Origin of the sequence: Nocardioides stalactiti, assembly GCF_014180715.1 — a bacterium.
GTDB classification, from domain to species: Bacteria; Actinomycetota; Actinomycetes; order Propionibacteriales; family Nocardioidaceae; genus Nocardioides; species Nocardioides stalactiti.
This window is the reverse complement of the sequence record NZ_JACEFC010000023.1, coordinates 1-47,122: the sequence shown is the minus strand read 5'-3', so window position 1 is coordinate 47,122 and position 47,122 is coordinate 1. Positions and strand designations below refer to the sequence as shown.

Below are 47,122 nucleotides of genomic sequence, written 5' to 3'. Positions count from 1 at the left end.
GGTCGCGCTGCTCCGCAACCCGGAGCAGCGCGACCTGCTGGCCGCCGACCTCTCCTTGGTCCCCCAGGCCGTCGAGGAGCTCCTCCGGTACGACGCCCCGGTGCCGCACGCGACCTTCCGCTACGCCGTCCGCGACGTCGTCATCGCCGGAACGCTGGTGCCGGCGGGGGTCCAGGTGATCGTCAACCTCGCCGCTGCCGGCCGCGACCCGGCGCGGGTGGCCGAGCCCGACCGGCTCGACATCACCCGTGCGAGCGCCGACCACCTGGCCTTCGGCCACGGCATCCACCACTGCCTGGGCGCCCGCCTGGCGCGGCTGGAGACCCGCATCGCGTTCGCCGCGCTGCTCCGGCGATTCCCACGGATGGAGCTCGCCGGCCCGGCCGAGGAGCTGCGCTGGGACCACGGCGACGGCGTGGTGCTGCGAGGGTTGTCGGCGCTGCCCGTGCACCTGGACGGGCAGCGCCGGAGCGCTGATCAGGCGGCTGTCGTCTGATCCCTGCGTCGGTTCAGGAAGTGCTCGACGACGAACAGCACCATGCCGACCGCAACCAGTCCTGCGCACCAGATCACCGAGGTCGGGTCGTCGATCACGACGTAGCCGAGCAGGACCACGTTGCCGACCAGGCCGACGGACAGCAGCCACCGCGGGGCGTGGAACGTCTGGTCGCTCTCGTCCCTCCCGGTGAGCCGCATCGCAGCCGCGATGACCAGCCCGTAGATGAACAGCAGCAGCACGACGGTGACCGTCGCGAGGCGGGAGATGAGGTCCAGCCCACCGCCCAGCTCCACCACGATCGTGCCGACGACGAGGAGCGTGGCGACCACGAGGGCCGAGAACACCAGCCCGACCCAGGGGCTGCGCCGCGTCGGGTGCAGCTTGGCGAACACGCCGGGGACGACGTCCTCGTTCGCCATCCCGTAGAGGATCCGCGGCTGCGTCACGACCGCCACCAGGGTCGTGTTGGTGATCGCGATGCACGCGATGATCGCGAACAGGGTCGTCATGAAGCCGAGGGGCAGCGGGATGACGTCCGCCTCGACGACCTCGAGCAGCGCTGCCGGGGAGTTCGCCAGCTGGTTGGTCCCGACCACGAGGGATGCCGCCATCGCCACCAGCACGTAGAGGACGCCTGCGGCGAGCATGCCGCCGATGAGGGCGCGGGGGAACGCGCGGTGCGGGTCCACCGTCTCCTCCGCGACGTTGGCGACGTTCTCGAACCCCGTCATCGCGAAGAAGGCGAGAGCAACGCCGGCGACGATCGCGAAGATCGGCGTCGTGGACGTCTCGAACGACGTCAGTCGCCCGAAGTCGGCACCGCCCTCGGCCACGTGCCACACGCCGATGAGGAGCACGATCGCGAGCCCGGCGATCTCGACGAAGGTCATGATCATGTTGACGACCACCGACTCGGTGATGCCGATGAAGTTGACGACCGTCAGGAGGAGCACGAACAGCAGGGCCACCAGCAGGGCCGGCGGCACCGCCCACAGCTCGAGGAAGTAGCTCGCGAAGCCCACCGACAGCGACCCGGCTGCGGCGAAGCTCGCCGAGAGGAAGCACACCGTGATCAGGAAGGCCAGCGCTCGGTTGTCGAAGGCCTTGTGGACGTAGAGCGCAGCCCCGGCCGCCTTCGGGTACTTGGTCGCCAGCTCGGCGTACGCCAGGCCGGTGATCGCGGCGATGGCGACGCCCACGGCGAACGCGATCCAGAAGGCGCCGCCGACCTCGCCCGCCACGGAGCCGATCAGCACGTAGATGCCGGAGCCGAGGACGTCCCCGAGAACGTAGAAGAAGAGCAGCCGCCCGGTGATGCTCCGGGTGAGGGTCGGCCCGTCGGGAGCGGCGGTCTTCGGCGGGTGCGCGACGTCGGTCATCGGGTGGTCCTCTCGGTGATGGTGAGACCTCGGTGCCCGGTGCGCGCAGAAATATGATCTGACAACGAGGATGATCAGATCTTGTGGGAGGGTGTCCGCATGTCTGCAGACGTCCTCGACATGTTCCGCCTCGACGGCAAGGTCGCGATCGTCACCGGGGCCTCGAGCGGCCTCGGGGTCGCCTTCGCCCGGGCCTTCGCCGAGGCCGGTGCCGACGTCGCGCTCGGTGCGCGCCGGGTCGACCGGCTCGCCGACACCGCGGCCCTGGTGGAGGCCGCCGGCCGCCGCGCGCTGAGCGTTGCGACCGACGTCGCCGACCCCGCGTCCTGCCAGAACCTGGTCGACCAGGCGATGGCGACGTTCGGCCGGGTCGACGTCCTGGTCAACAACGCCGGGATCGGTACGGCGGTGCCCGCCACCCGCGAGACCGTCGAGCAGTTCAGCCAGGTGATCGACGTCAACCTCAACGGTTGCTACTGGATGGCCCAGGCGTGCGGTCGGGTGATGCAGCCGGGCTCGAGCATCATCAACATCTCCTCCGTCCTCGGCATCACCACCGCCGGTCTCCCGCAGGCCGCCTACGCGGCGTCCAAGGCCGGGCTCAACGGCCTGACCCGGGACCTGGCGAACCAGTGGACCGGTCGCAAGGGCATCCGGGTCAACTCGATCGCGCCGGGCTTCTTCGAGTCCGAGATGACCGACCAGTACCCGCCGGGCTACCTCGAGGCGCAGCAGGGCCGCATCCCGACGGGCCGCAAGGGCGACCCGCGCGAGCTGGCGGCGACGGCCGTCTTCCTCGCCGGCCCTGGAGCCGGCTACATCACCGGCCAGACCCTCGCGGTCGACGGCGGGATGACGATCGCCTGACCCTGAGCGGGTCGGGTACCTGGCGCGACACTAGAACCTGTTCTAGCCTGCGGCGGGTGAACAACCAAGCGTCGTACCGCGTCATCCAGTGGGCCACCGGCGGCGTCGGTCGCGCCGCGATCGAGGGCGTGCTGGCGCATCCCCAGCTCGAGCTGGTCGGCTGCTGGGTCCACTCCGCCGACAAGGCCGGCAAGGACGTCGGGGAGCTGATCGGAGGCGAGCCGGTCGGTGTCGTGGCCACCGACGACAAGGACGCGATCCTCGCGCTCGACGCGGACTGCGTCCTCTACGCGCCCCTGCTGCCCGACCCGGCCGAGGTCGAGCTGCTCCTGCGCTCCGGCAAGAACGTGGTCACGCCGGTCGGCTGGTTCTACCCGGTCCCCGGGGAGGACCGGCTCGCCGCAGCGGCCCGCGAGTCTGGCGTCACCCTCCACGGCACCGGCATCGACCCCGGCGGCATCACCGAGCTGGTGCCGCTCGTGCTCTCCTCGCTGACGGCGCAGGTCGAGCACGTGCGGGCAGAGGAGTTCTCCGACATCCGCACCTACAACGCCCCCGACGTCGTCCGCCACATCATGCTGTTCGGCGGCACGCCGGAGGCAGCGATGAGCGGACCGATGATCGGCCTGCTCACCGGCGGATTCACCCAGTGCCTCCGGATGCTGCTCGACGGCCTCGGCTTCCCGGCCGACGCCGAGATCCGCACCGACCAGGCGGTCGCCGTCGCCACCCAGCCGCTCGACACCCCGATCGGCGTCATCGAGCCCGGTCAGGTCGCGGCCCAGCGCTTCGCGTGGGAGGCCGTCGTGGGCGGCGAGGTCGTCGCGCGACTCGCGGTCAACTGGCTGATGGGGGAGGAGCACCTCGACCCCGCGTGGGAGTTCGGGCCCGAGGGCGAGCGCTACGAGATCGAGATCACCGGCGACCCGAGCACCTTCACCACGATCCGCGGCTTCCAGCCGCCGACGCCGGAGGAGGGCTGGATCCGCAACCCGGGGATCGTCGCCACGGCCAACCACGTCGTCAACTCGGTGCCCTACGTGTGCGACGCCGAGCCGGGTCACCTCAGCTACCTCGACCTACCGCTGATCTCCGGGCGGGCGCACCCCCGGTTCGCCCGGTAGATTCTCGCGGACGACACCTTCGGCGGTGCGCGTCGTCCTCGAGGCGCTCCTCGACCGGGCCGGCGCCTTCGAGGTCACCGGCCCGGTCGAGCGGGTCCGCGCCAACGAGCACACCGGCATCCGTCACCTGCCGGTGCGGCTGGAAGCGCGCTCACGCCAGACCGTGGTCAGCGGTTGCGCAGGCTCGGCAGCACGAACTTGAAGAGCAGCGCGATCAGGACGATGAGCAGCAGGATGAACAAGATGGTCTTCATAACGCCTCCCGGGGTTCGATGTCCAGGAGAGGTGCCCGCAGGACCTCGTCCCCATACCTCTCAGTGCTGGAGCGAGGGGTCCCAGCGGTTGGCGATCAGCTTGAAGCTGGGGGTGTCCTCGAGCGAGGTCAGCGCCTCGTAGATCCGCTCGTAGCGGGTCGACGCGATCCGCCACTGGCCGTCGGAGTCCTTGCGGTAGGTGTCCTGGTAGTAGCCGCCGCCGCGGATCGTCACCTTGAAGTCGGGGACGATGACAGTGTCCTCGAAGCCCCACGAGCCGGTCGCGGTGTCGCCGTCGACCTGGATCTCGGGGTGGTTGGCGATGTGGATCGTGATGATTCCGGTCCCGAGGTTCTCCGACATGTACGACACCACGTCGGCGCGGGTGTCGAAGTGGAGCGGCTTGTCCATGGCCTGGGTGCCGTAGCGCGCGACCACGTCCTCGGCGAGGCAGTCGCCGAAGTCGTCCCACTGCTTGAGGTCGAGGGTGCGGAAGTAGCGGTACTTCAGCTGGCGGATTGCTTCGATCGCGACGAGGTCCATGGACGCACTCTAGAACGTGTTCTCGTTTTGGAGGAGACTTCTCGCATGTCCTTCACCCTGCTGCCCCCGGGTGACCCGCTCCTCGCGGCGGTGCTGCCCGGGCCGGACCTCGCTGCGGCGGGCTACCGGCAGGAGGAGTACGTCGCGAGCGGCACGGCCGCACGGTTCGAGCGCACCGGAGCAGGCGACGTCGTACCGATCGAGGAGGCGGCGTACGCGACCCGGGTGCTGGTGCGCGCGCCGGGCGACCCGACCCGGTGCAGCGGGGTCGTCGTCGTGGAGTGGCTCAACGTCAGCAGCGGCAGCGACGCGGCGCCGGACTACACCTACCTCGCCGAGGAGATCGTGCGCCGCGGCCACGGATGGGTCGGTGTCTCAGCGCAGCAGGTCGGAGTGAGCGGTGGCCAGCCGTCGGTCGGCGGCGCTCCGACGCCGGGCCTGCGCGGCATCGTCCCGGAGCGCTACGGCGCCCTCGTCCATCCGGGTGACGGCTACAGCTATGACCTGTTCAGCCGGATCGCCGCGGGGCTCACCGAGCCGGGCGGGCCGTTGGTCGACCACGGCATCACCCGTCGGATCGCCGTCGGGGAGTCGCAGTCGGCGTTCGCGATGACCACCTACGTCAACGCCTTCGCGGCGACGGCCGGTGTGTTCCACGCGTTCCTCATCCACAGCCGGGGCCGCTACGAGCTGGGTCTCGGGCAGGCGGGGGAGCCGGCCGACCTCCTGGCCGCGCGCTCCGGTCCGGCCGTGCCGATCCGCGAGGACCTGACCACGCCGGTCCTCCTCGTCCAGACCGAGACCGACGTGGCCTCGCCGCGGTTCCGATCCGTCGACGCCCGGCAGTCCGACGGGCCGATGCTCCGGCTCTGGGAGGTCGCGGGCGCCTCGCACGCCGACGTCTGGCAGATCGGCGACTTCGAGTCGCTGCTCGGCTGTCCGGACCCCGTCAACCGGGGGCAGCAGGCCTACGTGCTGCGGGCCGGGCTCCGCGCGCTCGAGACCTGGGTCGACGACGCGACCGCGCCGCCGGTCGCCGACCGGCTGTCCGTGGTCGGCGAGGACTACGAGACCGACGAGGTCGGCAACGTGCGCGGTGGCGTCCGCACCCCGTGCGTGGACGCTCCGACGCAGGTCCTCTCCGGGATCGCCTCGCCCGAGGCGCCGTTCCTCTGCAGCCTGTTCGGCTCGACCCGCGACCTCCCGCCGGAGGCGGTGGCTGGTCGCTACGACTCGGTCGAGGACTACCTCACGGCGTACGTCGCCGCGACCGACCGCGCGATCAGCGCCGGGTTCCTCCTCGTCGAGGACCGGGACGCGGTGCTCGCCGAGGCGCGACCCGGCGTCGTCGCCGCCGCCCTCGGCTGAGCCAGCCGCCCGCGGTCCGGGAGCCCTATGCTCCGGGGCATGACGACGATCGACCCCAGCAAGCCGGTCCTCGTGACCGGGGCGACCGGCTACGTGGCGAGCTGGATCGTGCGCTACCTGCTCGAGGACGGCCGCACGGTCCGCGGCACGGTGCGCGACCCCGGGAAGAGCTCGGGCCTGGAGCACCTCCACGCGCTGGGCGAGGCGCACCCCGGTCGGCTCACGCTGTACAAGGCCGACCTCCTCGACACCGGGAGCTATGACGAGGCGATGGCCGACTGCGAGCTGGTCATCCACACCGCGTCGCCGTTCCTGCTCGGCAAGGTGCGCGACCCGCAGCGTCAGCTGGTCACGCCGGCGCTGGACGGCACGCGCAACGTCCTGGCGAGCGTCGACGCGACGGAGTCGGTCAAGCGCGTCGTGCTGACGAGCAGCGTCGTGGCGATCCACGGCGACAATGTCGACATGAAGGGCCGCGGTGCCTTCACCGAGGCGGACTGGAACACCACCAGCAGCGTCGACCACCAGCCCTACCCCTACTCCAAGACCGTCGCGGAGCGCGCAGCCTGGGAGATCTGCAAGGCGCAGGACCGCTGGGACATGGTGACCATCCACCCGGGCCTGGTCCTCGGCCCGTCGCTGACGACCGCCAGCAAGTCGGGGTCGATGGCGACGATGAAGGCGTTCACCGACTACACGCTGGCCGGCGGAGCGCCGGACCTCGCGATGGGCATGGTCGACGTCCGCGACGTCGCTCGCGCCCACATCACCGCCGGGTTCACGCCCGACGCGCACGGTCGCTACATCACCAATGCGCGCACGATCACGATGCTGGAGATCGGCAAGATCCTGCGCAAGCGCTTCGGCCGGACCTACCCGTTCCCCTACACGAAGGTGCCGAAGGCCGCGTTCAAGCTGGTGGCTCCGGCGGCCGGCTACAGCCGCGAGTTCGTCGAGAAGAACGTCGGCTGGCCGCTCGAGTTCGACAACTCCCGGAGCGTTGCCGAACTCGGTATCGACTACCGCGCAGCCGAGGACACGATCGGTGACCACTTCCAGCAGATGGTCGACGACGGGATCGCCCGCCGGATGCCCCTCAAGTGAGGCCTAACCGGCATCCCGGGAAAAAATTCTGAAAAAAGTTTCCGAAGTGGCGTAAGGATCGGGGCTCGATTCACGTCTGTGGGTCGTGAAGTCGAGTTCTGCGCGCCCTGGCGACCCCTTCCTCCACGGGTCTCCGCGTCCTGCCACGCCTACCGAGCGGCTGTTCCGTGGGCTGATGGCGGTGCTCATGCTGACCCTCGTGCTCGTCAGCGTGACCTCGACGGTCGCTCCAGTGGAGCGGGCCGAGGCCTACGAGGTCGGCACCGGCGCCGTCACGATCGCCGGTGGCACGGCGACGCAGACGCTGCCGTCAGGGCTCGTCGTCACCCAGAACGCGACCGGCCAGACTCGGGTCAACGTAGCGTCGACCATCGGAAGTCGCGGCTACGTGAGCAGCGACTTCACTCCGGGCTTGCCGTCCAGCACGCCCGCGGTGGAGTACCGCATGGACAGCCCCGACTGCGCGTCGACCGGCCCGTGCTCGGGCTTGGGCACCATCACGATCAACTTCAGCCAGCCGGTGCTCGACCCGGTTCTCAACCTGGCCGGCATCGGTGGGAACTCGCTGCTCTACGCCGCCGACAACGTGACGGTCATCGAGGCCTCGCAGCTCCACGTCGTCCTGAACCTGGCAACGGGCGGCCTGTCTCTGACGGACCTCAGTGGCGGCAACCTCCGGGTCGCGGGGAGCTCGATCACTGCCGATAACGACAGCACTTCTACCCGGTGCGACACTGCCACCCAGGGAGGACAGATACCCACTGCGGGAGCGACAGCAGCCTGCGGTTCCGTGCGCGTCAACGGCGTCGTGAGCTCACTGACCTTCAACCTCAGTGCCGTCTACACACAGACCACGGGCTCCGTTCCGCCGCACAACGACAACCTGACCGGCGACAACTTCCTGATCGCGGTGACAGTGCCGCAGGACTACGGCGACGCGCCGTCGTCCTACGACGCGGGCAACGCCGCGCGCGCCGTGCTGTCCGACGTGACGCTCGGGTCGGGGGTTACCGAGGACAACTCGACCGTCGCCAACGGCGCCACCTCGCCCAACGCCGGCACCTCGGCGACGACGGACGGACAGGACTCCGGGGTCAGCCTGGGTCCTCTCTCGAGCTCGATGTCGACGTACTCGACCACCGTAGCGATCTCGGGCGCGAGCAAGGCAGGGACGGTCTGCGGATGGATCGACCTCAACCGCAACGGCACCTTTGAGGCAGGTGAGCGTGCATGCGCGACCTTTGGGGGAGGGGCGACCTCGGCCACCCTGACCTGGGCGACCCTCCCTGGCCTGGTAGCGGGCGACTCCTACGCTCGGTTCCGAATCGGTTACGACGCGACCGCGACCCAGTTGCCGACGGGGCCCTCGAGCGCGGGGGAGGTCGAGGACTACCCACTGATGATCACCTCGGGGTTGCCGGTCTGGGGGTGCGGTGCCAACGCGGATGGTCTTCTCTTCCAGTACGCATCGGCCACGAGCACTACCACCTCGGTCTTCGGTGTCGACATGGTCACCGGAGACTCCAGTTCGCTTCCCGCCATAGCTGGCCGCCAGGTCAACGCCGTCGGATACAACGTCTTGGACGACTACGTCTACGGCTGGGACTTCCAGCAGGACCGAATCGTGCGGATCGGCAGCAACGGTCAAGCCGAGAACGTCGGCCTACCGGCCGGCCTGCCGGCTACGGGCAACTTCCTCGCGGGAGACGTCGACGACGCGGGGTTCTACTGGCTGGCGTTGGACAACGGCACCTCTGTTTCCTGGTACAAGGTCGACCTGACGACTCCAGTGCCGACACTCGTCGCCTCGGGAACCCTCAGCAACACGATCGGTGGGGTCGCCTACGAGTTCACCTTCGACTGGGCGTTCGTCGAGGGCAGGCTCTATCGCGTCATGCGGCGCGACACGGCGACCCCCCTGACGAGCCCTGCCGTCCTGGTCAGCTTCGACACCACCACGCTCACTCAGATGGTGGTGAAGAACTTCGGCGATCTCGACGGGGCTTCCTCAGGCAACTACTACGGCGCCTTGTATGCCGATGGTGACGGTTTCCTCTACGCCTCGAACAACACCACCGGCACGATCTACCGGATCGATGTTGCGAGTGGGTCCGCTGCGACCGCGACGGTCTTCGCGGCGGGACCGGCGTCGACGAACAATGACGGTGCTCGATGTGCGGACTCGATCATCGCCACCGACTACGGTGACGCGCCCGACACCTATCGGACTCTCCTGGGCAGCGGCGGTCCTCGCCACACGTTGGGCGGTTATGACGGCACGACCGGCACCGCGTCGCTCATGATCGGCGATGCGGTCGACAGGGAGGTCGATGGCGCAGCCACCGTGGGTGCCAACGGGGATGACGTCACCGGCGCGGACGACGAGAGTGCTGGTCCCTACACGATCGCGGCAGGTGGACCCACGGCGGCCGCGATCAACGTCCCGGTCACCAACAACCTCGGCATCCCCGCGACCCTCTACGCCTGGATCGACGCCAACAACAACGGCGTCTTCGACCCGTCGGAGTTCGCGTCGACAACGGTCGCCGCTGGTGCCTCGTCGGCGACGATCGCCTGGACAGGCTTGCCCGCCGCGTTGGTGACGGGGTCCGCGCCTTACATCCGGCTCCGACTCACCACCGACGTGCTGACCGACAGTGCGCTGACGGCCTACGACGACCGCGCGACGGGGCCGGCACAGGACGGCGAGGTCGAGGACCTGCGGGCGAGCATCACCCAGGCGACATCGTCGATCAGCCTGACCAAGACGCCCAACCGGACCTCCCTGGTGGCCGGTCAGGTGGTGACGTACACGTTCGTCGCGACCAACACGGGCAGGGAGAAGAAGGTCGACTGCACCCCCCGGGTGGTCCGCGGAAGTTGACGAAAATTCTTCACCGAACCGCGTAAGAATCCCCCCTTCCCACACGTCCATCAGACAGGGAAAAGCAGCCGAGCGGGTCACCGCGATGGTTGTCGGCACAAGGGAGGGGAGCACGCCATGCAGACGGGGACACGGCGCGAGACACGCATCGACACGGGGAACGGCGGACTGCGCCCGCAACGACGACTGCACGTGGTCGGTACGGCGGGAGAAGCGGACGTCATCCAGCTGGGCCGGCAACGGTCCGACGTCCTACCGCCCTCGGTCGTCGAGGTGCTCGCTCGCTGCCTCGCGCGATGGGAGGACGAAGAGGCGTCGGGACCGCACGTGGTGATCGCGCTCGGGGAGGGCGCACGCTGCTTCGGTCCCTACCCCTCCCGTGCCCAGGCCCTGGTCGCCGCCGCGGCCGAGACGGCGGAGTGGAAGCGCGAGTTCCCCGATGCCGACGTGTGCTTCGAGGTGGCCCCGTTGCTCGAGAGCAGCGAGATCGCGCCGGCCGACGGTGCCGGGCTCGTCGCGCACTGACGGAACAGGCCCGTCCTCTCAGTCCAGCGAGCCGATCCCGCTGGGAGCGTCGGGCTCCTGGGCCCAGCGAGGAACGATGAACAACCCCGTCGCCTCGACCGAGGGGGTCGCGTCCGCGGTGTCCGCCGAGATCCACGCGGTGACCGTCACCTTGCGGCCGGCCTCCTCGGCGATCCGCGCGGCCATCCGCACCGGGCCGAGGGGGAGAGGCTGGACGTAACGCAGTGACAGCGTGCCGGTCACCGTCACCCGGGAGTGCCGCGCGCTCGCGGTCTCTCCCATGAGGTGGTCGAGCACCATCGCCGAGACGCCGCCGTGGACACTGCCCGGCGGACCCTCGTACGGCGCGCCCAGGGTCAACGCGGACCCGACGGTCCCGTCGTCGTGCCACTCCAGCTCCACGGGCGGGGCGACCGCGTTGCGGACCCCGACAACGGCGTTGCCCCAGTTCCAGGACCGGCCCTCGTCGTTGTAGTGGATGCCCGCCGGGCCGGGCGGCGCATCCTGGGCGAGCAGTGCCACCGCCCGCTGGAGCAGCGCCCGCGCTTCGCCCACCGCGTCGGCGTCGACTCGCGTGCGGATGGTGAGGTCGTTGAGGGTGCGGACGTCGTCGGCGAGGCCGCCGTACAACGCCTCCGCGGCATCGATCTCGCTCGTCGGTACGTCCTCGAAGGAGAACGACGACAGGGTCAGGCCGGACATCCGTCGAATCTAGCGGCCCACGACCCCAAATGAGAACGTGTTCTAGGTCGCAGTGTCAGCTGTAGTTCGGGTTGTTCCCCGTGGGCATCGTGATGTTGACCCGCTTGCCCTCGCTGAGGAAGAACAGAACGCCCCGCCTCAGGAACTCGTCGAAGGTCCAGTACAGCTGGGGCACGAGGAGCGGCAGCGCGAGGCCTGCCTCCCGCATCTTGATGAACGGCGGCCAGCCGGCCTTGATGGCGTTGTCGATCGGGGGGTGCGGAGGGAGCTCGAGCCAGTCGGCGATCTGGTTGCCCAGGGTGTAGCGGGTGAACGACTCGAGCATCGGGCGGGACAGGCCCTGGTCGTACTCGGCGGCCAGGTTCACGAGGATGTGCGCGAGCTCCACGCCTTCAGGTGTCGGCGCGAGGATCGGGTCGAGCACCTGGCGCGACTGGGTGGCGGCCTCGTCCCAGGTGGCCGGGATGTACTCGTCCTTGACGCCCAGCATGTGCGCGGTGATCTGCCACAGGTGCAGGAACGCCGTTGCGTCCGATGCGGGCAGGGACACGCCCCAGGCAGCCAGCTTGTTCTTCGAGAACGTCGCCAGGCTGTGCCAGGTGACCATGATGTCGGCCTGGCTGATCGGTTTGATCTCGGGAGCGGACGCGCGCCAGTGCCCGGACTGCGGAAGCAGGTGCCGCACCGCCGCATGGGTGAGGCGGGTCTTCACGCAGGTCACGATCATCTGGCCGCCCGCGGCGTAGGCGTTCTCGGCGCCGATGTCGTAGCCCAGCTTGGCGGTCTTGGCGATCCGGTCCTTCATGTCCGCGCCACCGGCGGAGTAGTAGACGGCGCGGGCCTCGCGCGGGATGACGCAGCTCATCATGCCGCTGCCGAGGCCGTAGAGGACGCCGAGGTAGAGGCCGCGGCGCTCGTAGAAGTCGAAGACGCGGGCGAGCTTTGCCTGGTCGGCCCAGCTCGGGAGCTGACGGGCCCGCTCGAGGAACGCGTGGAGGTCGGCCGGGAGGCCGGCCGGGAGCGGCTGGTCGTTGTGGGTCCAGCCGGCGAGGAGCTCGTTGACGCGGTCGACCTCACCGCGCTCGAAGAGCGCCGCGACGACGGAGTCCGCCTCGTCGTCCCAGACGAGCTTGGGGTCCATCCCGGTGCCGGTGCCGGCCACCGAACCGGAGGCGGCCCAGGTCCAGGCGGCAGGGGCGACGACGCCCAAGGTGCCAGCCGCGCCGAGGACGCCGCCGCCGATGAGAAGCCGCCTCCTGCTGAGCTCCGCCATCCTGGTCCCCTTTCGCTGGTGATACGATGGTACGCAACACGTATCTTTGTATCAGGCGACGACCGCCGGGCACAAGCCCCAGCGGTCGCCCAGGGTCATGGGAGGGTGGTCAGGTGCGCACACCGGTCGACGGACCCGGGCTCGGCGAGCCGACGTCGCTGCTCGCGCGTGCCCTAGCCGACGTGGTGGCGGGGGCCGATCGTGACGAGCCGGACGCAGCCGTCCTCGACGCGGCGTACGACCTGTTCTGCCGGCAGGGCGTCCAGCGCACGACCATGGACGACGTGGCTCAGCGGGCAGGACTCTCCCGGATCACCGTCTATCGCCGCGTGACCTCCAAGGAGGTGCTCGTCGAGCAGGTCGTGCTGCGCGAGTTCCGCCGTTATCTCGACGAGTTCCTGGCCGACATCAGCCGGGCCACCGACGTCGGCGAGCGGGTTGTCCTCGGGTTCGTCAGCTCCCTGCGGGCGGTACGCCGCAACCCGCTGATGGCCGGGCTGATGACCGACGAGCCCCAGCTGCTCGGCCCCTCGATCATGGGTGAGCGCGGCCGCACCCTGGCTGCCGTCGGGGGCTTCGTCGCCGGTCAGCTCCGTCGCGAGCAGGTCGCCGGCAACGTGGGTCCTGATGTCGACGTCGACGTCGTCGCGGAGCTGATGGTCCGGTTGACGATGTCGATGCTGCTCACCCCGAGCACGCAGGTCGACCTCGACGACGACGAGCAGCTGGCCGCGCTCGCACGTCGCTACCTGGTCCCGATGCTCACGCCGCCGGCCTGAGGTGGCGCGATGACCGAGAAGCCCTGGGCGGGCTGACGGCCCGGCGGCTGGGCGCCGTGGTCAGGCGTCGCGGAACGCCCGGTGCACGGCCTTGCCGACGACACGCGACGAGGGCCCGCAGCCAGGTGGCTGCGGGCCCTCGTCGATGCGTCAGTGGATCAGGTGAGGCACTTGGTGACGGCCTCGGCGATGACCTCGACGGCCTCGTCCTCCTCGTCGCCGGAGAGGTCGGAGCGGTCGTCATCGGCGATCGCGTTGAGCTGGTCGTCGCTCAGGTCGGAGTCGAGGAGCTCGTCGGCGACGCAGTCGCCCTGGTCCTCGGAGACGCCGGCGTTCTCGACCAGGGAGTCCGAGAGGTCGCCCTTGCTCGGCGGGCCGCTGCTGCACGCCGAGAGGGAGAGGCCGACGGCGAGGAGGGTCGCGCCGAGAGGCAGACCGATGCGCTTCATGGTGGTGGGTCCTTCCGAAATGGAGCAGTGGGTGCCGGTCAGGCTAGGCCCACTCCTGCCCCGGGTGCGTGACCTTGAAGAGTAAAACTTTGCTTGTTCATCGCTCGAGGAAGGGCGCGACCGCGTCGAGCGCCGCGCCGACGGCGGGCCATTCGTCCTCCGCGAATCCCGGTCCGCGGCGCGGGACGGCCTCGCCGGGGCGCAGCTCGCCGCCGCAGTGGCGGCACGAGATCTGGGGCGAGGTGTCGTGGTCACACGTCAGGTGGTGCCAGATCAGCGGCTCCTGGCCAGGCATCAGCCACTTGTCGCCGAAGGACTGGATCGCGAGCAGCACGAGGGCGAGGTCCTGGCCCTTGGCGGTGAGCACGTAGTCGTAGCGCACCGGCCGCTCCTGGTAGGCGATCCGCTCGACGACCTCGTGGTCGACGAGCGCCTGGAGCCGCTGCGTGAGCACCTTGCGGGAGATCCCGAGGTTGGCCTGGACGGCGTCGAAGCGGGAGATGCCGAGCGCGACGTCGCGCAGCACCAGCGGCGTCCACGGGTCGCCGATGATGTCCATGGTGCGGGCGACCGTGCAGCTCGCCTCGCCGAAGTCCTCCCTGCGCATCGGGCCACCCTAGCCGACTGAGTTCCCTTGAGAAACTGACGCTGCTAGCGTGCCGCCATGCTCGACGCCATCTCCCGGCTGACCTGGGGCCACCCCCGCAAGATCCTCCTCGGCGCATTCCTCTTCGCGGCCGTCGCCGGCTTCTTCGGCCACGACGTCGAGCACCACCTCAAGGCCGCTGGGTTCACCGACCCCGACTCCGAGAGCGAGATCGCCAACGAGGTGCTGGCCGACGCGCTGGGCTTCGGCGCCGAGCCGGGGCTGGTCGTGCTCGTGCGCGCCCGGGACGGCGGCGTCCTCGACATCGAGGACCCGGAGGTCGTCGCCGAAGTCGCACGGCTGGCCGAGGAGATGCGCGGCGCCGACTACGTCGGCCGCGTCGTGAACCCGCTCGAGGAGCCCGTCCCGGGCCTGGTCGCCGAGGACGGCAGGTCCGTCGTCCTCCCGGCGCAGCTCACCACGACCGACCTCGAGGACGAGGGTGGCCTCGCCGACGAGTCCGTTCGAGAACGGGCCACCTCCGACCTGCTCGACGTGGGGTACGGCGGCTTCGCGCCCGGCTTCAACGAGGTCAACGACCAGACCCGGAAGGACCTCACCTCGGCCGAGCTGATCGCGTTCCCGCTGCTCGGCCTGCTGTTGTTGCTCGTCTTCCGCAGCGTCGTCGCCGCGGCGGTCCCGCTCATCCTCGGCGTGCTCTCGATCCTCGGCACCCTCTTCGCGCTGCGCGTGATGTCGACCTTCGTCGACACCTCGCTGTTCGCTCTCAACATCGCGACCGCCCTGAGTCTCGGTCTCGCGGTCGACTACGCGTTGCTCCTCGTGTCCCGCTATCGCGAGGAGGTCGAGGCGCACGGCCGGACCGCGGAAGCCCACCGGCGTGCGGTCCAGACGGCCGGACGGGCCAGCCTGTTCTCCGGCCTCACCGTCGCGGGTGCGATGGCGGCACTCATGCTGATGCCGCAGCGGTTCCTCTACTCGATCGGTGCCGCCGGGTTGACGGTCGGCGTGCTCAGCGCCTTCATGGCCGTCCTCGTCGTCCCGGCGCTGCTCGTGGTCCTGGGTCCCAGGATCGACGCGCTGTCCATCCGGCGCGGTCCGGCGGTGTCGGCCACGTCCGACCGCTGGCACCGGCTCGCACGTGCCGTCATGCGGCGGCCGGTCGTCGTCGCCGTCGCCACCTCAGCCTTCCTGCTCGCCCTCGCCGCGCCGCTGCTCTCGACCACCCTGACCGGCCCCAGCGCCCAGGCCGTGCCCCCAGGTCAGCAGTCCTACGACGTCAACAACTACATCGAGGACAGCTACGGCCGCGCGCTCGTGGAGGGCGTGTCCGTCGCGATCACCGGCGACGTCGACGACGACGAGCTGCTGGCTGTCACGAGCCAGATCGAGTCCGTCGAGGAGGTCCGCGCCGTCGCACCGTTCGCGGTCGCCGGCGACGGGGTCGCCTACGCGACGGTCACGTTGGCGTCCCCTGCGTTGGAAAGCCCCGCGCAGGACGCGGTCCGGGAGATCCGCGACATCGATGTGGCCGGAGGCGAGCTGCTCGTCACCGGCAACACCGCCCGGTTCATCGACGAGAAGGACAGCCTCGTCGACAACGCGCTGCCGGTCATCCTGCTCATCGTCGTGCTCACGGTCGTGCTGCTGTTCCTGCTGACGGGATCGGTGATCCTCCCGCTCAAGACCCTCCTCATGAACGCACTCACGCTCGCGGCGGTGCTCGGCATCCTGGTCATCGTCTTCGAGCACCAGGTCGGCACCCAGCTGCTCGACTATCCGGGGCCGTACGCCGTCGAGGTGACCAGCCTTGTCTTCCTGTTCGCGGTGACGTTCGCGTTGGCGACCGACTACGCAGTGCTGGTCATGGCCCGCATCAAGGAGCTCCACGACACCGGCCTGTCCAACGAGGACGCCGTGGCCGAGGGGGTCGCCCGGACCGGCCGGATCATCAGCGCCGCGGCGGTGATGATCGCCGTGGTCTTCCTGGCGTTCGCGGTCAGTCCGGTGTTCTTCATGAAGCAGATCGCGATCGCGATGGCGCTCGGCGTCCTCATCGACTCGACCATCGTGCGGGGGCTGCTGGTGCCGGCGCTCATGCGGCTGCTCGGCGAGGCGAACTGGTGGGCGCCGCGCCCGCTGCGCCGGGTCTACGAGCGGTTCGGCATCCGCGAGTCCGGCTGAGGGCCGATCACAACGACCACAACCGCCCCGTACTTGTGAGTAGCCCGAGATCAGGTCTTAGGTAGGCGGTATGAGCGTCACGCCGTCGTCGTACTCGATCACCATGCGGCTGCACGCCGCGCCCGACTACGCGGTGGTCGGCACGGTCGCCACGACGATCGCGGAGGCAGGCGGGATCACGACGGCCATGGACGTCGTCGACTCCAAGCACGACCGGCTGGTCCTCGACGTGACGTGCAGTGCGACCGACTCCGACCACAGCGAGCGCGTGGTGGCGGCGGTCGAGGCGATCGCGGGGGTGACCGTCCACAAGGTCTCGGACCGGACGTTCCTGCTCCACCTCGGCGGGAAGATCGAGATCCGCAGCAAGGTCCCGCTCAAGAACCGGGACGACCTGGCGATGGCCTACACCCCCGGTGTCGGGCGGGTCAGCATGGCGCTCTACGAGCACCCCGAGGACGTGGCCAAGCTGACGATCAAGGGCAACTCGGTGGCCGTGGTCACCGACGGCTCCGCCGTTCTCGGTCTCGGCAACATCGGACCGGGAGCAGCGATGCCGGTGATGGAGGGCAAGGCGGCCCTCTTCAAGCGGTTCGCCGACATCGACGCGTGGCCCATCTGCCTGGCCAGCCAGGACGTCGACGAGATCGTGAAGGCCGTCGAGATGATCGCGCCGGGCTTCGGTGGCATCAACCTGGAGGACATCGCGGCGCCGCGCTGCTTCGAGATCGAAGCACGGTTGCGGGAGTCCCTCGACATCCCCGTGTTCCACGACGACCAGCACGGCACGGCGATCGTCGTCCTGGCGGCGCTGACCAACGCGCTGCGCGTTGTGCGCAAGTCCCTCTCGGCGACCCGGATCGTCGTCGCCGGCGGCGGTGCGGCAGGTTCGGCGATCGTGGCCCTGCTGCTGGCCGGCGGGGCCGAGGACGTCGTGGTCTGGGACCGGGAGGGCCTGCTCTGCGGCGACGACGAGACGCTTCCGGCCGCCAAGCGCACCCTCGCCTCGATCACCAACCCGCGGGGCGTGCGGGGCGGGCTGCGTGAGGGGCTCCAGGGTGCCGACGTGTTCATCGGCGTCAGCGGTCCCGGTGTCCTCCAGCCGGAGTGGATCGCCGAGATGGCCGACGGTGCCGTGGTGTTCGCCCTGGCGAACCCGGATCCCGAGGTCGACCCGGCCGAGGCCGCCAAGCATGCCGCCGTGGTCGCGTCGGGCCGCTCGGACTACCCCAACCAGATCAACAACGTGCTCGCCTTCCCCGGCGTCTTCCGCGGCCTGCTGGACGCCCGCGCGTCGGAGGTCACCATCGACATGCTCCTTCGGGCCGCGCACGCCATCGCGGCGGTCGTCACCGACGAGGAGCTGCACCCGAGCTTCATCATCCCGAGCGTGTTCCACCCCGACGTCCCGGGGGCGGTGGCCGCCGCCATCCGCGGGCAGTGAGCGCGCGCGTGCGCACTCCGGAGTACTCCGACGAGGTCCTCGTCGCCGCGGTCGCGGCCGCAGCCGCCGAGCTCGGCGCCCCGCTGACCGCCGGGGCGTACGACGCCTGGCAGCGTGGCCGGGACGCCGCCGCCTCCCCGGCCCTGCTGATCCGCCGCTTCGGCTCGTGGAACGAGGCCTGCCAGCGGGCGGGCGTCCCGACCAACACCACCCGCTCGACGAGCCGACGCTGGTCCGACGACGACGTGGTCGCGATCGTCGCGTCGTACCTCCGCGCGCCGGGCAGCACCGGTTCGTTCGCCGACTACTCGGCGTGGGCGAAGGAGCAGGAGGGCGTCCCCAGCGGAGCCACGCTCCGACAGCGGTTCCCCTGGGCCGAGGTCAAGGGGCGCGCTGCGGCGATCCCGAGTTGACCGACTTATCGTCGATAACTGACGATATCGTCAGAAAAGTTGTGGGGGTCCGATGGAGACGAGACGAGACGGCGCATTGCCGCGGCTGCCGTTGGCGCTGCTGGACCGCTACCTGCGGACCTATCACCGGCACGAGGTGCGCGGGGAGACCTCGCTGCCGGCCAGTCCGGCGCTCATCGTGTCCAACCACGGGTTCGGCGGCATCGTCGACCTGAACGTGATGGCCCTCGCCCGGGCGTTGCACGGGATGTCCGACGGGCGCGGGGTCACGTTCCTCGTCCACCAGATCGCGTGGACCCTCGGGGTCGGCCGGTTCATCGAGCCGCTCGGATGCGTCCCCGGCAGTGCCGAGGCGGTGGACGCCGCCTTCGCTGCTGCGCGGCACGTCGCCGTGTTCCCCGGCGGCGACGTCGAGGCGGCCAAGGCGACGTCCGAGCGCAACCGGATCAAGTTCGCCGGTCGCACGGGCTATGCGCGGACCGCGATCGAGCACGGCGTCCCGGTCGTCCCGGTCGTCACCGCCGGAGCCGGGGAGTCCCTCCTCGTCCTCAGCGACGGCCAGCGCATCGCCCGGGCGCTCCGGCTCCCCGAGCTGCTCCGGATCAAGGCCCTACCGGTCAGCGTCTCGCTGCCGTGGGGCGTCAACGTCGGCGCCGTCGGGATGGTGCCCTATCTCCCGCTGCCGACGAAGCTCGTCACCGTGGTGCTGCCCGCGATGCACTCCGTCGACGGTGAGTCGGCGGGCGCCTTCGCCGCGCGGATCGAGAGCGCGATGCAGGACACCTTGACCGAGCTGACCGCCGGCCGGCGGCCCGTGCTCGGCTGACGTCCGACCCTGGGAGGACGCCCGCGTGGGCGGATCCCGCTAGCGTCCGGGCCATGCGCGCAGTCGTCATCACCAAGCACGGCGGACTCGACGTGCTCGAGGTCCAGGACCGACCCGACCCGGGCCCGCCCGGAGCGGGGCAGGTCGCGGTCGACGTGCGGGCGTCGGGAGTCAACTTCGCCGACACCATGGCGCGGGTCGGCTTCTATCCCGATGCGCCGAAGCCGCCGATGGTCGTCGGCTACGAGGTCGCCGGCGACGTGACCGCTGTCGGCGAGGGCGTGACCGGCGTCCAGGTCGGTGACCGCGTGCTCGCCGGGACGCGCTTCGGCGGTTACGCCGAGAAGGTGGTCGTCGGTGCCCGCGACGTGGTCGCCCTCGACGACCGGCTCTCCTACGAGCAGGGCGCCGCGATCCCGGTGAACTACGCGACGGCCTGGGCGGGCCTGGTCCGCTACGGGTCGCTGCAGCCCGGCGAGCGGGTCCTCATCCACGCGGCGGCCGGCGGGGTCGGCATCGCTGCGACCCAGATCGCCCGCCGGATCGGGGCCGAGGTCCACGGGACCGCGTCCCCCGGCAAGCACGACGCCGTGCGCGGCTTCGGCGTCGAGGTCGCCCACGACTACACGAAGCGGGACTGGCACCGCGGGCTGCCGCCGTACGACGTCATCATGGACGCGGTCGGCGGGCCCAGCTTCCGCACCAGCTATGACCTGCTCCGGCCGGGCGGCCGCCTCGTCGCCTTCGGGGCGTCGTCGGTGATGGACGGTGCGGGACGCAACCTGCTCCAGGCCGCGAAGACGATGATCCGGATGCCGCGCTTCAACCTGGTCAAGCAGATGTCGGTCTCCAAGGCGGTCATCGGGCTCAACATGCTGGCGCTCTGGGACGACGCCGGCACGCTCGAGCCGTGGATCACGCCGCTGCGCGAACTGATCGCCGACGGCACGATCCAGCCGGTCGTGGCGGAGGCGTTCCCGTTCGACCGGGCCGGTGAGGCGCACCAGATGCTCGCCGAGCGCCGCAACGTCGGCAAGGTCGTGCTGGTCCCCTAGGACCCGTCGGTGCGGGTTCGCGCCGCGATCGACTGGGTGACGTCGAGCAGGGCGCCGACCTCGCGGCGCAGGTCCGCCTCCGCGGAGTCCTCCGGGAGGGGCATCACCGCGAGCGCCGTGGTCAGGCGCGCCGTCCAGGTGATCGCGACCCGCGGGTCGATCTGGGGCCAGCGCCCCTCGGCGGCGCCGGCCTCGAGCACCGGGCTCAGTCGGGGCAGGGCGATGTCGAGGACGAGCGGCAGCACCCGGGGCAGGTGCGAGGCCACGATCTCGGGATGCTTCGCCAGCACCGCCTGGAGAGCCGGGTGGTTGCGGGCTTGAAGGGTCAGTCCGACGATCACGTCGATGTAGTCGTCGCGCGGCGACTCGGAGCGCTCGGCCCGGGTGGCGATGTCGTCGATGACCCGTTCGAGCTCGATCCGCAGCAGCGCGTCGTAGATCGCGTCACGGTCGCCGACGTACTTGTAGAGCGTCGGGCGGGAGACGCCGGCGCGCTCGGCGATCGAGGTGATGAGGCGGGGCCGCGGGCCACCCTCGCGGAGGACCTGGGTGGCGGCCTCGAGGATGCGACCACGCAGCTGGTTGCCTCGCACGCTCGTCGACCTCTCGCCCTGCCCTCGGCCTGCAGTCGGCCCGGATCCGGTTCTCCTCAGTATCGCGGCTGACGTGCGCAGTTGCTCCCACTGCCCACCTCGTGCTTACATTTCCACGACTTTGTAAGCGACCAGCGCAGGACGGCTCCCCATGTGCTTCTCCCCGGAGATGGACCTCGCTGCCGGCGTGGTGATCACCGCTGTCGGCATCGACACGTTGCGCAACGTCCGCACCCGTGACCAGGTCGCGTTGGCGTCGCTGCCGCTGGTGTTCGGCGTGCACCAGCTGATCGAGACGCTGGTCTGGTGGAACCTGCAGGGCCACGTGTCCGACCAGGTCGGTGACCCGGCGGCGTGGGTCTACCTCGTCATCGCCCTGGGCCTGGTGCCGGTCCTCGTCCCTTACGCGTTCCTCCGGCTCGGGCTGGTCCGGTCGCGCAACCTGGCGCGACTCTTCTTCCTCGCCGGGCTCGGCGCGGCGGTCGTCGACCTCGCGGCACTGGGGGTCGGCGACGTCGCCCGGCGGATCGACGGCCACCACATCGCCTACAGCCCCGGTGTCCCGTACGACGAGGTGGTGCTGGCGGCCTACGTCGTCGCTACCTGCGCGCCGGCGATCTTCGCGCGGGCGGCCCAGCTGCGCTGGTTCGGGCTGGGCAACCTCGTGGTGGTCGCCCTGCTGGCCTGGCTGGACCAGAACGCGGTGGTCTCGCTGTGGTGCGTCTGGGCAGCGATGACGAGCATCCTCATCAACCTCTACGTCCGCGATCCGGAGCGGAGCGACTCCTCGATCGCCGCGCGCTCGACGGAGGTGTCCTCGTGAGGGCGGCTGCTCGACGCTGGAAGGTCCGCCGTCAGGACGTCGCTCCGGAGCCCGAGCTCCTCGACGTCGCCGGGCTCGTCCGGCGACGGCTGGCCGGTGACCGGTCGGACAGCGCCACCCTCGCCCTGGTGATCGAGGGCGGCGGCATGCGCGGGGTGGTCTCCGCGGCGATGGCGGCGGCGCTCGAACGAGCCGGTGTGACCGAGTGCCTCGACCTCGTCGTCGGCACCTCAGCCGGGTCGGTCAACGGCGCGGCGGTGGTCGCCGGCACCGCCGACGCGATGGCGACGTCGTATGCCGAGGTGTTCGCCGGTCGGCGCGAGTACGCCGACCCGCGCCGGCTGATCACCCGCGCCGGACCGGCCGTCGACGCGGCCCGGATCGTCGCAGCCACGGACGAGCTCCTCGACCTCGCCCGGCGCGCGCTCGCCCGCCCCTTGATCCGGTTCGCCGCCGTCGCGACCGACGTCGCCACCGCCCAGCCCGTCGCGCTCGAGGAGCACACCGACCCGGCGGCCCTGCTGCGCGCGCTCCAGGCGTCGAGCACCCTCCCCGTGGTCGGAGGCCCGCCCGTCGACTTCCGCGACCGGCGCTGGCTCGACGGCGGGATCTCCGACGCGGTCCCGGTCGCGACCGCGCGCGACCTCGGGGCCACCCACGCGATCGTGCTCGCCACCCGACCCGCCGGCAACGTTCCCGGCTGGGGCCCCGCCGACGCGATGATCGAGCGCTACCTGCGCCGCCTCAACCCCGACCTGGCGTCGTCGTACCGAGCCCGTCCGGAGCGGTACGCCGAGGAGCGCGCAGCGATCGCCTCCGGACTGCACCTCGGGGTCGAGACGCTGCTCCTCGCGCCGGGTCCGGGTGACCCGGTGCCAGGGCGGATGGAGCGCGACGCCGAGGTCCTGCGCCAGGCGCAGCGCGCGGCTGACCGCACCGCCACGATGCTCATCGACGGCTGGTTCGCCCGCGCGGCCTGACCGGGGCGAGCCCTCCTCGGGAAGGCTGCTGCGCGGAACGCATCACGAGGCTTGATCTACGATCCGGCGGGTGGACTCACTCGCCGGCTCGGTCCTCCGGCCACTCTGGCTGGACACGCCCCTGCGGCCTCCGGCGCGACCGGCGGTCGGCGGCGACGCGACGGCGGACCTGGTGATCGTCGGGGGCGGCTTCTGCGGCCTGTGGACGGCGCTCCGCGCCGTCGAACGGGAGCCTGGACGCGACGTCCTCCTCCTCGAGGGCGACCGGATCGCCGAGCACGCGACCGGGCGCAACGGCGGCTTCTGCGAGGCCTCGCTGACCCACGGGGAGAGCAACGGCCGGGCCCGCTGGCCCGAGGAGTACGACGTGCTGGCCCGGATGGGAGTGGAGAACCTCGACGCCATCGAGCAGACCATCGCCGCCGAGGGCATCGACTGCGGCTACCAGCGGGCCGGCACCCTCGCGGTCGCCACCCGGCCGCACGAGGTGGAGTGGCTGGAGCCCTCGGAGCCCGGCTTCCTCGACGCCGCCGCGGTCCGGGAGGTCGTCGACTCGCCGACCTATCTCGCCGGCCGGCTCTCCGGGGCCGAGGAGTGCGCCGTGCTCGACCCGGCCCGGCTGGCCTGGGGCCTGGCCGACGCGGCCGAGCGACGCGGGGTGCGGATCGCCGAGTCGACGCCCGTCACCCGCATCCGGCGCGACGGCGACACGATGGTCGTCGAGACGCCGGGCGGCCTCGTGCGGGCCCGCCAGGTCGCGCTCGCCACCAACGTCTTCCGCCCGCTGCTGCGGCGGCTCCGGCTCACCACGGTGCCCGTCTACGACTACGTCCTCGCGACCGAGCCCCTCACCGCCGACCAGCTCGCTGCCCTCCGATGGGACCCGGCACTCGGGATCTCGGACTCGGGCAACCAGTTCCACTACTACCGGATCACCCCGGACCATCGGATCCTGTGGGGCGGCTACGACGCGATCTACCACTACGGGCGCTCGATCGAACCCGAGCACGAGGACCGACCCGCGACGTTCGAGGTGCTCGCCCGGCACTTCCACGAGACCTTCCCGCAGCTCGACGGGATCCGGTTCACCCACCGCTGGGCGGGCGTCATCGACACCTCGACCCGGTTCAGCGCCAGCTTCGGCCGCGCCCACGGCGGGCGGTCGTCGTACGCGCTGGGGTTCACCGGCCTCGGCGTCGGCGCCACCCGCTTCGCGGCCGACGTGATGCTGGACCTGCTCAGTGGCGAGGAGACCGAGCGCACCCGGCTGCAGATGGTGCGCCGACCGGCGGTGCCGTTCCCGCCCGAACCGGTGGCGTGGGCCGGCATCGAGCTCACCCGACGCGGGCTGGCTCGCGCCGACGAGACCGGGCGCCGCAACCTCTGGCTGCGCACCCTCGACCGGCTGGGGCTGGGCTTTGACTCCTGAGCTGGTCGTGGGTTTCGACCTCGACATGACCCTCATCGACACGACGCCCGGCTTCCGCGACGTCCTGCGCGCGCTTGCCGGCGAGCTCGGGGTGGAGCTGCCGATCGAGGAGCTCACGGCGGTGCTGGGTCCACCGCTCGACCTGATGCTCAAGCCGCACCTGGCCGAGGAGGCGATCCAGCCGGCGGTCGACCGGTTCCGTGAGCTCTACCCGGCGCACGCCATCGAGAGCGTCGCAGCCATGGCAGGCGCCCACGAGGCGCTGGCCGCCGTACGACGCCACGGCGGCCGGGTCGTGGTGGTGACCGGGAAGTTCACGCCCAACGCGCGGCTCCACGTCGACCACCTCGCGCTCGACGTCGACCACCTCGAGGGCAAGGTGTGGGGGGTCGGCAAGGCCGCCGTGCTGCGCCGCGAGGGCGCCGGGATCTACGTCGGCGACCACGTGCACGACGTCGAGGGCGCGCCCGCGCCCGACGCGCTCAGCGTCTCCGTCCTCACCGGCGGCTGCACCGCCGAGGAGCTCCACGACGCGGGCACCCACGTCGTGCTCGACGACCTCGGTCAGTTCCCGGCGTGGCTCGACGCCCACCTGGCCGCGGACTGAGGCCTCAGCGCACTCCCCACGAGTAGGTCTGCTTGCGCAGGCTCAGGTAGACGAAGGTCTCCGTCGACGCGACGCCGGGGATCCGGCGGATCCGCTCGGAGATGATCTCGAGCAGGTCCTCGTCGGACTCGGCGACGATCTCGGCGAGGATGTCGGTGCTCCCGGCGGTCATCACGACGTAGGTGACCTCCTCGAGCTCGGCGAGGGCGTCGGCGACCGGCTCGATGGGGCCGGAGACCTTGACCCCGACCATCGCCTCGCGGGCGAAGCCCAGCTCGAGCGGGTCGGTCACTGCGACGATCTGCATCACGCCGTTGTCGACGAGGCGCTGGACGCGCTGGCGCACGGCCGCCTCCGAAAGTCCGACGACCTTGCCGATCGCGGCGTACGAACGGCGCCCGTCCTGCTGCAGCTGCTCGATGATCGCCTTGGAGACGTCGTCGAGCTGAGGGCGCGGGGAGCGGGCGGCGGCCATGGCGTGATGGTGTCACGCCTCGGCATCCGTGCTCAACGATGACCGGAAACGCGAAATCCGTTGCAATCATGTTTCTAGGCGACGATTTCCCTTGTCACTGGTCCACAGCGGTGGCAGGATCCGAGGCCACTCGCCGATCCGCCGAGAGGTTTTCGTGAGCCATCCCGTTCAGCCCGCGCGCCGCTCGACCTTGTCCCGCCGTGGACTGCTGCGCGGGGGCGGGGTGGTGGCCTTCGGCGGGCTCAGCGCCGCAGCGCTCAAGCTGCCGATGTTCGGCATCGACGCGATCCAGGCCTGCGCGGACGGCGGCATCGCCAAGGACGTCTCCAGCTCCGAGCGCGACCTCATCATCAGCAACTGGACCGGCTACATCGACCCGCGGAAGAACAAGAACGGCACGCTCGCCCAGTTCGAGGACGAGACCGGGATCAGCGTCACCTACAACGTCGACGTCAACGACAACGCCGAGTTCTACGCCAAGGTCCGCAACCAGATGCGGGCGTGCGAGCCGATCGACCGCGACATGATCATCCTCACCGACTGGATGGCCGCGCGGATGATCGGCCTCGACTGGATCCAGCCGTTGGACAAGAAGAAGGTCCCCAACCTCCACGCGAACCTCATCGAGTCGCTCCAGGGCAAGGCGTGGGACCCCGACCTCGTCTACCACGCACCGTGGCAGTCGGGCCTGACCGGCATCGCCTACAACGCCGATCTCGTCGACGAGGTCGGCAGCTTCGAGGAGCTCATCTCCCGCGACGACCTCAAGGGCAAGATCACGCTCCTGTCGGAGATGAACGACACCATGGGGTTCTTCCTCAAGGTCGTCGGTGCCGACCCGGGTGACTTCTCCGACACCGAGTGGGAGAACGCGCTGGACCGGCTCAAGCAGGTCAAGGACGACGGCCATCTGCGTCAGTTCGCCGGGAACAACTACCTTCAGCAGCTCTCCCAGGGCGTGCTCGTCGCGTGCGAGGCGTGGTCCGGGGACGTGATCCAGGCCCAGTACGACAACCCGAACCTCAAGTTCGTCGCTCCCGAGGAGGGCCTCGCGCTCTGGAGCGACAACATGATGGTGCCGAACTACGCGACCCACCAGACCAACGCCGAGGCCTGGATCGACTACTACTACCGGCCCGAGGTCGCGGCCAAGCTCGCCGCCTGGGTCAACTACATCTGCCCGGTCCAGGGAGCCCAGGAGGCGATGCTCGAGATCGACCCCTCGCTGGCAGAGAACACCTTGATCTTCCCGGACTCCGACATGTTGTCGAACACCTGGGACTTCATGAGCCTCGACGACGAGCAACAGCAGAAGTACGAAGGGGAGTGGGCCGATGTCATCTCCAGCTGAGACGACCGATGACCCGGCCAAGGCGGCGCCGGCGTCGCGGTCGTCGTACGACGGGCTGCGGCTGAGCGCGCTCTCGAAGTCCTACGGCTCCTTCCACGCCGTCCAGTCGCTCGACCTCGACGTGCCGAAGGGCTCGTTCTTCGCGCTGCTCGGGCCGTCGGGGTGCGGCAAGACGACGACGCTGCGGATGGTCGCCGGGCTGGAGACGCCGACGTCGGGCACGATCACGCTCGCCGGGCAGGACATCACCGCCACCAAGCCCTACCGCCGGCCGGTCAACACCGTCTTCCAGAACTACGCGCTGTTCCCGCACCTCGACATCTACGAGAACGTCGCGTTCGGCCTGCGTCGGCGCAAGGTGGGCGGGGTCGACGCGAAGGTCAAGGAGATGCTCGAGCTCGTCGAGCTCGAGGCGCAGGCCCGCAAGAAGCCGGCCCAGCTCTCCGGCGGTCAGCAGCAGCGGGTAGCGCTGGCCCGGGCGCTCATCAACGAGCCCGAGGTGCTGCTGCTCGACGAGCCGCTCGGTGCGCTCGACCTCAAGCTGCGCCGGTCGATGCAGATCGAGATCAAGCGGATCCAGGTCGAGGTGGGGCTGACCTTCATCCACGTCACCCACGACCAGGAGGAGGCCATGACCATGGCCGACACGGTCGCGGTGATGAACGCCGGTGTCATCGAGCAGATGGGCTCACCGGGTGAGCTCTACGAGAACCCCCGCAGCACGTTCGTCGCCAACTTCCTCGGTCAGTCCAACCTCATCGAGGGGACGGTGACGTCGACGGCGGGTGACGTCGTCACGGTCGACATGCACGGCATCCAGGTGTCGGTCCCGGCCGCGCGAGCCCACACCGACGGCGGCAAGGGGTGGATCGGGATCCGGCCCGAGAAGGTGCTCATCGGTGCAGCGGGCACCGAGCTCGACGCGCCGGGCAACACCGTCCCCGGCGGCGTGGTCACCGACGTCAGCTTCATCGGCGTGAGCACCCAGTACCTCGTGAAGATGCCGTGGGGCCAGGAGCTCCAGGTGTTCGCCCAGAACACCGGGCGCGACCGGATCTTCCGGGTGGGCGACCCGGTCGAGCTGTCGTGGCGCCCCGAGTACGCCTTCCTGCTCGACCACTCCCAGGACGTCAACGCGGGGGCGGAGGAGGCCGTCTGATGGCCGACACCGATCGGCGGAAGGGCCTGACGGCGTACCTGCTGATGGCGCCGGCCGTGCTGGTGCTCGCCCTCTTCTTCGTCATCCCGTTCTACTCGCTGGTGGCAGCGAGCCTGTACGAGCCTGGTGGCTCGGACAAGGAAGGCTGGGAGATGACCTACCACGTGGGCAACTACGTGGATGCGGTCCAGGACTACTGGGAGCCCTTGTGGCACGCGATCGCCTACAGCGCCGCGGCCACGCTGATCTGCCTCGTGCTCGGCTACGTGCTGGCCTACGCGATTGCCTTCAAGTCCGGGCGGTGGAAGAGCCTGCTGCTGGTCCTCGTGATCGCGCCGTTCTTCACGAGCTTCCTGGTGCGGACCCTGTCGTGGCAGCTGATCCTCGCCGACGACGGCTGGATCGTGGACACCTTCCAGTTCCTGCATCTCCTCGGCGACGACGGCAGGCTGCTCGGGACCCACTTCGCCGTCGTGATGGGCCTGGCCTACAACTTCCTGCCGTTCATGGTGCTGCCGCTGTTCGCGAGCATCGACAAGATCGACCACCGGCTGATCGAGGCGTCCGGTGACCTCTACTCCAACCCGGTGGTCGGGTTCTTCAAGGTCACCTGGCCGCTCTCCCTCCCGGGGGTCGTGTCGGGGACGCTGCTGACCTTCATCCCGGCGGCCGGCGACTACATCAACGCCGAGCTGCTGGGCAGCACCGAGACCAACGTCATCGGCAACGTCATCCAGCTCCAGGCGACCGACGCCGGTCACCCCAACACGGCTGCGGCGCTGTCGATGATCCTGATGGTCGGCATCCTGGTGATGGTGCTCGTCTACATCCGCAAGGCCGGGACGGAGGAGCTCCTCTAATGGCCTGGCTGAAGGAGCGAGCGGTCCTCGTCCTCGGGCTCGCCGTGCTCGTCTACATGTTCGTGCCGATCTTCGTCGTCGTGCTGATGAGCTTCAACGACCCGTCGACCCGCAACGTCTATCGCTTCGACGGCTTCACGCTCGACAACTGGCTCAACCCGTGCGACGACCCGGCGATGTGCGACTCGCTGGGGCTGAGCATCCGGATCGGATTCCTCGCGACCGCGGTCGCGACGATCATCGGGACGATGGCGGCATTCGCCCTGGTGCGATGGGACTTCTTCGGGCGGTCGTCGTCCAACGTGCTGATCTTCCTGCCGATGGCGGCGCCCGAGATCGTGATGGGCTCCTCGCTGCTCACCCTGTTCGTGCAGGGCGGCTTCGCCGGGCAGCTCGGCTTCTGGACGATCTTCATCGCCCACGTGATGTTCTGCCTGTCGTTCGTCGTGGTGACGGTGCGCTCGCGGCTCGCAGGCATGAACGACACGTTGGAGCAGGCCGCCTCGGACCTCTACGCGACCCCGTCCCAGACGTTCTGGCGGGTGACCTTCCCGCTGGTGCTCCCCGGCATCCTCGGCGCCGCGCTCCTCAGCTTCTCGCTGTCGTTCGACGACTTCATCATCACCAACCTCAACTCCGGCAGCGACGTCACCTTCCCCATGTACGTCTGGGGCGTCGCCCGCGTCGGCCTCCCCATGCAGGTCAACGTCGTCGGCACCCTGATGCTCGTCATCTCCCTGACGATCGTCCTCGTCGGCGAGGTCAACTCCCGCCGCCGCGCCAAGGCCCTCGCCACCCGCTGACCCACGAACCCGCACACTTCGGTCGCCGAACCCGCACACTTCGGTCGCCGAACCCGCACACTTCGGTCGCCCAACCCGCCCACTTGGGTCACCGAGATTGCGGGGTCCGCCCCCTGTCCACAGGCCTGCTCTTCGACTCTGTCTCGCGAGTCGTTCGGGCGGGCAGGGTCGCGGCATGCAGCAGCGATTCCCACAAGACAGGGCGCTCACCGCTTCTGGAGCCCAGCAGCTCGGGGTCTCTCCCGGCCGGCTCCGCCGCATGATCCGCACCGGTGAGGTCAAGTCGATCTTGTACGGCGTCTACGTCGCCGCGTCCTGGGTCGATACACCGGAGTCGCGCGCCATCGCTGCGGCCCAGGTCCTTCCCCCGCACTGTGTCGTCGTCGACAGGTCCGCTGCGGCGCTCCACGGGATCGACGTGTTGGAGTACGCCGAGCTGGCAGTGCCGCCGAAGCTCGAGGTGGTGTCGGTCGGAGCGACGGCGACGAGACGCCGGGGGGTGCTCGGCGGCGAGCGTGATCTGAGACCGGCCGACATCGTCCGGGTCGGCGGTGTCCTGGTCACCTCGCCGATCCGCACCGCATGCGACATTGGCTGCCTCCGCGGGCGTCACCGCGCGATCGGGGCGATGGATGCGTTCCGCGAGAAGTTCGGCATCACCGAGCACGAGCTGGTGGCGCAGCTTCCCCGGTTCGCAGGTCGCCGTGGCGTCGTACAGCTGCGAGAGCTCACGCCGCTGACTCAGCCGGGCCGTGACTCCCAGCCCGAGTCCTGGGTGGGCATCGACATCTACGACGAGGGCTACCCGATGCCAGCCGCGCAGACGTGGGTCGATCTGCCGGGCTGGGGTCCGGTGAAGGTGGAGAACTCCTACGAGCACTTGAGGATCGGTGTCGAGTACGACGGGGAGGAACACCATTCCTCCGACGGCGATCGCGCTCATGACCGCGCCCGTCGCGATGCGCTGGCGGACGCGGACTGGGGGATCGTCGTCGTACGCAAGGACGGTTTCAGTCACGCCGGGCGCGCCTTGTGGCTCGGCGAGCTGGCGCGGTACTGGGCTGATCGGGCGCCGCAGCAGCTCGAGCGACGGGTGTATTCCCGTGGCCCGGACCGGCGACGTCCCTGGTGACCAAGCATCGCGGACTCGTCGACCGAACCTCGCGGACTCGGTGACCGAACCTCGCGGACTCGGCGACCGAACCTTGCAAGTTCGGCGACCGAAGTGTGCGGGTTCGTGGGGGTCAGATGAGGGTGTAGGCCTTGTCGAGGACGGAGCGGAGGATCTGCTCCATCTCGTCGAAGTGCTCCTGGGTGCAGATGAGGGGCGGGGAGAGCTGGATGACGGGGTCGCCGCGGTCGTCGGCGCGGCAGTAGAGGCCCTCCTCGTAGAGGCCCTTGGAGACGAAGCCGTAGAGGATGCGCTCGCACTCCTCGGCGGTGAAGGACTCCTTGGTGGCCTTGTCCTTGACCAGCTCGATCCCGTAGAAGAAGCCCTCGCCGCGGACGTCGCCGACGATCGGGAGGTCGAGCAGGCGCTCGAGGGTCGCGCGCAGGGCCGGCGCGCGGTCCTGGACGCCGGCGAGGATCCCTTCCTCCTCGAACAGCTGCATGTTGCGCAGTCCGACGGCCGTCGACACGGGGTGGCCGCCGAAGGTGTAGCCGTGGGCGAACATCGCCTTGCCCTCGGCGAACGGCTCGAACAGGCGGTCGGAGGCGATCATCGCGCCGAGCGGGGCGTAGCCGGACGTCAGGCCCTTGGCCGAGGTGATGATGTCGGGCTGGTAGCCGATCGCGGTCGCGCCGAACATCTCGCCGAGCCGGCCGTAGGCGCAGATGACCTCGTCGGAGACGAGCAGCACGTCGTGGGCGTCGCAGATCTCGCGGACCCGCTCGAAGTAGCCCGGCGGCGGCGGGAAGCACCCGCCGGCGTTCTGGACCGGCTCGAGGAACACGGCCGCCACCGAGTCGGCTCCCTCGTTGAGGATCGCCGTCTCGATCTGGTCGGCGGCCCAGCGGCCGAACGCCTCGGCGTCGGTGCCGTCAGCACCGGCCGTCCCCGCGGGAGCGCGGTAGAGGTTGGTGTTGGGCACCCGGAACGTCGACGGCACGAGCGGCTCGAACTGCTGCTTGAGCCCGGGCAGGCCGGTGATCGACAAGGCGCCGTGGGTCGTGCCGTGGTAGGCGATCGCGCGGCTGATCACCTTGTGCTTGAGCGGCTTGCCGACGCGCTTGAAGTAGTCCTTGGCCAGCTTCCAGGCCGACTCGACCGCCTCGCCGCCGCCGGAGGTGAAGAAGACGCGGTTGAGGTCGCCCGGGGCGTAGGACGCCACCTTGTCGGCGAGCTCGATGGCCGACGGGTGTGCGTAGGACCACAACGGCATGAAGGCCAGCGTCTCGGCCTGCTTCGCCGCCGCGTCGGCGAGCTCGCGGCGCCCGTGGCCGAGCTGGGAGACGAACAGCCCGGCGAGCCCGTCGAGATAGCGCTTCCCGTGGACGTCGTAGAGGTAGGCACCCTCGCCGCGGACCATGATCGGGACGTCGTGCTCGGGTCCGTCCCCGGCATAACGTCCGTGCTGGGAGAAGTGGAGCCAGAGGTGGTCCTTGGCGGCGCGCTGGAGCTCGGAATGGTCCATGGGGCCATCGTCGTCCATCCACCCCGCCTCATGCAAGTGAATCCGTGGTCATAGCCACCTTCTGCGACGGAATCCGCAGCAAATCACCCGTGAAGACCCCATGATTTCGTCGCGGAACGACGATAGGGTCTCCGCATGGCCGACCTGACCTTCACGAACGTCATCAACGGTGAGCTCGTCGGCGCCGCGAGCGGCGCGACGTACGACGTCATCGATCCCAGCACCGGCGAGGTCTATGCCCACGCCCCGATGTCGGGCGCCGAGGACGTCGACCGCGCCTACGCGGCCGCCGACGCGGCGTTCGAGGGCTGGGCCGACCTGACCCCGAAGGATCGCGCGACCGCGCTGCTCCGGATCGCCGACGCCATCGACGCGCGCGCCGAGGAGATCGCCGCCGTCGAGGTCCGCGACACCGGCAAGCCGATGCAGGCGATGCTCGACGACGAGATGCCGCCGAGCTCGGACCACTTCCGCTTCTTCGCCGGCGCGAGCAGGGTGCTCGAGGGGCGCAGCGCGGGGGAGTACCTCGAGGACCACACGAGCTGGATCCGGCGTGAGCCGATCGGCGTGGTCGGCCAGGTCACCCCGTGGAACTACCCGCTGATGATGATGATCTGGAAGATCGCGCCCGCCCTCGCTGCCGGCAACACCGTGGTGCTCAAGCCCAGCGACACGACGCCTGCGAGCTCCACCCTGCTGGCCGAGATCTGCCAGGAGTTCCTGCCGCCCGGCGTCCTCAACGTGGTGACCGGCGACCGTGACACCGGTCGGGCCCTCGTCGCGCACCCGACCCCGCAGATGGTGGCGATCACCGGCTCGGTGCGGGCCGGCATGGAGGTCGCCGGAAGCGCGGCGACCGACCTCAAGCGGGTGCACCTCGAGCTCGGCGGCAAGGCGCCCGTGATCGTCTTCGACGACGCGGACGTCGCGAAGGCGGCCGAGGCCATCGCCGTGGCGGGCTACTACAACGCGGGCCAGGACTGCACGGCCGCCACCCGCGTGCTCGCGGCACCAGGCGTCCACGACGACTTCGTCGCCGCGATCACCGAGCAGGCGCGCAGCACCAAGACGGGGAGGCCCGACGAGGACGTCCTCTACGGAGCGCTCAACAACGCCGACCAGCTCGCCCGCGTCGTCGGGATGGTCGATCGGCTCCCCGACCATGCGGAGCTCAACGCCGGCGGTCGTCAGCAGGGCGCTCACGGCTACTTCTACGAGCCGACGGTCCTCTCCGGCCTGCGCCAGGAGGACGAGCAGGTGCAGACGGAGATCTTCGGCCCGGTCATCACCGTCCAGCAGTTCAGCGACGAGGGTGAGGCGCTGCGCTGGGCCAACGGCGTCCAGTACGGGCTGTCCTCCTCGGTGTGGACCGCCGACCACGGTCGGGCGATGCGGATGAGCCGCAAGCTCGACTTCGGGGTCGTGTGGATCAACACCCACATCCCCTTCGTCTCCGAGATGCCGCACGGCGGTTTCAAGCACTCCGGCTACGGCAAGGACCTCTCGATGTACGGCCTCGAGGACTACACCCGGATCAAGCACGTCATGTCCTACATCGGGGACTGATTCGTTCGAACGATCCAATTCGGGGATCGTCGTGCGATGGCGCACATCTGCCCTCCCCGATGTGCGATCGACCCCGTCCGAATGTCATGGTGGCTCCTGTCGCGGACGACGGTGTCCACGGTTCAGGCGAAAAGCCACACGGGGAATCGGGGCGCTAGGCGTGAGGTAGCGTGCCCCCACCCAAACGGACGCGAAAGGCTCAGACTGATGGTCGATGTGGAGCGGGTGCTCGACGAGGCGGGACTCACCAACACGCATGTTCGTGAGTACGTCGCACACTGGGCCGGGATCACCGGCGCAGACAAGGTCGAGGTCGTATCCGCCTCCGACGACGCGCGCCTGATCGAGCTCGCGCTCGCCTCGGGCGAGCTGCTCCCGGCCGGCGAGGGCAGCTACTACTCGCGGTCCTACTTCAAGGACACCGCGCGCGCCGAGGAGCGCACCATCGTCGCGACCTCCAACGAGGCCGACAAGGGCACCTACAACAACTGGCGGCCCGCTGCCGAGATGAAGCCGAAGCTCGTCGAGCTGATGACCGGCGCCTCGCAGGGCAAGACCATGTACGTGATCCCCTACCTGATGGCACCGGCTGGCGGTCCGCTCGACAAGTTCGCCGCAGGCGTCGAGCTCACCGACAACGTCAACGTCGTGCTCCAGATGATCCGCATGGCTCGGGTCGGCGTCGACTACATCAACCACCTGGGCGACGACTTCGTGAAGGCCGTCCACGTGACCGGCGACCTCCCGAACCTCGGCCAGGGCACCCCCGACGACAAGCGCTACTTCGTGACCGTCGCAGACGAGCGCACGATCCTGCACTTCGGCTCGTCGTACGGCGGCAACGCGCTGCTCGGCAAGATCGCCCACGGTCTGCGCCAGGGCTCCTACGACGGCTGGAAGAACGGCTTCCTGGTCGAGCAGTTCATGCTGCTCGGCATCACCGACAAGGAGACCGGCAAGAAGTGGAACATCTGCGGTGGCTTCCCGAGTGCCTCGGGCAAGACCAACCTCGCGATGACCCTTGCGCCCGACGCCCTCGGTGACCGCTACTACGTCGAGTTCTACGGCGACGACATCGCCTGGATCTGGACCGACGAGAACGGCGTGCTTCGCGGCTTCAACCCGGAGAACGGCGTCTTCGGTGTCGCCAAGGACACCAACGAGAAGACCAACCCGACCGCGATCGAGTCGATCAAGCCGGGCCTGGGCGTCATCTACACCAACGTGGCCTACAACGAGAAGACGCAGGCGGTCTGGTGGGAGGGTCGCGGCGACAAGCCGACCGACCTCGACGGCTGGCTGGACTGGAAGGGTGAGCGGATCGCCGACCGCGCCCCGGAGGACGCCGGCGCCGACTGGGCCCACCCCAACTCGCGCTTCACGACCACGCTGGCCAACGTGCCCAACGTCGCCGCCGACTACGACGACCACGAGGGCGTCGAGATTCACGGCATCATCTTCGGTGGCCGCACGCGTGACCGCGAGCCGCTGATCCGTGCGATCAACGACGTCGCCGAGGGCGTCTACGACGGCCTCACGCTGGGCGCCGAGGCGACCGCCGCGGCCGACGGCCTCGAGGGCGTGCTCCGCTACGACCCGATGTCGATGCGTCCGTTCATGTCCTACCCGGAGGCGGACTACGGCCAGCACTGGCTCAACGTCATCGGCAAGGCCACGAACAACCCGATCTTCGCCCACGTCAACTGGTTCCAGCGCGGCGACGACGGCCGCTTCCTGTGGCCGGGCTACCGCGAGAACCTCCGCCCGCTGCTGTGGCTGATGCAGTACCGGGCCGGCGAGGTCGAGGGCAACCCGACCCCGGTCGGCGTCCTCCCGAAGCGTGAGGAGCTCAACCTCGAGGGCCTCGACGAGCAGACGCTCGCCGACCTCGACACGATCCTCACGATCGACACCGAGCGCTGGCAGCAGGAGATGGGCTACCGCGAGAAGCACCTCGCGCAGTTCGACGGCCTGCCGGAGGAGATCTGGGAGGCGCACCGCCGGGTCGCCGAGGCGCTCGACAACGCCTGATCCGCCTCGCCCGGCTTCTTGGGGTTAGCCTCACGCCATGCGCGCGGTCATCTGCCACCAAGCCGAGCTGAGCGTCGAGGATGTCCCCGACCTGACCCCGAGCAGGGGGCAGGTGCTGCTCGAGGTCGAGCGGTGCGGGATCTGCGGCTCCGACCTGCACGCGCGGACGAGCTGCGACGAGACGGCGGACGACGTCGCGACCCTCGGCTACGACGGCTTCATGCGCTCGGACCAACGGGTCGTCATGGGGCACGAGTTCGTCGGGACGGTCGCCGACTACGGCCCGCGGACCAAGAAGTCGTGGCCGGTCGGGACCCGGGTCGTCTCGCTGCCGGTCCTGCGCGCGGGCGACGCCGTCCACCTGACCGGCCTCAGCGAGCAGGCCTCAGGTGCGTATGCCGAGCAGGTGCTCGTCACCGCGTCGATGACGATGCCGGTGCCCAACGGGCTCGACGCGGACCGGGCGGCGCTCACCGAGCCGATGGCAGTCGCCCTGCACGCCGTACGACGCGGCCGGGCGGGCGCCAAGGATGTCGCGGTCGTGATCGGCTGCGGGCCGATCGGGCTCGCGGTGATCCTCATGCTCAAGGCCACGGGCGTGAAGCACGTCATCGCGAGCGACTTCTCGCCCGGGCGCCGCGCGCTGGCCGAGCGGTGCGGTGCGGACGTGGTCGTCGACCCGGCCGTCGCCTCCCCGTGGAGCTCGTTCGAGGACTCCCGTCGCTACCTGACCAATCCGATCGCGCTGGCCGAGCTCGGCCTCGACGCCATGGACAAGCTGCGTGCTGTCCCGCTGCTCCCGTGGGCCCACGTGATGCGGGCGGCGGAGAAGGCCGGCGCGACCCCGCGCGGGCCGGTGGTCTTCGAGTGCGTCGGCGTGCCGGGGATGATCGAGCACATCGTCTCGTCGGCGCCGCTGCTCTCGCGGGTCGTGGTGGTCGGCGTGTGCATGGAGACCGACTCCTTCCGGCCGTCGATGGCGATCAACAAGGAGATCGACCTGCGGTTCGCGTTCGCCTACGACCCCAGCGAGTTCCACCAGACGCTGCAGTGGATCGCCTCGGGCAAGGTCGACGTCACCCCGCTGGTGACCGGGACGGTCGGGCTCGACGGGGTAGCGGCTGCCTTCGCAGCCCTCGCCGACCCGGAGCAGCACGCCAAGATCCTGGTCGACCCGCGCAGCAGCGTCGCCACCGCCTGATCCCGGCCCGGGTGGGCCGCATCACAGTTGCTTGCCACTGGCAAGCGCCCGTCACTACGTTCCCGTAGAACACGTTCCTTGCCACTGGCAAGGTGCGACGACGGAACGACGGTGCGAGGAGCCACTGTGGCCGACAAGGGGAGCGTCGCGGGATTCGCAGCCCGACGGGCCGTCTGGGTGGTGGTCGCCTGGCTGGCACTGGTCGCCGCTCTCAACGTCTTCGTGCCGCAGATCGAGGAGGTCGCGGCCAAGGACTCGACGGCCGTGGTGCCGGAGGAGGCCCCGTCGATCGTCGCCGTCGAGGAGATGGGTGAGGCGTTCGGCAACGGCGGCGCCAACAGCTTCGTGGTCCTCGCCATGGAGCGCGACGGGGGCCTGACCTCCGCGGACGAGAGGTACGCGGCCCGGATCGCCCGCGTGCTGGCGCAGGACGAGGAGAACGTCACCTTCGCCCAGGACATCCGCAAGGACCCCGAGCTGCTCGACGCCCTCACCAGCGAGGACGGGGAAGCCCGATACCTCCTGGTCGGTATCACCGGCGTGACCGGTGCGCCGTCGTCCATCCGGCAGGTCGACGCGGTCCGGGAGGTCGCGGCCGACCTCGCTCCCGACGGCCTCGAGATCGCGGTGACCGGCCCGACGGCGACCATCGTCGACCTGTCCACCGAGACCGAGCGCAGCGTGCTTCGGATCACGGTCGTCACGGTCGTGCTCATCGGGATCATCCTGTGGCTCATCTACCGCTCGTTCGCGGTGATGGCGTTGGTGCTGTCCATCGTCGGCATCGGCCTGGGCCTGGCCCGGTCGCTGACTGCGCTGTGCGGCGAGCTCGGTCTCTTCACGGTCTCGACCTTCAGTGGCTCCTTCCTCACGGCGGTCGTCCTGGGCGCCGGCACCGACTACGCGATCTTCCTCGTGAGTCGCTACCAGGAGCTGCGCCGGGCTGGCGTCGCCCCCGAGGAGGCGGCGGCGACCGCCGGGGCGCGGATCACGAGCGTCATCGTCGGCTCGGCGCTCACGGTCGTCCTCGCGTGCGGCTGCATGCTCCTCGCCGACCTCGGCTTCTTCTCGACGACCGGTCCTGCGATCGCCGTCAGCGTCGCCATCAACCTCCTCGTCGCGATCACCCTCACCCCAGCGCTGCTGGCGCTCGCCGGACGTCGTGGTTGGTGCGACCCGCGGCCGTCCAGGGCCGACCACTTCTGGCCGCGGCTCGCGGGCCTCGTCGTGGCACACCCGGGCCGGATGCTCGCCGCCTCCCTCGTCCCGCTGCTCGCTCTCGCCGCTCTCGCCCCCCTGCTCGTCGTCAGCTACGACACTCGCGACTCCCAGGACGCCGGCACCGAGAGCAATCGTGGCTACGCCCTGCTCGACCGACACTTCCCGGTCAACGAGATCCTCCCCGACTACGTCCTCATCCAGGCCGACCGCGACCTGCGCAACCCGCGTGACCTCGCCCTGCTCGAGCGCGCCGCCTCGGCTGTGGCCCAGGAGGATGGTGTGGTCCTGGTCCGCAGCATCACCCGGCCGCTCGGAGAGCCGATCACCGACGCATCCGTGGCGCGTCAGGCCGGCATCGTCGGTACCAGGCTCGACCGGGCCTCCGAGCGGCTCGGCCAGGGTGAGGGCGGCGCGCAGCAGCTCGCCGACGGCGCCGGCCGGCTCGGTGACGGTGCTGCCCAGCTCAGTGACGGCACGGGGCGGCTCGCCGAGGGTGCCGACCGTGCGGTCGGTGGAGCGGACCGGCTCGTCGAGGGCACGGTCCGGCTCGAGGACGGCGTCCGCCGGCTGCTCGACGGAGCGGACGAGGCGGTCGACGGTACGGGGGACCTGGCGGCCGGCATGCGGCAGCTCGCTCGCGGACTCGCGACCGGCGCGGACCAGGTCCAGCTCGCCGTCGACGGCCTCGGCCTGGCCTACGGCGCGCTGCGGAACCAGAGCGTGACGTGCAACGTGGATCCCGCATGCCGTCAGGCTCGTGAGGGGATCCGCCAGATCTGGGTCGCTGAACGCGATCAGCTGTTGCCCGGCCTCCGGCAGGCCGCTGCCGCAGCCGACCGGCTCGCCGATGGCACGGTCGGGCTGCAGGACGGCCTCCGCCAGCTGCGCGACGGCCTCAGCAGGGCCCGCCAGGGCGCCGACCGGCTCGCCGAGGGTCAGCAGGTCTTCGCGGACAGGCTCGGCGGCCTGGCCGACGGCGCGGACCAGCTCGCCGACGGCGCGGACCAGCTCGCCGACGGCGCCGACCAGCTCGCCGGCGGGACCGAGGAGGTCGCGGCGTCGCTGCCCGAGCTCCGTCGCGGCCTGGCGCGTGCGGCGGCGTACCTCAAGCGCACCGAGGTCGTCGCGGACGACCCGGCGATCGGCGGCTTCTACCTACCGCCCGCTGCGCTCGAGAACCAGCGCTTCGCGGCCGCGATCCGGCTGTTCCTCTCCCCGGACGGCCGGACCGCGCGGTTCGCCGTGCTCGGTGGGACCGACGCCTTCGGGCGCGAGGCCTCCGCTCGGACCGTCGAGATCCAGAAGACGGTCGAGCAGGCCTTCCGGGACACGCGCCTGGAGGACGCCGAGGTGAGCATGACCGGCATGGCTGCGACCAACGCAGATCTGGCGGACTACTCGAAGTCCGACATGGAGGTCGTGGCGACGGCTGCGCTGATCGCGGTGTTCCTCGTGCTGCTGGTGCTGCTGCGCAGCCTGGTCGCGGCCGCGATGCTCATGGCGACCGTCGTGCTGTCCTACGCCTCTGCGATCGGGCTCTCCGTCCTCGTGTGGCAGGTGATCCTCGGCAGCGAGCTCGACTGGACCGTCATGGCGGTCTCGTTCACGATCCTGGTCGCGGTCGGGGCCGACTACAACCTGCTGTTGACCAAACGGATGCACGAGGAGGCGCCCGACGGGTCGAAGGCGGGCATCGCGCGGGCGACGGCCGCCACCGGGTCGGTGATCACGGCGGCCGGCGTCATCTTCGCGGCGAGTATGTTCGCGCTCATGGCCGGCAGCGTGAGCACCATGGCGCACGTGGGCTTCACGATCGGCGCGGGTCTCCTGCTCGACACGTTCGTGGTCCGCTCGCTCCTCGTCCCGGCGGCAGCCACGCTCCTCGGTCGTCGCCTCTGGTGGCCGAGCGGGCAGAAGGAACCGGCAGGAGCCGAGGCGACCTCGTGAGCCGCGCGTCCACGCTCGACCTCCGTGCCCGCCTGCTGCGCGCGGCCGAGGCGGAGATCGCGGCGACCGGGCCGGCACGCGCCAGCCTGCGGGCCATCGCGCGGCGGTGCGGCGTGTCCCACCAGGCGACGGCCCACCACTTCGCCGACCGCGCGGGCCTCTTCACCGCGCTCGCCGTCGAGGCCAGCGACCTCCTGCTCGCCGAGACGAGGGAGGCGATCGCCTCCGCGCCTGTCGAGGGAGGTCAGCAGGTGGCGGCCGCGGGAGCGGCGTACGTCGCGTTCGCCCAGCGGCACGCCGCGCTCTTCGACCTGATGTACCGTCCCGACCTGCTGCGGCACGACGACGAGCGGTTGCTCGTCGCGCGGAGGACGCATCGCGACCTGATGGTCGACACCATCGCCGCCGCTCAGAAGCGGGGCTGGGGCGTCGAGGTGCCGACTGCGGAGCTCGCCACCCTCGGTTGGGCGACTGTCCACGGCCTGGCGGTGCTCCAGCGCGACTCGGTGCTCTCCGCCGTCTATCCGGACGTCGACCTCGACTCGGTGCTGCGCCAGGTCGCGCACGCCCTGGACTCACTGACCTGAGCGGAACGCTTGACGGCGAGTCGACGGCAACCATACGTTCATGCAGTTCGTGTATGAATGAAGGGTTGAGACATGGGTGCATCCCGAGCAGTGGTCCTCGGCGGTAGCGTCGCGGGACTCTGCGCCGCCGGCGTGCTGGCGCCGTACTTCGACGAGGTCGTCGTCCTCGAGCGTGACCTGCTGCCGCCGGACGCCGAGCACCGCCGCGGCGTCCCGCAGAGCAAGCACCCGCACTTCCTGCTCAACTCCGGGCGGCGGTGCATCGGCGAGATCTTCCCCGGCTTCGAGGACGACATGCTCGCTGCCGGCGGCATGATGCTGATGCCGTCGATGGATGCTGCCTACTGCGAGAAGGACGGCTGGGCGCCGCGCAAGGCGAGCACCATGACGATGGTCTACAGCTCGAGGATCCTCATCGAGCGGGTCCTGCGTGACCGGGTGCGACGACTGGACGCCGTCACCACCCGCGAGGGCGTCAGCGTCACCGGCGTCACCACCGCTGCCGGCCGGGTGACCGGGGTCGAGCTGCGCGAGGGGTCCGGGGCGGTCGAGGTGATCGAGGCCGACCTCGTCGTCGACGCGCTCGGTCGCGGCTCGTCGGTCCCCGACTGGTTGCACGCGGCCGGCTGGGCCCTGCCGCCCGAGCGGACCCTCGACGCCAAGGTCACCTACACCTCGCGCTGGTACCAGCTCCCGCCCGCGGACGAGCGGCCCGACTCCTGGTGGTGGAAGCACCTGGTGATCACGCCGACCCAGGACAAGGCGGCCCACCCGGAGGAGCACGACTACCTCAGCAACTTCTTCCCCATCGAAGGCGATCGCGCGATCGTCTGCATGGGGTCGTGGGGCCTGGAGATGGCCCGCAAGCCGGAGGCGTTCGAGGCAGCCGTCGACCGGGTCCGGGCCTCCACGTTCGGCGAGGCCACGGCCGCGTGCACCCCGCTCTCGGAGGTCCACCTCACCCGCTCGACCGGCAACAAGTGGCGTCGCTACGACCTCGTCGACCCGGTCGAGGGCCTGGTGGCGATCGGCGACTCGATCTGTGCCTTCAACCCGTTCTACGCCCAGGGCATGAGCTCGGCCGCGCGTTCCGCCCTGATCCTCGCCGAGCTCCTCGCGACCGGCGCCGCCCGCGACGACGCGTTCTTCCGGGAGTTCCTCGCGCGCCAGAAGGAGTCGCTCGACGTCCCGTGGATGCTGGCGATGGCGCGGGACCAGGCCTACGACTTCGCCACCGGCACCGAGGTCGTCGCGCCCTGGCGCCGCCGGCTGGCGGCCCGCTTCTCGTGGCCGGTCTTCAACGCGATCACCGCCGCCTCGCGGGAGGACACCTACGTCGAGGAGACGTTCACCGCGGTGTTCAACCTCGACCGGTCGTTGAAGGAGATGATGCGCGACCGCCGCTTCCTGTGGGGGGTCGCGCGGCACCAGGTGCGCGCGCTGCTGCGTCGTACGACGATCCCGGCCGGCTTCGACCTGGGCCAGGACCCACCGGGGACCGACTACACCGACGCCGTGCCCGGCGTGAACCGTCAGCTCGTCGACGCCTGAGCCGGAAGGACCACCCATGAGCTACACCTGCGAGACCGAGGCCCGCGAGGTCGCCGAGCTCCTCGGCTTCACCTGCGACGACGCGAACCCGGTCGTGACGTTCCGCAACCCGTTCGGGCTGGAGAACTGGACGCTGCCGGTCCTCGAGCTGCTCATCGTGGCCGGGGCGGTGTTCGCGTTCGTCCACGCGTGGCGCCGGTGGCGACGGGACGGCGACCCGGTCAACATCACCCTCTGGTTCGCGTCGCTGGTCTACCTGGCCGTGGTCGAGCCGCCGCTCTACTTCCCGTCGTGGTTCGGGCTGGAGGAGCACGTCGGCTTCATCTTCAGCCACAACGTCTTCACCGTGCAGTTCATGTTCGACCGGCTGCCGCTCTACATCGTCGCGTTCTACACGGTCATCTCCCAGCTGACCTACGAGGTCGTCCGGGCGCTCGGGATCTTCGAGCGGCGCGGCGCCTTCGTCGGTGCGGTCGCGGTGGCGTTCGCGAGCCAGGTGTTCTACGAGACCTTCGACCAGCTCGGTCCGCAGCTGCTGTGGTGGGCGTGGAACCCCGACAACGCCGTGAACCAGCCCATGCTCGCGTCGGTCCCGATGAACAGCATGTGGGTCTTCGCGTCGGTGTCGTTCGGCGTGCTCGCCTGGCTCGTCGTCCGCCTGGTCGGGGAGAAGCCCGGCCGCGCTGCTCTCACCGGACGCCAGGTTGCCGTCCGCACCCTCGTCGCCGGTGTGCTGACACCGATCCTGATGGTGGTCGGAGCTGCGCCGACCAGGGTCGGTCCGACCGAGGGCGACGACTTCACGGTGCAGCGGACGCTGGTGTGGATCCTGCTCGGCGTCCTCTGGGCCGTGGGGCTCCTCCTCCTGGCGGAGGCCGCACGGGCCACCTGGCACGGGACGCCCGGCGGCGTTCCGTCGCCGCAGTTCGTCCGGGCGTACCCGGCGCTCTACCTCGGTGTCCACGTCGCGCTGTGGGCGGCCGCGCTGCCGGCGATCCTCGACGCGACCGACGGCGTCACCGAGGACGGCACCCCGGTCGGTTCGCTCTGGTACGCCGCCGCCTGCATCGTCGTGTCGGCGGCCTTCGTGGTCGCCGCGACCCGCGCGACCGCCGTGCAGCGGGTGTCCGAGGTCGTGGCAACCTAGCGCCATGGCGAACCACGGCTGGGGAGGGCGACCGCCCGCGACCGACGACGAGGCCCGCCAGCGGATCATCGACGCCGCGGCGGCCTGCCTCGATCGGCACGGTGCCGCCAAGACGACGCTCTCCGACGTCGCCACCGAGCTCGGCGTGACCCGGCAGACGGTCTATCGCCACTTCGCCACGGTCGGCGACATCGTCGGTGCGGTCGCGGCGCAGGGCGCCGCAGCGTTCGTGGACCGCCTGGTCGCCCACCTCGAGGGCGCGCGCTCACCGGCCGAGGCGGTCGTGGAGGGGATGCTCTTCTGCGTCCGCGAGATCCCCCGCGAGCCGCACCTCGGGCTGCTCCTCGAGGTCGGCGACACCGGCGCGTTCGGCCGTGGCGCCACCTCCGACGACGCGCTCTCCTACGGCGCGCTGATGCTGCGCCGCTACCCGGTCGACTGGGCGAGCGCCGGGGTGAGCGAGGCCGACCTCGACGGGCTCGCCGAGATGATCATGCGGCTGCTCATCTCGTTCCTCCAGAACCCGGCCGACCCGCTCCGCGACGAGGGTGAGGTGCGGCGATTGCTCGAGCGGTGGCTGGTGCCGGCGCTCACCCCTGCGATCACGAACGGAATCACGCCGTCGGCGTGACGGGGACGGCTAGCTCGGTCTTCTCGGAGCGGCCCCGCAGCACCACCGATCCGTGCTTCTGCCAGTGGATCGCCTCCTCGGCGTGGCCGAGCTCGGCGGCCGCGACGACGCTGCTCCACATCGCGAGGACCCGGCCGTCGACGTCCTTGGCGAGGTCGGTGAGCCGGGAGGCGGAGTTCACCGCGTCGCCGATGACGGTGTACTCGTAGCGCGACTCGTGGCCGACGTTGCCGGCGACGACGGAGCCGGTGGCGACCCCGATCCCGGCGCCGACCTCCGGGACCTCCTCGGCCAGCCGGGTCGCCATCGCCCGCGCCGCGCTGAGGGCGGAGGCTGCGTGGTCGGGGTCGTGGCTGGGTGCGCCGAAGATCGCGAGCACGGCGTCGCCGATGAACTTGTTGACCAGGCCGCCCCGGGCGGAGACCTCGTCGACGACCACGCCGAAGAACCGGTTGAGCACGCCGACGACCTCGGCAGCGCTGTGGTTCGTCGCGTACGTCGTGGAGGAGACGAGGTCGACGAAGAGCACCGACGCCCCCCGCGTCCCGCCGCCGAGCTCGACCTCGCCGGTCGCGGCTGCGGCGGCGGCCGCGGCGACGTCGTGCCCGACGTGGCGGCCGAAGAGGTCCCGCAGCTTCTCGCGCTCCCGCAGGCCCGCGGCCATCTGGTTGAAGCCGCTCTGGAGGGCGCCGAGCTCGGTGCCGTCGTAGACGACGACGTCGGTGTCGAGGTCGCCCGCCTCGACCGCTCGCAGCGCCTGCCGCACCGAGGTGATCGGCGCGACCACCGAACGGGCGTTGAGGTCGGTGAGGATGAAGCCGAAGACCAGGGTCGAGCCGATGGTCACCATCGTGACGACCGCCATCTGCTCCAGCGAGGTCTCCTTGGGCTGTGCCAGGGCGAGGATCGCCGCGACCAGGAGGCCGCCGAGCGGGACCGCGGTGCCGATCGCCCAGAACAGCACCATCCGAGGACCGACGCCGACGAACCGTGCCTTGGTGTTGACGTCGGTGTCGGCCAAGGCGCGGGCCGACACCGGCCGGAGCGTGAACTCGGTGAGGAGGTAGGAGACGCCGGCGACCATGAGCGCCCCGATCCCGACGGTCAGCGCGGTCGACACCGCGCGCTCGGGCTGCAGGAGGATGGAGATGACCGTGAACACTCCGCTGCCGAGGAGCCACAGGGTCAGCTGCATCAGGGTCAGCTGGAGCGGCACGTTGAGGGCTTGGCGACGTTCCTTCTCCGTCGGCACGACGTGGTTGCCCAACGTCGCCCAGCGCAGTGCGCGGAGGCTGGTGCGGGTCCCCCACACCACGCCGATGGCCGCCGCCGTCGCGACGTAGGTCGGCACCCCGATCGCGAGCGCGATGACCATCGACCGCTCGGGGTTGGGGGCGGGCACCGCGAAGTTGTTGACGATGAAGACCACGCCGGCGCCGAACAGGTTGGTGCTCACCAGCACCAGGGTGAGCAGCACCTGGATCCGGATCCGCAGCCGTCGCGGGTCCTGCTCCCTCGGTCCGAGGATGCGGGCGCCGAAGGGGCTCCGCTTGTGGGCGGACAGCGAGCGCGGCATGTCCTTGAGGGTAGAGGAGTCGAGGGGTCGTCAAGTGGTTGGATGCGACCGTGAACCAGTTCAGCGCTGCCGAGATCACCGAGGCCTACGCCGCGTTCCACGAGAAGGTCGCCGGCATCGTCGCGACCGGCGACTGGACGGGCTATGCCGACCTCTTCACCGAGGACGCCGAGTACGTCGAGCACGCGATGGGGACGTTCCGCGGCCGCGACGAGATCCGGGCCTGGTCGGTGCGCACCATGACGTCGTACCCGGGCCGGGTGATGACCGGCTTCCCGTTGAGCTGGCAGGTCGTCGACGCCGACGCCGCCCGGCTGGTCTGCGAGGTTCGCAACCCGATGCCGGACCCGGGCGACGGGACCATGCTCGAGGAGCCCAACATCACGATCATGACGTACGCCGGCGACGGCCTCTTCTCCCGCGAGGAGGACGTCTACAACCCGCTGCGGTTCCACACGATGGCGATGGACTGGGCGCGCATCGCGGTGGCCCACGGCAACACCGACGAGGACGTGGTCGGGTACCTGCGCAAGTTCGGCGGTTGACCCACTGAGGCAGGATGAACGGCATGACCGGTGCGGCCAAGCGGCTCGTCCTCGAAGTGCTCGGCTGGCTCCTGCTCCTGGCCGGGGTCGCCGCCCTGGTGCTGCCTGGGCCCGGGCTGCTCCTCATGTTCGCCGGCCTCGCCGTGCTCTCGCAGCAGTACGCGTGGGCCGAGCGCGCGGTCGAGCCCGTCCGGCTGCGGGCGCTGCGCGGGGCGGCCGAGAGCGTCGAGACCCGGCTCCGGGTCGCGATCTCGACCCTGTTCTCGATCGCCCTCATGGTCTGCGGCGTGCTCTGGATCGTGAAGCCGGAGGAGCCGTCCTGGTGGCCGCTCGACGACGACTGGTGGCTGCCCGGTGGGATCTGGACCGGCGTCACCCAGATCGTGTCGGGGCTGATGGCCGTCGCGCTCATCATCTACTCCTACCGGCGCTTCCACGGGAAGCCGGAGGCGGTCGCCGCGCTCGAGGGCGAGATCGAGGAGGCCGTCGAGGAGGTCAAGGAGCACTGGCAGCACCGTCGGTGAGCGCCAGGCCGGTCGTCCCGCCAAGCGTCGGGCCTCCCGGCTAACCTCGGTCCGCCATGGCCCTCCACCTCCACCGCGCGACGCGGACCGACCAGCTCGCCGACCAGCTCGGTGTGCTGCTCGCGACCCCGCTGCCGGACCCGTTCGCGACCGAGGTGGTCGTCGTACCGGCCAAGGGCGTGGAGCGGTGGCTCTCGCAGCGGCTCTCGCACCGGCTCGGCACCGGGGCACGTGGCGGCGACGGGGTCTGCGCGGGTCTGGAGTTCCTCAGTCCGACGTCCCTCTTCGCCCGGGTGTCCGACCGTCCGGGCGACGACCCGTGGGCCGCCGCCGCCCTGACCTGGCCGCTCCTGCGCACGATCGACGAGGTGGTCGGCGAACCGTGGGCCGCGACGCTGGCCCGCCACCTGGGGCACGACGTGGCCGGCGACGACGGCGAGCTCCGTCGCGGTCGCCGCTTCGCCACGGCCCGGCGGCTCGCGGCGCTGTTCGCGTCCTACGCCGACCAGCGACCGACCCTGGTCGCCGACTGGGCCGCCGGTCGCGACCTCGACGGTGCCGGCGAGCCCGTGCCCGCGGACCTCGCCTGGCAGCCGCAGC

Annotated in this window: 44 protein-coding genes; 34 read left to right on the top strand and 10 right to left on the bottom strand. The window is 70.3% G+C overall.

All coding sequences use genetic code 11. The annotated features are described in order from the left end of the window. A partial coding sequence (locus H0487_RS07015) for a cytochrome P450 (protein ID WP_183093515.1) occupies positions 1 to 496 on the top strand: 496 nt, incomplete at its 5' end. On the opposite strand, the gene H0487_RS07010 is transcribed toward H0487_RS07015, so the two are convergent. Continuing rightward, positions 478 to 1,878, bottom strand: a complete 1,401-nt coding sequence (locus H0487_RS07010; RefSeq protein ID WP_183093514.1) for an APC family permease — start codon at positions 1,876 to 1,878, stop codon at positions 478 to 480. The two genes, H0487_RS07015 and H0487_RS07010, sit on opposite strands and share 19 nt — an antisense overlap. A 99-nt stretch (positions 1,879 to 1,977) precedes the next feature. Here H0487_RS07010 and H0487_RS07005 point away from each other — a divergent pair, with 99 nt between their 5' ends. Genes H0487_RS07005 through H0487_RS06995 form a run of 3 tightly spaced genes read left to right on the top strand, consistent with a single transcriptional unit; the run spans position 1,978 to position 4,071 of the window. Then, complete coding sequence (locus H0487_RS07005) at positions 1,978 to 2,745, top strand: SDR family NAD(P)-dependent oxidoreductase (RefSeq protein WP_183093513.1); 768 nt, start codon at positions 1,978 to 1,980, stop codon at positions 2,743 to 2,745. Between the two features lie 56 nt (positions 2,746 to 2,801). Next, entirely contained in the window at positions 2,802 to 3,869 is a 1,068-nt protein-coding gene (locus tag H0487_RS07000) for an NAD(P)H-dependent amine dehydrogenase family protein (RefSeq protein ID WP_183093512.1), read from the top strand. A gap of 25 nt (positions 3,870 to 3,894) precedes the next feature. Next, entirely contained in the window at positions 3,895 to 4,071 is a 177-nt protein-coding gene (locus tag H0487_RS06995; protein WP_183093511.1) for a hypothetical protein, read from the top strand. Positions 4,072 to 4,183: 112 nt separating this feature from the next. Here H0487_RS06995 and H0487_RS06990 read toward each other — a convergent pair whose 3' ends face one another. After that, positions 4,184 to 4,666 (bottom strand): nuclear transport factor 2 family protein, encoded by a 483-nt coding sequence (locus tag H0487_RS06990; RefSeq protein ID WP_183093510.1) that lies wholly within the window; start codon positions 4,664 to 4,666, stop codon positions 4,184 to 4,186. A 45-nt stretch (positions 4,667 to 4,711) separates the two neighbouring features. Between H0487_RS06990 and H0487_RS06985 the strand changes: the two genes are divergently transcribed. The 4 genes from H0487_RS06985 (at position 4,712) to H0487_RS06970 (ending at position 10,547) form a co-directional block, all read left to right on the top strand. Further along, positions 4,712 to 6,034, top strand: coding sequence for an alpha/beta hydrolase domain-containing protein (locus H0487_RS06985; RefSeq protein WP_183093509.1), 1,323 nt, complete (start codon positions 4,712 to 4,714; stop codon positions 6,032 to 6,034). A gap of 39 nt (positions 6,035 to 6,073) precedes the next feature. Then, positions 6,074 to 7,138: an NAD-dependent epimerase/dehydratase family protein gene (locus tag H0487_RS06980; protein WP_220793156.1), complete on the top strand. Its 1,065-nt coding sequence runs from the start codon at positions 6,074 to 6,076 to the stop codon at positions 7,136 to 7,138. A 175-nt stretch (positions 7,139 to 7,313) separates the two neighbouring features. After that, complete coding sequence (locus H0487_RS06975; RefSeq protein ID WP_183093508.1) at positions 7,314 to 10,022, top strand: DUF6923 family protein; 2,709 nt, start codon at positions 7,314 to 7,316, stop codon at positions 10,020 to 10,022. Positions 10,023 to 10,139: 117 nt separating this feature from the next. Further along, positions 10,140 to 10,547 carry a hypothetical protein gene (locus H0487_RS06970; protein ID WP_183093507.1) on the top strand — a complete coding sequence of 136 codons (408 nt, stop codon included), beginning with the start codon at positions 10,140 to 10,142 and terminating at the stop codon, positions 10,545 to 10,547. A gap of 18 nt (positions 10,548 to 10,565) precedes the next feature. On the opposite strand, the gene H0487_RS06965 is transcribed toward H0487_RS06970, so the two are convergent. Both H0487_RS06965 and H0487_RS06960 read right to left on the bottom strand, forming a co-directional pair. After that, a complete protein-coding gene (locus H0487_RS06965) occupies positions 10,566 to 11,249 on the bottom strand; it encodes a PaaI family thioesterase (RefSeq protein ID WP_183093506.1) in 684 nt (227 codons plus the stop codon). Positions 11,250 to 11,304: 55 nt separating this feature from the next. Continuing rightward, positions 11,305 to 12,522 carry an oxygenase MpaB family protein gene (locus H0487_RS06960; RefSeq protein WP_183093505.1) on the bottom strand — a complete coding sequence of 406 codons (1,218 nt, stop codon included), beginning with the start codon at positions 12,520 to 12,522 and terminating at the stop codon, positions 11,305 to 11,307. 113 nt (positions 12,523 to 12,635) lie between these two features. On the opposite strand from H0487_RS06960, the gene H0487_RS06955 reads away from it, so the two are divergent. Beyond that, positions 12,636 to 13,301 carry a TetR/AcrR family transcriptional regulator gene (locus tag H0487_RS06955; RefSeq protein WP_312855851.1) on the top strand — a complete coding sequence of 222 codons (666 nt, stop codon included), beginning with the start codon at positions 12,636 to 12,638 and terminating at the stop codon, positions 13,299 to 13,301. Between the two features lie 158 nt (positions 13,302 to 13,459). Here H0487_RS06955 and H0487_RS06950 read toward each other — a convergent pair whose 3' ends face one another. Both H0487_RS06950 and H0487_RS06945 read right to left on the bottom strand, forming a co-directional pair. Next, positions 13,460 to 13,750: a hypothetical protein gene (locus H0487_RS06950; RefSeq protein ID WP_183093503.1), complete on the bottom strand. Its 291-nt coding sequence runs from the start codon at positions 13,748 to 13,750 to the stop codon at positions 13,460 to 13,462. 97 nt (positions 13,751 to 13,847) lie between these two features. Further along, positions 13,848 to 14,357, bottom strand: coding sequence for a winged helix-turn-helix transcriptional regulator (locus tag H0487_RS06945; protein WP_183093502.1), 510 nt, complete (start codon positions 14,355 to 14,357; stop codon positions 13,848 to 13,850). 57 nt (positions 14,358 to 14,414) lie between these two features. On the opposite strand from H0487_RS06945, the gene H0487_RS06940 reads away from it, so the two are divergent. From H0487_RS06940 to H0487_RS06920, 5 genes are all read left to right on the top strand, one after another. Next, positions 14,415 to 16,541 (top strand): MMPL family transporter, encoded by a 2,127-nt coding sequence (locus tag H0487_RS06940; protein ID WP_183093501.1) that lies wholly within the window; start codon positions 14,415 to 14,417, stop codon positions 16,539 to 16,541. A 70-nt stretch (positions 16,542 to 16,611) separates the two neighbouring features. Beyond that, positions 16,612 to 17,985, top strand: a complete 1,374-nt coding sequence (locus H0487_RS06935) for an NAD-dependent malic enzyme (RefSeq protein WP_183093500.1) — start codon at positions 16,612 to 16,614, stop codon at positions 17,983 to 17,985. Positions 17,986 to 17,993: 8 nt separating this feature from the next. Next, positions 17,994 to 18,398 (top strand): homing endonuclease associated repeat-containing protein, encoded by a 405-nt coding sequence (locus tag H0487_RS06930; protein ID WP_183093499.1) that lies wholly within the window; start codon positions 17,994 to 17,996, stop codon positions 18,396 to 18,398. Between the two features lie 52 nt (positions 18,399 to 18,450). After that, a complete protein-coding gene (locus H0487_RS06925) occupies positions 18,451 to 19,224 on the top strand; it encodes a 1-acyl-sn-glycerol-3-phosphate acyltransferase (protein ID WP_183093498.1) in 774 nt (257 codons plus the stop codon). 53 nt (positions 19,225 to 19,277) lie between these two features. After that, complete coding sequence (locus tag H0487_RS06920; RefSeq protein ID WP_183093497.1) at positions 19,278 to 20,279, top strand: zinc-binding dehydrogenase; 1,002 nt, start codon at positions 19,278 to 19,280, stop codon at positions 20,277 to 20,279. Here H0487_RS06920 and H0487_RS06915 read toward each other — a convergent pair. Then, positions 20,276 to 20,872 (bottom strand): TetR/AcrR family transcriptional regulator, encoded by a 597-nt coding sequence (locus H0487_RS06915; RefSeq protein ID WP_183093496.1) that lies wholly within the window; start codon positions 20,870 to 20,872, stop codon positions 20,276 to 20,278. The two genes, H0487_RS06920 and H0487_RS06915, sit on opposite strands and share 4 nt — an antisense overlap. 151 nt (positions 20,873 to 21,023) lie before the next feature. On the opposite strand from H0487_RS06915, the gene H0487_RS06910 reads away from it, so the two are divergent. The 4 genes from H0487_RS06910 to H0487_RS06895 all read left to right on the top strand — a co-directional run bounded on the left by H0487_RS06910 (position 21,024) and on the right by H0487_RS06895 (position 24,711). Further along, entirely contained in the window at positions 21,024 to 21,695 is a 672-nt protein-coding gene (locus H0487_RS06910; RefSeq protein ID WP_183093495.1) for a DUF6629 family protein, read from the top strand. Beyond that, positions 21,692 to 22,675, top strand: coding sequence for a patatin-like phospholipase family protein (locus H0487_RS06905; protein WP_183093494.1), 984 nt, complete (start codon positions 21,692 to 21,694; stop codon positions 22,673 to 22,675). The genes H0487_RS06910 and H0487_RS06905 overlap by 4 nt, the downstream gene beginning before the upstream one ends. Before the next feature lie 70 nt (positions 22,676 to 22,745). Next, entirely contained in the window at positions 22,746 to 24,104 is a 1,359-nt protein-coding gene (locus tag H0487_RS06900) for an NAD(P)/FAD-dependent oxidoreductase (protein WP_312855850.1), read from the top strand. Then, positions 24,094 to 24,711: an HAD family hydrolase gene (locus H0487_RS06895; protein WP_246383055.1), complete on the top strand. Its 618-nt coding sequence runs from the start codon at positions 24,094 to 24,096 to the stop codon at positions 24,709 to 24,711. The genes H0487_RS06900 and H0487_RS06895 overlap by 11 nt, the downstream gene beginning before the upstream one ends. A 4-nt stretch (positions 24,712 to 24,715) precedes the next feature. Here the strand turns inward: H0487_RS06895 and H0487_RS06890 are convergent, their stop codons facing one another. Further along, positions 24,716 to 25,186, bottom strand: coding sequence for an Lrp/AsnC family transcriptional regulator (locus H0487_RS06890; protein ID WP_183093493.1), 471 nt, complete (start codon positions 25,184 to 25,186; stop codon positions 24,716 to 24,718). A gap of 154 nt (positions 25,187 to 25,340) precedes the next feature. Between H0487_RS06890 and H0487_RS06885 the strand changes: the two genes are divergently transcribed. The 5 genes from H0487_RS06885 to H0487_RS06865 all read left to right on the top strand — a co-directional run bounded on the left by H0487_RS06885 (position 25,341) and on the right by H0487_RS06865 (position 30,491). Then, the gene (locus H0487_RS06885; RefSeq protein WP_183093492.1) at positions 25,341 to 26,537 is read left to right on the top strand and encodes an ABC transporter substrate-binding protein; all 1,197 of its coding nucleotides are present in this window, start codon (positions 25,341 to 25,343) and stop codon (positions 26,535 to 26,537) included. Then, a complete protein-coding gene (locus tag H0487_RS06880; RefSeq protein WP_183093491.1) occupies positions 26,521 to 27,696 on the top strand; it encodes an ABC transporter ATP-binding protein in 1,176 nt (391 codons plus the stop codon). The genes H0487_RS06885 and H0487_RS06880 overlap by 17 nt, the downstream gene beginning before the upstream one ends. Then, positions 27,696 to 28,556 (top strand): ABC transporter permease, encoded by an 861-nt coding sequence (locus H0487_RS06875; RefSeq protein WP_183093490.1) that lies wholly within the window; start codon positions 27,696 to 27,698, stop codon positions 28,554 to 28,556. The genes H0487_RS06880 and H0487_RS06875 overlap by 1 nt, the downstream gene beginning before the upstream one ends. Continuing rightward, positions 28,556 to 29,359 (top strand): ABC transporter permease, encoded by an 804-nt coding sequence (locus H0487_RS06870; protein WP_183093489.1) that lies wholly within the window; start codon positions 28,556 to 28,558, stop codon positions 29,357 to 29,359. The genes H0487_RS06875 and H0487_RS06870 overlap by 1 nt, the downstream gene beginning before the upstream one ends. A 175-nt stretch (positions 29,360 to 29,534) precedes the next feature. After that, complete coding sequence (locus H0487_RS06865) at positions 29,535 to 30,491, top strand: type IV toxin-antitoxin system AbiEi family antitoxin (RefSeq protein ID WP_183093488.1); 957 nt, start codon at positions 29,535 to 29,537, stop codon at positions 30,489 to 30,491. A gap of 112 nt (positions 30,492 to 30,603) precedes the next feature. Here the strand turns inward: H0487_RS06865 and H0487_RS06860 are convergent, their stop codons facing one another. After that, positions 30,604 to 31,995, bottom strand: a complete 1,392-nt coding sequence (locus H0487_RS06860) for an aspartate aminotransferase family protein (protein ID WP_183093487.1) — start codon at positions 31,993 to 31,995, stop codon at positions 30,604 to 30,606. A gap of 135 nt (positions 31,996 to 32,130) precedes the next feature. On the opposite strand from H0487_RS06860, the gene H0487_RS06855 reads away from it, so the two are divergent. The 8 genes from H0487_RS06855 (at position 32,131) to H0487_RS06820 (ending at position 43,877) form a co-directional block, all read left to right on the top strand. Further along, positions 32,131 to 33,561, top strand: coding sequence for a gamma-aminobutyraldehyde dehydrogenase (locus H0487_RS06855; protein ID WP_183093486.1), 1,431 nt, complete (start codon positions 32,131 to 32,133; stop codon positions 33,559 to 33,561). Between the two features lie 207 nt (positions 33,562 to 33,768). After that, positions 33,769 to 35,592: a phosphoenolpyruvate carboxykinase (GTP) gene (locus H0487_RS06850; protein WP_183093485.1), complete on the top strand. Its 1,824-nt coding sequence runs from the start codon at positions 33,769 to 33,771 to the stop codon at positions 35,590 to 35,592. A gap of 37 nt (positions 35,593 to 35,629) precedes the next feature. Further along, positions 35,630 to 36,793 carry a zinc-binding dehydrogenase gene (locus H0487_RS06845; RefSeq protein ID WP_183093484.1) on the top strand — a complete coding sequence of 388 codons (1,164 nt, stop codon included), beginning with the start codon at positions 35,630 to 35,632 and terminating at the stop codon, positions 36,791 to 36,793. 126 nt (positions 36,794 to 36,919) lie between these two features. After that, complete coding sequence (locus H0487_RS06840; RefSeq protein ID WP_183093483.1) at positions 36,920 to 39,961, top strand: MMPL/RND family transporter; 3,042 nt, start codon at positions 36,920 to 36,922, stop codon at positions 39,959 to 39,961. Continuing rightward, entirely contained in the window at positions 39,958 to 40,548 is a 591-nt protein-coding gene (locus tag H0487_RS06835; RefSeq protein ID WP_183093482.1) for a TetR/AcrR family transcriptional regulator, read from the top strand. Before H0487_RS06840 ends, H0487_RS06835 begins: the two co-directional genes overlap by 4 nt. 72 nt (positions 40,549 to 40,620) lie before the next feature. Beyond that, a complete protein-coding gene (locus tag H0487_RS06830; protein WP_183093481.1) occupies positions 40,621 to 42,099 on the top strand; it encodes an FAD-dependent oxidoreductase in 1,479 nt (492 codons plus the stop codon). A gap of 16 nt (positions 42,100 to 42,115) precedes the next feature. Next, complete coding sequence (locus H0487_RS06825; protein WP_183093480.1) at positions 42,116 to 43,246, top strand: hypothetical protein; 1,131 nt, start codon at positions 42,116 to 42,118, stop codon at positions 43,244 to 43,246. Positions 43,247 to 43,250: 4 nt separating this feature from the next. After that, entirely contained in the window at positions 43,251 to 43,877 is a 627-nt protein-coding gene (locus H0487_RS06820; RefSeq protein WP_183093479.1) for a TetR/AcrR family transcriptional regulator, read from the top strand. Here the strand turns inward: H0487_RS06820 and H0487_RS06815 are convergent. Continuing rightward, on the bottom strand, positions 43,861 to 45,453 hold the full coding sequence (locus H0487_RS06815) for an adenylate/guanylate cyclase domain-containing protein (protein WP_183093478.1): 1,593 nt from the start codon (positions 45,451 to 45,453) through the stop codon (positions 43,861 to 43,863). The two genes, H0487_RS06820 and H0487_RS06815, sit on opposite strands and share 17 nt — an antisense overlap. Before the next feature lie 50 nt (positions 45,454 to 45,503). Here H0487_RS06815 and H0487_RS06810 point away from each other — a divergent pair, with 50 nt between their 5' ends. From H0487_RS06810 to H0487_RS06800, 3 genes are all read left to right on the top strand, one after another. Continuing rightward, positions 45,504 to 45,998 (top strand): nuclear transport factor 2 family protein, encoded by a 495-nt coding sequence (locus H0487_RS06810; RefSeq protein ID WP_220793154.1) that lies wholly within the window; start codon positions 45,504 to 45,506, stop codon positions 45,996 to 45,998. Positions 45,999 to 46,021: 23 nt separating this feature from the next. Next, on the top strand, positions 46,022 to 46,522 hold the full coding sequence (locus H0487_RS06805; RefSeq protein ID WP_246383052.1) for a PGPGW domain-containing protein: 501 nt from the start codon (positions 46,022 to 46,024) through the stop codon (positions 46,520 to 46,522). A 56-nt stretch (positions 46,523 to 46,578) separates the two neighbouring features. Then, positions 46,579 to 47,122 (top strand): exodeoxyribonuclease V subunit gamma (locus tag H0487_RS06800; protein WP_183093475.1); only part of this gene is annotated, 544 nt, incomplete at its 3' end.

Excerpts from the sequence above, each read along its gene's own strand:
- H0487_RS06980 (WP_220793156.1), top strand. The coding sequence starts at position 6,074 with ATGACGACGATCGACCCCAGCAAGCCGGTCCTCGTGACCGGGGCGACC.
- H0487_RS06985 (WP_183093509.1), top strand. The coding sequence starts at position 4,712 with ATGTCCTTCACCCTGCTGCCCCCGGGTGACCCGCTCCTCGCGGCGGTG.
- H0487_RS06925 (WP_183093498.1), top strand. The coding sequence starts at position 18,451 with ATGGAGACGAGACGAGACGGCGCATTGCCGCGGCTGCCGTTGGCGCTG.
- H0487_RS06950 (WP_183093503.1), bottom strand. The coding sequence starts at position 13,750 with ATGAAGCGCATCGGTCTGCCTCTCGGCGCGACCCTCCTCGCCGTCGGC.
- H0487_RS06880 (WP_183093491.1), top strand. The coding sequence starts at position 26,521 with ATGTCATCTCCAGCTGAGACGACCGATGACCCGGCCAAGGCGGCGCCG.
- H0487_RS06850 (WP_183093485.1), top strand. The coding sequence starts at position 33,769 with ATGGTCGATGTGGAGCGGGTGCTCGACGAGGCGGGACTCACCAACACG.
- H0487_RS06910 (WP_183093495.1), top strand. The coding sequence starts at position 21,024 with ATGTGCTTCTCCCCGGAGATGGACCTCGCTGCCGGCGTGGTGATCACC.
- H0487_RS06940 (WP_183093501.1), top strand. The coding sequence starts at position 14,415 with ATGCTCGACGCCATCTCCCGGCTGACCTGGGGCCACCCCCGCAAGATC.
- H0487_RS07005 (WP_183093513.1), top strand. The coding sequence starts at position 1,978 with ATGTCTGCAGACGTCCTCGACATGTTCCGCCTCGACGGCAAGGTCGCG.
- H0487_RS06825 (WP_183093480.1), top strand. The coding sequence starts at position 42,116 with ATGAGCTACACCTGCGAGACCGAGGCCCGCGAGGTCGCCGAGCTCCTC.
- H0487_RS06920 (WP_183093497.1), top strand. The coding sequence starts at position 19,278 with ATGCGCGCAGTCGTCATCACCAAGCACGGCGGACTCGACGTGCTCGAG.
- H0487_RS06805 (WP_246383052.1), top strand. The coding sequence starts at position 46,022 with ATGACCGGTGCGGCCAAGCGGCTCGTCCTCGAAGTGCTCGGCTGGCTC.
- H0487_RS06865 (WP_183093488.1), top strand. The coding sequence starts at position 29,535 with ATGCAGCAGCGATTCCCACAAGACAGGGCGCTCACCGCTTCTGGAGCC.
- H0487_RS06935 (WP_183093500.1), top strand. The coding sequence starts at position 16,612 with ATGAGCGTCACGCCGTCGTCGTACTCGATCACCATGCGGCTGCACGCC.
- H0487_RS06815 (WP_183093478.1), bottom strand. The coding sequence starts at position 45,453 with ATGCCGCGCTCGCTGTCCGCCCACAAGCGGAGCCCCTTCGGCGCCCGC.
- H0487_RS06820 (WP_183093479.1), top strand. The coding sequence starts at position 43,251 with ATGGCGAACCACGGCTGGGGAGGGCGACCGCCCGCGACCGACGACGAG.
- H0487_RS06870 (WP_183093489.1), top strand. The coding sequence starts at position 28,556 with ATGGCCTGGCTGAAGGAGCGAGCGGTCCTCGTCCTCGGGCTCGCCGTG.
- H0487_RS06965 (WP_183093506.1), bottom strand. The coding sequence starts at position 11,249 with ATGTCCGGCCTGACCCTGTCGTCGTTCTCCTTCGAGGACGTACCGACG.
- H0487_RS06890 (WP_183093493.1), bottom strand. The coding sequence starts at position 25,186 with ATGGCCGCCGCCCGCTCCCCGCGCCCTCAGCTCGACGACGTCTCCAAG.
- H0487_RS06990 (WP_183093510.1), bottom strand. The coding sequence starts at position 4,666 with ATGGACCTCGTCGCGATCGAAGCAATCCGCCAGCTGAAGTACCGCTAC.
- H0487_RS06855 (WP_183093486.1), top strand. The coding sequence starts at position 32,131 with ATGGCCGACCTGACCTTCACGAACGTCATCAACGGTGAGCTCGTCGGC.
- H0487_RS06830 (WP_183093481.1), top strand. The coding sequence starts at position 40,621 with ATGGGTGCATCCCGAGCAGTGGTCCTCGGCGGTAGCGTCGCGGGACTC.
- H0487_RS06875 (WP_183093490.1), top strand. The coding sequence starts at position 27,696 with ATGGCCGACACCGATCGGCGGAAGGGCCTGACGGCGTACCTGCTGATG.
- H0487_RS06975 (WP_183093508.1), top strand. The coding sequence starts at position 7,314 with ATGGCGGTGCTCATGCTGACCCTCGTGCTCGTCAGCGTGACCTCGACG.
- H0487_RS06845 (WP_183093484.1), top strand. The coding sequence starts at position 35,630 with ATGCGCGCGGTCATCTGCCACCAAGCCGAGCTGAGCGTCGAGGATGTC.
- H0487_RS06970 (WP_183093507.1), top strand. The coding sequence starts at position 10,140 with ATGCAGACGGGGACACGGCGCGAGACACGCATCGACACGGGGAACGGC.
- H0487_RS07010 (WP_183093514.1), bottom strand. The coding sequence starts at position 1,878 with ATGACCGACGTCGCGCACCCGCCGAAGACCGCCGCTCCCGACGGGCCG.
- H0487_RS06945 (WP_183093502.1), bottom strand. The coding sequence starts at position 14,357 with ATGCGCAGGGAGGACTTCGGCGAGGCGAGCTGCACGGTCGCCCGCACC.
- H0487_RS06960 (WP_183093505.1), bottom strand. The coding sequence starts at position 12,522 with ATGGCGGAGCTCAGCAGGAGGCGGCTTCTCATCGGCGGCGGCGTCCTC.
- H0487_RS06860 (WP_183093487.1), bottom strand. The coding sequence starts at position 31,995 with ATGGACCATTCCGAGCTCCAGCGCGCCGCCAAGGACCACCTCTGGCTC.